Origin of the sequence: Streptomyces sp. NPDC059567 (assembly GCF_042735655.1) — a bacterium.
Classification (GTDB): Bacteria; Actinomycetota; Actinomycetes; order Streptomycetales; family Streptomycetaceae; genus Streptomyces.
Window position 1 is genome coordinate 1 of record NZ_JBHWBS010000057.1, and the last position, 45956, is coordinate 45956.

Genomic DNA, 45956 nt, shown 5'->3' on the forward strand with positions numbered 1-45956 from the left:
GACGGCAGCCGCCTGAAAGCCACACCCAGCACCCCTGGGCGACCCAACCCTACGAATGGCTCGATCAACCCGTCCAAGAACGTAAGGCCGCCTGACCCGGCCCCCGGCCCCGGTCACCGTGCGACGGCGTAGACGATCAGGTTGTCCACGGGATGGCCGGCCGTGTCGAACGCGCCGTCGCACGTGATCAGTCGCAAGGCGCGCCCCTCGGTGGCTCCGTAGACCCTCTCCGTGGGGAAGGCGTTCTTCGCGACGGTCTCGGTGCCGGTGACCGTGAAGCGAACGGTGCCGCCGTCGCCGTCGCCGTCGCGTACGTCGACCGTCGCGCCCTTGCGAATCCGCTTGAGGTCGTGGAACACGGCTTCGCCGAAGCGGGTGTCGTTGTGACCGATGATCACCGCGGCGCCGGGCTCTCCCGGCCGGGGGTTCCCGGTGTACCAGCCGGCCGTCATCCCCTTGTCCGCCGGCGGCACTTCGACGGTGCCGTCCCGGTTGAGGCCGAGCCTCATCAGGTCGCTGTCGATGCCGAGGGACGGTATGGACACGCGCGTCGGGACCGTCTTCGTGTCCTCGCCCCGGATCGGGTCCGGATCGCCGGCGGGAACGCGTGACGCCGTCGCCGCCGGGGGCGATCCGGTGTTCGTGGTGCGGCTCGCGTCGCCCTCGGCGCCGTCGGTCGCACAGGCGCCGACGGTCGTGGTCAGGACGACACACAGCAGCAGCGGCCGGGCTGGCGCCCGCCTGTTGCGCACACCCCGCCCGTAGGTGCGGTTCTGGGGGGACCCCGGGGCGCTGGAGTCGTGGTGCCGCGGGGGTTCGCGGCAACCACGACACATCGGTCAGTCGTTGCGGTGGACGGCGCCCCGGCGGCGCAGCATGACGGTGCCGGCACCCGCGAGGATCACCGCGCCGGCGACCGACCCGGCGATGGCGGTGGTGCTGTCCCCGCTCTGGCCGGCGGGGCGCTCCCCGGCGGCGACACCGCCACGCGGCGCCGCCACCTCACTGGGGGTCCGGTCGGCGACGGGACTCGGCTTGGCTGCCGCCCGCTCCCCGGCGGCGACCCCGCCGCGCGGCGCCGTCACCTCACCGGGGGTCCGGTCCGGGACGGGACGCGGCTGGCTGTCCACCGTGCCGCGCCCCTTCTCCGACGAGGTCGGGGCCGGGGCGGGCTTCGGATTGTCGGAGCGCGAGTCGGGGGTGGTGTCGGCGGCCGCCGTGGGGCGGACGGTCGAATCCGACGGCGCCGCGGACGGACCGTCGGAGGCGAACGCCGAGGTCGAGGGCAGGAGCACCCCGCCGATCACGGCGGTGGTGAAGGCTGCGGTGCGCAGGCTGCGACTGCGTCGGGACGGGCGGCGGTGGGACGGCATGGCTGTGGCTCCCCTTCGATACGGAACGGCCGGCGCCCGCGACTTGGCTCGCTCGGGCGCCCGGTGATCGCCATGCTCACGGAAACTTGTCAGGAAGCTGTCAGCAGCCTGTGGCCTTGCCGTCAGAGCTTCGCGGCCCTGCCCGCATCCTCGCGCGCGCCCGCCGGAAGGCGCAGCGTGAAGGTCGAGCCGACGCCCTCGGTCGAGGCGGCGGTGGCCGAACCGCCGTGTGCCTCGGCGAGTTTGCGCACGATCGAGAGGCCCAGACCGCTGCCGCCGGTACGCCGGTTGCGGGATCTCTCCGCCCGCCAGAACCGGTCGAACACATGGGGCAGATCGTCGGCGGCGATCCCGCTGCCCGTGTCGGCGACCTCCACGACGACCTCGGACACCGGCCCGCCGTCGGCGCCGTCGGCGCCGTCGGCGCCCTCGCCGTGGGCGCGCAGCTCGACGCGTCCGCCGCGTGGGGTGTGGCGTACGGCGTTCGAGACCAGGTTGCCGACGGCCTGCCGCAGCCGTACGGGGTCCGCGGTCAGCGCGGGCGGGGGGTTGGGCGCCACGACGCTCAGGGTGACACCCGCGCGCTCGGCCTCGGCCTGGTGGGCTGCGGCGACCTGGCCGAGGAGGTCCGCCACGTTGACCGGCTCCGGGTGCAGACGCAGCGCGCCGGCGTCCGCCTGTGCGAGATCCTGAAGGTCGTCGATGATGTGCTGAAGCTGTACGGCCTCCTCCAGAAGCGAGGCGATCAGCGCCGGATCGGTGTCGGCAAGACCGTCCTGAGCGGCCTCCAGCCAGCCGCGGATGTTGCTCAGCGGGGTACGCAGTTCATGCGCGACGTCGCTGACCATCGCCTTGCGCTGCGCCTCCAGACGGGCCCGATGCTCGGCCAACTCATAGAATGCGGCGGCCAGTTGACCGATCTCGTTGTCGGCATGCACCGCGATGGGAGTGGCCTCGGCGCCTTCCTTCATGCGCTGCGCCGCGCCGGTCAGCGCGCGCAGCGGGCGCACGAGACGGCGTCCGGTGAGGATCGAGACGCCGATGGTGAGGGCGAGGACGAGGGACGCCGCGCCGGCGATGCGGGCGGTGCTCGTCGCGGACAGGTCGAAGCCGGGGACGTTGCCTCGGTCGGGGTCGCCGATGAACAACAGCGCCGGTTGGGCGACGTACGAGCTCAGTTGCTCGCGCCGCGCCGTGTTCACGCAGGAGCCGACGGCCTGGTCGCCCGCTCTGTCGGACTCCTTCGGTACGGCCACGGGCCTGGGTGCGTCGACCGGGCCCGGCCGCAGGTCGCTGTGCCAGGTCAGGTCCGGGTTCAACGTGACGGCGGGACGGCTCTGGCGGCTCAGGCAGGCGTTGGTCAGCTTGGTCAGCGCTTCGAGGGCCTTGGCTTCCGTCTTCGTCGCGGCGTCGAGATCGTCGGTGGAGCAGTCGTCCGCGACGACGCGGTCGGCGGGCGCGTCACCCCGGTCGATGCGCGGGCGCCCCGACGGACCCTCCGTCACCTCGACGTTCTGGCCGAGTCGGCCCAGGCACGCCACGACGCGATCCGCCTCGGCCCGCAGTTCACGGCGCTCCGAAGACGGCAGGCGGAAGGGGCCGACGGCCCGTGCGTCGATACGGTCCGTCGCGCTCGATCCGCTGTCCTTGGACAGCGCACTGTCCAAGGACAGCGGATCGACGACCGCCGACGGCCGGTTGGGCAGTTGCGGGCCCGCGCTGCCGGCCGAGTCGGCGAGGGGCTCGCGGGCCTGGGTCGTGACGGCTATGCGGCGGCCGAACCGGGAGGCCAGGTCCTTGACCGTGCCGTCCACGCCGTCCCACCGGGGGTGGGTCGCCGCGTACCCGAGCAGGGCGTCGTAGATGCGCGCGTCGTCCGCCAGGGCCTGGCCCTGTTCCTGCGCGAGAGCTCCCGAGGTGGTCTGGGCGGCGAGCCATGTCGTCGCGGCGACGGAGCAGGCCGCGACCAGCGCGAAGACACCGAGGAAGCGCCCGAGCAGGCTCTTGCGCAAAGGCAAACGCGAGCGCGCCGTGCGGCTACGACGTCGCACGCCGCGCGCCCTTCGCCGGGTCGGTCAGCTTGTAGCCGACGCCGAAGACGGTGAGCAGACGGGCCGGGGTGCGCGGCTCGGGTTCGATCTTCTTGCGCAGGTTCATGATGTGCATGTCCACGGTGCGATCGCTGACGTAGCGGTCGAAGCCGTGCAGCTTCTCGAGGAGCCGCGGCCGGGTGAAGACACGGTCCGGTTCGGCGGCCATGGCGGCGATGACCTGGAACTCCCCGGGCGTGCACTCCACGGGCGTCCCGTCGACGGTCACCTCGTGCCGGTCGGCGTCGACCCGCAGCGCCCCCACGGCGAGAACCCGGCCGGTGTCGGCGGCGGACGTCCCCGCCCGGCCGGTGCGGCGCAGCAGCGTGCGCACACGCGCCATCAGCTCGCGCGGGCTGTACGGCTTGGTCATGTAGTCGTCGGCGCCGAGGTCCAGCCCGAGCAGCAGATCGTCCTCGGTGGACCGGGCGGTGAGCATCAGCACCGGCAGCTCCCGCGCCTCGCCGCGCAGGACCCGTACGACATCGAGCCCGTCGGTGCGCGGCATCATGACATCGAGAATCAGCAGATCGGGCTCGCGCTCCCGCACCCGGTCCAGCGCCGCCCGTCCGTCGCCCACGACGGTGACCGAGTGCCCTTCCCGCTCGAGATAGCGCCGCACCAGCTCGGCCTGCTTCTCGTCGTCCTCCGCGACCATCACCTCAGCACACACGCGGCCGATCGTAGGCGATGCCCACGCGCGCGAGTCCGGACAGCATGCCGGTCCGCCGTGCGCGAGCCCCGGCCACGCGACCGTCCGATCGGGCCGGCCCGGGCTTAGGGAACCCGGGACGCCCTCGGAACGGCGAGCGTCAGCTCCGCCGGGAGGTCTGACCCGTCACCGTCGTGGCGGTCGGGGTCGCGTTCCGACCCTGACGGCCGCGATGTCGTCACGGGTGGTCGCGGGCCAGGACCATCGGCATGGCCTGGGCCTCTACCGGCCGATCAGCGGCAGCACCGGGAAGGGATGGTCCTGCCAGATCAGGCGGGAGGCTTCTTCCGGGTAGGCGGTGACGGCAGGACGGGTGTCGAAGACCTGCACGAGTCGCCGCTCGGTGTCGTGCGCGGACCAGCCCGGGTCGCCGTGGGCGGCGAAGGAGGTCCACGCGGCGCGCATACGGGCGGACAGTTCCTCCGCCTCCGGGGAGGGTGCCTCACCGATCAGCATGGCCGGCTGGCCGCGGTCCAGGTTGCCGAAGACGAGGGGTACGTCGAGACCGTGGCAGGCACCGAGTGCGCCGCCCATGCCCGGGGCGGCCCAGGCCAGCTCGTAGACGTGCGTGCGACCGCCGGCAGCTGCCTGGGCCTGGGCGAGGTGGAGCGACGGCATGCGGAACAGCCAGTCGGAGTGGACCAGTTCGTACAGCTCCTCCGGGCCCGCCGCCGGAAAGGCGTCGCGATACCGGCGCGCGCCGTCCGAACCCGGGGCGAGGAAACGGAGGGCGGCTGCCGCCTGATCCTCGCTCACCTCGCCGAGCAGGCCGGTGATCGCGGTGAACAGACGGTGCTCGTCGCGGGTATGGCCGACGAGGAGGTCGACGTCACGGCCGGCGCCGGCGGACAGGGCCTGCCACGGTGTGACGCGCAGGACGTCGCCGTCGACCACCGGCGACACGGGGATCGTCCGGTACGCGGGCTGCCCCCAGCGCTCCGCCCACTGATCCATCCTGGCGCTGACCGCGTCGCCCGCGGCGGGCAGCCGGTGCGGGGGAACGCCGGACAGGTCGGTCACCGTGGGCCGAAGCCCCAGTTCGGCGGCGCAGGCCGCGGCGATGTCCGAGGCGAGCTCCGGTGAGAAGAAGGTGCCCTGCACGCTCTGTGCGATGGCCCGGCGGAAGAGCCCGGCCGCCCGGTCCATCGCCAGCAGGGCGGCGACCGATCCCCCTCCCGCCGACTGGCCGAAGACCGTGACCCGCTCGGGGTCGCCGCCGAAGGCCCGGATGTTGTCGCGCACCCATTCCAGAGCGGCGACCTGGTCGAGCAGCCCTCGGTTGGGCGGAGCCCCCTCGATCTGCCCGAAGCCCTCGATGCCGACGCGGTGGTTGAACGTCACCACGACGACGTCGCCGTCCCGGGCGAGCCGGGCCCCGTCGTACTCGGGGAGGCCTGACATGCCGAACACGTACGCGCCGCCCTGGATCCAGACCATCACCGGCAGCCCCGCGCCCGGGGTCGGTTCGGGCGACCAGACGTTGACCGTCAGCCAGTCGTCACCCGGTGCCTCCTGCGACAGCGCGTCCATGCCGAAATGCCCGGCCTGCGGAGGCGGCGGACCGTACGAGACGGCCTCCCGGACCCCGCTCCAGCCCCGTACGGGCCGCGGCGCGGCGAAGCGCAGCGCGCCGACCGGGGGCTCGGCGAAGGGGATGCCCCGAAAGACCGCGACCCCCGCCTCACGAGCGCCGCGCACCACCCCGGCCACCGCACGCACCTCGGGCCGGGCTCCCGAGGAATCGGACGACTCGGACGCGGCAACGGTCATCACGACTTCTCCCGGAGGGCAAGGGGCTCGCAGCGAGCGCGGACCCTTCGAATGATCCGCCGCGCCCGGATGCCACGCCACTCATTTACGGATGATTCGGACCGCCGTCGGTGGAGGGGGAGCCGACTGATCACGCATCAACCGACCCCCGGCTCTCTACACTCGGTCATGTGCCTGACAGACGCGGCACGGCACCACTCCCAGGAACCGCACCACACCTCGAAGGGGGCGATCAGCGCATGACCAGGCCTGAGAGCGCGGGGCACGACTACGACGTCGTCATCAGCGGAGCCAGCCTCGCCGGCAGCGCCGCGGCGATCCTGCTGGCGCGACGCGGTGTCCGCGTCGCACTGCTGGAACGCCGCTCGGACCCCAAGGCGTACAAGGTGCTGTGCACCCACTCCCTCACGGCCAACGCCTATCCGATGCTGGACGAACTCGGCCTCGTCCCCGCTCTGGAGAAGGCGGGAGCCGTGCGCAACGAGGCCCGCTGGTACACCCGTTGGGGATGGATCGAACCGAGGGCCGCGCCGGGAGGCCCCGAGCTGCCGTACGCGTACAACGTTCGGCGCAGCACCCTCGATCCGTTGATCAGGTCCCAAGCGGCCCGGACCCCTGGCGTCGATCTGCTCCTCGGGCACCGTGTGACCGGGCTGGTCCAGGAAGCCGGGCGAACGGTCGGAGTGTGCGCGTCGACACCACAGGGCGAGCGTGAGATCCGGGCCCGCCTGGTGGTCGGCGCCGACGGCAAGGAATCGGCGGTGGCGAAGTTCGCCCGGGTGCCTGCCCGCCAGTACGAGAACGGGCGGTTCGGCTATCTCGCGCACTTCCGCGACCTTCCGCTGCACGGCGGGATCGCGCAGGCCTGGTTCCTCGAGCCCGACATGGCGTACGCGTTCCCGAACGACGACGGGGTGACGGTCCTCGCGGTGCTTCCGGACAAGAAGCGGCTGCCGGCCTTCCGGGAGGACCTGGAGGGCAGCTTCCTCGACTTCGTCCGCGCCCTGCCCGATGCGCCGCCCATCGACTCCGCCGAGCGCGTCTCGAAGATCATCGGCTCGGTCGACTACCCGCTGCACAGCCGCAAGCCGACCGCACCGGGCGTCGCCCTCATCGGCGACGCCGCCCTGACCGGCGATCCCCTGTGGGGAGTGGGATGCGGGTGGGCTCTGCAGTCCGCGCAATGGCTGGCGGATGCGGTCGCCTCGGCCGCGACCGGCCGGGGGGACCTCGACAAGTCGCTCGTGGCGTACGCCCGCAGACACCGCCGCCGTCTGCTCGGCCACCAGTACCTGGCCGCCGACTTCGCCAAGACCCGTCCGTTCAATCCCATGGAGCGGCTGATGTTCTCGGCGGCAGCGCGCGATGAATCGCTGGCGCGGCACATGCATCTGTTCGCGTCCCGCCTGATAGGTCCACTGCGCTTCCTGAACCCCATGGCAGTGGCCAAGGCTTCGGCCGTCAACCTCAAGCACCGCGCGGCGGATGCCCCACCCACACGCTGAGCCAAGCCGCCACGCACCGCGGGCAGCTGCACGGCGTCGCCGCGACGCCCGCCTCGGAAGTCCAGGATTCGAGCGGGCTTGTCCATGGGCCTGCAGTCCATGCGGCATCAGTGTGGCCGCATGCCCCCGAGCGACCGCGACGCTGGCCGCGGCGGTCAAGCGCAGGCCCTTCAGGTTGCCGTCGGGGTCGGTGGCACGGGCCTTCAGGGTCAGGAGGGTCCTGCCGACGGTACGGCCCGGGGCGCCGACGACGCGGTCGCCGCCGGGGACGGTCTCACCGTCGGTGGGCTCGTTCGGCGTGCGGTTGTACTCCGCCTCGATGACCGCGGAGTCTCGTTCTCGCTGCCGACGCGGGCCTCGGAGGTGCCGGAGTTGAAGTTGGTGCCGTTGAAGAAGCTCGTGGTCGGGTACGGCTTGTAGGCCACGGTCCAGGCGTCCCAGCCGGGGTTCAGCGGCGGGTCGACGAACAGCGGGTAGCGGACGCCCGCGCGGTCGGCCAGGCCGGTGGCGGCGAAGCCGAGCCCCAGGCGGGCGGCCTGCACCATGCGCCCCCATGCGGGAGGCCCGGATGAGATCTAGGGTTGGAAGGGAATCCCGACGCCCGCGGACGTCCGTTCCTGCCGCCTCACTCCTCCCCTCGGGCTCGAAACACACCAGGAGGGCATGCGTCATGTCCACTGCATCTGAAACCCCTGTCCTGGACACCCTCGCTGCCATGACGGTCGACTCGATCGAACGGTGCGGGCTGACCCCGGACATGCTCATGCTCACGCGCATCGCGGCACTCGCTGCCTCGGATGCACCGCCGATCTCGTACGTGGCTCATATCGACCCCGCCCTCAAGACCGGCATGACCGCCGAGCAGCTGCAGGACGTCCTGGTCGCCATCGCCCCCATCGTGGGGACCGCCCGCGTCATGACGGCAGCAGGCAACATCGCCGCGGCACTCGGCATCGCGATCGCCGTCGCAGACGCCGAGATCGAGGCCGAGGGCTGAGGGCAGACGCCCAAACGAGGCTTCTGTCGCCTGGCCCCGGTGCTGGACAGTCCAACGGCCGCGGGGCCAGGTAGAGGAGGGCCTTCGATGCCTCAGAACGCGACCACGGCGATGCGCGCGGCACCCCACGCCACGCCCGAGGAACGGGCTGCCCTCGGCAAGGAGGCCCGGCGCCGCTCGCCGCGATCCGGCCACGCCGAGTACAAGCCGTCGCCCCACAGGCCGGACCCGCTGACGATTCTGGAAGCCCAGTCCGCGGCACGGGTGCCCGAACTCGTCCCGATCCGATACGGCCGGATGACGGAGTCCCCGTTCCGCTTCTACCGGGGCGCCGCCGCGATCATGGCCTCCGACCTGGCCGGCACCCCGAACTCGGGACTCACGGCCCAGCTGTGCGGGGACGCGCACATGCTGAACTTCCGTCTGCTCGCCTCGCCGGAGAGGCAGTTGATGTTCGACATCAACGACTTCGACGAGACACTGCCGGGCCCCTGGGAGTGGGACGTCAAGCGGCTGTCGGCGAGTTTCGTCATCGCGGGCCGGGCGAACGGCTTCGACGACACCGAGCGTGCCCGCATCGTCGGCTCCACGGTCCGTTCGTATCGCGAGGCGATGATCCGCTTCGCAGGTATGCGCACCATCGACGTCTGGTACGCGAAGATCGACGCGGACCGCCTTGAGGCCCTGGCCACGGACCGGCTCCACAAGCGCGGTCAGAAGAACCTGGCCCGCGCCATGGCGAAGGCCCGCACTCGCGACAGTCTGCAGGCTTTCGCCAAGGTCACCGAGACGGTCGACGGCCGGCCCATGATCGCGGCGGATCCCCCGCTGCTCGTCCCGATCAGCGACATGCTTCCGGACGCGGAGCGCAGCGCGCTCGAGCGCCAGTTCCGCGGCCTGATCGAGCGGTACGGCCGTACTCTGGCTTCCGACCGGCGCACGCTCCTGGAGGACTACCGGCTGGCCGATGTCGCTCGCAAGGTGGTCGGCGTCGGCAGCGTCGGCACCCGCTGCTGGATCTTCCTGCTCCTCGGCCGGGACGACCAGGACCCGCTCTTCCTCCAGGCCAAGGAGGCCGACGCCTCGGTGCTCGCCGAACACGTCGGTGCGAGCACGTACAGCAACCAGGGCGAGCGGGTGGTCTCCGGCCAGCGGTTGATGCAGGCAGCGAGCGACATCTTCCTCGGCTGGGAGCGGGTGGACGGCATCGACGGCAAGCAGCGCGACTTCTACGTCCGTCAGTTGCGCGACTGGAAGGGCATCGCGATGCCGGAGAGGATGCGGCCGAAGGACATGGAGGCGTTCGGCGAACTGTGCGGCGTCACGCTGGCTCGTGCGCACGCGCGGTCCGGCGACCGGATCGCGATCGCCGCGTATCTGGGCCGCGGAGACTCGTTCGACCGAGCGGTCGCAGCGTTCGCGGAGGCATACGCCACCCAGAACGAGCGTGACCACCAGGCCCTGGTCGACGCGGTGCGCGCGGGCCGGCTGCCCGCGGAGGAGCTGCCGGCGGCTTGACCCGGGGGAGGCGCCCGGGAGTCTCGCCGACGCAGGGCGACGAGATCGCCGGAGGCCCAGCCCGACCAAGGACCGCCGCACCTGTTCCTTGCTTGCGCCGACCCGCCCGCTCGACTTCGTCGAAGTCTCCCTATCCGCACCTGCGGCGGTGATACGCGAACGTCAGTGCCAGGAGGAGGGGGCCCCACAAGGTGAACAGGCCGCTGACCGTCATCGCCAGCACGTCCCAGCCCTCGGCGTACGGGAAGCCGTCGGCACCGCCGAGGCGGAAGGCCCCGAACGCCCAGTGGACCATCAGGGCGGTGAAGACGAGGCCGCTGATCGTCGCGGGGAGGATCGCCGCGAAGGGCGGAATGCGTCTGCCGCCCAGTCGGGGGACCCAGGTGGGAACGACCTCTCCCCACCGGCGGACCAGGCCGAAGCTGAGCAGTGCGAATGCCTCGGACAGAACGCTGAGTCCGACGACATAGGGAATGTTCCACGGTGATGGGGGCAGGACCTCCCCGCCCATGCCGTGGCCGAAGGCGATGGGCAGACGCCACAGACAGACAGGCAGCGCGACCAAAGGCATCGCGTGGGCCGCGCGGGCGGCCCACCGGGGAACGGGCCGTTCTGTCGATGTCGTGTCGCTGTGCGCCGTGTGGGTTGTCATGCCCTCACTGTGTCCGGGCAGCCCACGCGCCGGGATCAACTCCGCGGACGATCCGCCTCCGCCGGAAGGGCGAGGAAGGCGGAGCGGAAGTCCGACCCCGTCGCTGCCGCCTCGTATCTGCCGGGCGTCCAGCGGTTGGTCGGTCGCGGGAGGAGAACCGGTTCGAGCAGGGGACCATGCATGCCGGCTGTTCCGGCCGGGTGGGACATGCCGCCTCTGGCGTAATCCGCTGGTTGGGCCGGTTGGCGGTGTCAGGCTGTACGGGTTGATCACTGTCGCGCGAGGAGCCCTGTGCGTACGGGGCGTGTGGGCGTTTCCGGCTCCGCGCAAGGGCCCGTCGAATTCCCATGCCGCGACACGAAGGGGTGCAGCACCGATGTCCGAAGGCGGGCGAAAGCCGGGCAAGTTCGGGGTGGACCGGTCGGAGGGGTTTGGTGAGCGGTTGCTGGGTCTGCTGCTGGACCGGGCCCACGAGATGCCGCCGCAGTTGATCGCCCCGCTCGTTGCGGAAGAGGTGGCCCGGGTCGGTGGCCGGGACGTCTCGATCCTCTTGCAGGACTACGAGCAGATGTTGTTGGTGCCGCTGCCGGGCCGGGGGCTGATGGTCGGTCACCCCGAACCCGTCGAGGACTCACCCGCAGGCGAGGCGTTCCTGAGCCGCAGAACGGTGGAGGTACCGCAGGACGGCACGGTGCGGATGTATCTGCCGCTGCTGGATGGCAGTGACCAGGTCGGGGCGATGGCCGTCACCCTGGACAGCGTCGACGACGACGACCGGCGGCTGCTGCGCAGACTCGCCGGGCTGGTCGCAGACATGATCGTCACCAAGGACGCCTACACCGACCTGTTCTTCCAGGCCCGACGCAGAGCCCCGATGAGCGTGGCCGCAGAGATCCAGTGGTCGTTGCTGCCTCCGCTGTCGATGACTGTTCCGCAGGTTGAGGTGGCCGGAATCCTGGAGCCCGCGTACGACGTGGCCGGCGACAGTTTCGACTACGCCCTCAACGGCGAAGTCCTTCATGTGGCCATGATCGACGCGATGGGCCACGGCCTGGACGCGGCGACCATGGCGACGGTGGCGATCGGCGCCTACCGTCACGCGCGACGGGCCGACACCGGTCTGCGCCAGGTGTATGCGTTCATGGACAGGGCCATCAATGAGCAGTTCGGCCACGACCACTTCGTCACCGCCCAGATGATGTGTCTGAACATCACTACGGGCCTACTGCAATGGGTCAATGCCGGCCACCCGGCACCGCTGCTGATCCGTGGCCGCGCCGTGGTGGACCGGTTGGAGAGCCCGACCACGTTGCCGGTCGGCTTCGGCGGTGAGGAGCCGGTTGTCAGCGAGCGGATGCTGCAGCCCGAGGACCGGCTGCTGTGTTTCACCGATGGCCTGATCGAAGAGCATCAACCCGGTGGGCAAGAGTTCGGTGAGGACCAACTCATCGAGCTGACCAACCGAGCCATCCGGGACCACACGGCGGTGCGGCCGGTGGTGCGCGCGCTCTCCCACGCCCTGAAACAGGAACGAGGCGGCGTCACCAGCGACGACGCGACCATCTTCCTCATCGAGTGGCGCGGCGGCGACGCCGATCATCTCGCCACCCTCGATTGAGCCGACAGCCACCGCCGCTGCGGTACTGGCCCGATGGCGTCTGCTTCGTCCAGCCGGCAGGCATCCACCGGTCTCCCGGCTCGAGGTGACGGAGGGGGCGGGTGTGGGAGCGGAGGTCTGCGCGTACGGCATAGCGGTGGTGATCGCTCCCCGGAGGGGAATGCGAAACGCGCCGATTGAGGGTTTACAAGACATTTGCGAGCATAGGGTGTTCAGGTGGTCACTGATACCCCGTCATCCGCGCCTCCGCCCTCCGCTCCCGGCACCCCGCTCCGTGTCCTGCTGCCGCAGATCCTGCCCGCGCTCGTGGTCGGGGTCGTGTCGGGCCTGCTCTACATCGGGATCAGTGAGCTGTCCGAGCAGCTCAAGAACGTGGTGTGGGACACCCTCCCGGACGCGTTGGGCATCGGCGGCTACTCCTCTCTCTGGATGATCGTCGTGCTGACGGCGACCGGTATCGCGGTGGGGCTGGTCGTCTGGAAGGTTCCAGGGCATGCGGGCCCCGACCCTGCCTCCACCGGGCTCGAAGGCCCTCCGCTGGCCCCGTCGGTCGTCCCCGGTCTGCTGGTGGCGAGCACGCTCGCGCTGGCAGGCGGGGTCAGCCTCGGCCCGGAGAACCCGATCATCGCGGCCAACATCGCGCTCCTTTACTGGCTCGGCCGCAAGGTGGTGCCTGCCGCGCCCGGAGCGCTGTGGGTCGTGCTCGCCACTTCCGCCACCATCGGCGCCCTCTTCGGCACCCCGGTGGCCGCGGCCCTGGTCATTTCCGAGGCCCTCACCCACCAGCCGGCCGGCCGGGGCTCGCTGTGGGACCGGCTCTTCGCGCCACTGGTCGCCGCCGGGGCGGGGGCGATGATCACGTCGCTGCTCACGGACTTCACCTTCAACCTGTCGCTGCCCGAGGTAACCGACCCCGGATGGGGCGACCTGCTCGCGGCGATGGTCGTGGCCACCGCCGCGGCCCTGTTCGGCCTCCTCTCCTGCTACTGCTTCCCCTACATCCACAGCGCCTTCCGGCGGCTGCGCCACCCGATGCTGATGCTGCCCCTCGGCGGCCTGATCCTCGGCCTCCTCGGCGCGCTCGGGGGGCCTTTGACGCTCTTCAAGGGCTTGGAGCAGATCAAGGAACTCACCTCGAACCTCGGCGGCTGGTCCTCCGGTGACCTGGCGAAAATGGCAGCCGTCAAGCTCGCCGCCCTGTTGATCGCCGCCTCCTGCGGCTTCCGGGGCGGCAGGATCTTCCCCGCCGTGTTCGTCGGCGTCGCCTTCGGTCTGCTCGCCCAGGCGCTCGTGCCGGAGATCCCTCCGGCCGTCGCCGTCTCCTCCGGCGTGCTCGGCGTGCTTCTCGCGACCACCAGGCTGGGTTGGGTGAGCCTCTTCACCGCCGCCGTCCTCGCCCCTCAGCCCTCGATGTTCGCCGTGCTCTGTCTCGCTTCCTTGCCCGCCTGGCTGGTCGTCACCGGCCGTCCCCGGCTCGAACTGGACGAGTCCGGCGCTTCCCAGCACTGAACGTCCGGACGTTGTTGACCGCATGCCAACGCCTTCACCGCGACCGTGGCGAGCGTGTCCGGGACGAGCGGCCATGACGTTCGGCGTAGACCGCCCGGCTCCGCTGAAGCACCGGGCGGTGAAGGCACCTTGTGATCCCGACCTCGGAGCGAGGTGACCACCTCGCCGAACACCTTCCGTGGACCGGTCGTCCCGCCGCGCCGCCACCGCGAGACGCCGAATCTGCGATGTCCGGTCGAATGCCCGGGCCCTCGTCCGTCAGCTGTGCGGTACGACGGCCACGGGGCAGGAGGCGTGGTGAATGAGGGCGTGGGTGACCGAACCGATGTGAGAGCCCTTGGCCGCCCTGCGTCGGCCGACGACCACGAGACCCGCGTCGTGTGCGGCTTCGACGAGGTGCTCGGCCGCCCGCCCCGGAGCGGATACTTCGGACACCTCCACCGCCGGGAACCTGTCGCGGAAGGGGCGCACCGCGTGTGAGAGCGCCGATGCCATGTCGGCGTCCTCGGCCGACGTGTGGCGTTGAGCGAACGGGGCGTGCCACGTGTGCACGATCTCCAACAGCACGCCATGCCGCCCGGCGAAGTCGAAGGCGAACTCCAGGAGCTCGTCCTTCACTTCGGTCACGTCGAGACCGAGGACCACCTTCCGGTGGCCCCTCTCATCGGTGGCTCCGGACCCGCTCTCCCCATCTCCAGGACGCACGAGAACCACCGGACGCTTCGAGTCCGCGACAACCTCCTGACCCACGGAACCCACGATGAAACCGCGGACGCTACCAAGCCCATGAGAGCCCACGACCAGCAAGTCCGCCTCCGCCGCGGCAGCCAACAGCACACTGTTGGGGGCATCCTCGATTTCGTCGGCGGTCATCGCGAGGTCTGGCTGCCGGTCCCGGACACGCTGCTCGGTCGCAGCGAGTACACCTTCCGCCTCGCCGGCGCGATCCTCGTGCGACACCTTCATGGCCGCCAACTGGTGCTGCGCCCACCGCGTGGCGTACACCAGCCGCAGACCGGTGCCGCGCAGCGCCGCCTCATCGGCGGCCCAGTCCAATGCCGCCACACTTCCCTCGGAGCCATCCACTCCCACGGTGATAGGTCGTGACATGCCGCTCTCCTCGCTTCGGGGCTGTCGTCAACGGGCCATCACATGGGCCGCCCATGAGCACCCACGCCCGAGACACCTGGTCACGAAGCTACCGAGTCGCTGAAATGCTGTGGTGCACCGCGTTCGGTGGCGCTACCGAAGTGCCCCATCTGGCCGACGACGCCGAGACGGCGGCGGGTACGTCGTCTTCCTGCACCGGACACCACGCGTAGGGCGTCCTTGGGGCTCTTCGGCAGCGGGAGGGTTGACCAAACGGGTGGACAGCGGAGACAGCCGTGCGGTCTCGCAGATTGCGCACGGAGTGGGGCGCCAGGGGGTACTCGTGATCGGTGGTCCCCTCCCCTCTGGACAGAACCCTGGTCCCGCGCATGGACCGATCCGAGATCAGGGCTTGCGGGTCGGAACGACGTTCTCCAGTGGCTCTTCGGCGAGGTGGTGCAGGATCTGGGTGCGGATCAGCCGGAGTGCCCGCGGCAGAAAGGCCGAGCTGTTGCCTCCGACGTGAGGACTGATGAGTGTGTGGGGTGCATGCCACAGCGGATGGCCGGGCGGGAGAGGCTCTGGGTCGGTGACGTCCAGGGCGGCATGCAGTCTGCCGGCCATGAGTTCGGCGAGCAGCGCGTCGGTATCCACGACGGCGCCTCTGGAGACGTTCACCAGCAGGGATCGATCCGGCATGAGGGCGAGGAAGCGCGCGTCGACCAGGCCGCGTGTCTCTTCGGTCAGGGGGACCGTGAGGATCACGACGTCGGCCTGGGGCAAGAGTTCGGGTAGCTCGTCGAGCGGGTGGACGGGGCCGCGCGGGGCTGAACGGGCTCTGCGGGCGACTCGCAGGAATGCGCACTCGAAGGGGGCGATCCGGTCCTCGATCGCGGCGGCGATGGAGCCGTAACCGACGAGCATGACCGTACGGTCGGCCAGCGAGGGACGGTAGCCGGTCCGCCACTCCTCGACGTCCTGGCCACGCACGAAGTCGGGGATGCCCCGGAGTGACGCGAGAGCGAGCGACACGGCCAGTTCGGCGGTGCTGGTGTCATGAACACCCCTGGCGTTGCAGAGTGTGACACCGGTGGGAACGAATGTCGCGAGATCGTCGACGCCGGCCGAGAGGGACTGGACGACTCTCAGCCGCGGCGCGCTCGCGAGGATGGGTACGGCAGCATCCGTGCGGCCGTAGGGGATGACAAAGAATTCCACCGCTGCGAGGCTCTCCGCGTCCGGCGGGCCGCTGCCTCCGTCCCACACCGTGACGGGCAGATCAAGGGGCAAGCCGCCCACATCTGATGCCGGATACGGCAACAGGAACCGGGCGGCGCTCTGATCAGCGGGACGGTCCAAGGAACTCACGGGCTGAACCTAGACCATTCGCCACAAATGATCGGTGCGGACTCGACCGTCATCGTCCGCTGAGTTTCCGTTCGGTGGAACTCGGTGGAACTCGGTGGGTCGGTCGTGGGGGCGCACCCCGTGCGACGCGGTGAAGTCAGGCCTGCCGCGAGGATTCGTCAATGGTTCGAACCAAGGTGGTTCTGGGGGGTTGACCTGTGAGAGAAGGGTGACCTACCGTCACGGCACTGTTCACATACAAGAACTGCGCGTTGCATCCTGAACATGGCCGATACGGCCTGGCCGACCTCTCACAGCATCCATCCATCCATTGGTCCCTGCGGAACGCGTCGCAGGTGGTGAAAGGAATCGATCGTGCACAGACGAAAGCATCATGGTCGAAGGCGAAGTGGCGCTCGCTCCGCAGCCCTCGCCGGGGTCGTCTCGCTGATGGCGGCCACCCTCACCGCACTGGTCGGAGGTGGCGAGGTCGCGGCCGCGCCTGCAGACAGCTCGTACAGCCTGGTGAACGCGAACAGCGGACTGTGTCTGGAGATGCCCGGCGCGGGCACGGCGGACGGAACCCAGCTCGCGCAGGCCGGCTGCGACGGAGCAGCCGACCAGACCTGGCGGCTCACCGCGACCGGCGGCGGTTACACGCTCGCCGCGGTACACAGCGGCAAGTGCGCCGGAATCCGTGACGGCTCCACCAGCGCCGGCAAGGCCGTGGAGCAGCGGAGCTGCAACGGCACCGCCACCCAACTGTGGACGCTCGCGTCGGTGAGCGGCGACACCTACCAGGTCGTCAACAGCAATGGCGGGAAGTGCCTGAACGTCAAGGACAGCTCCACCGCGGCGGGCGCCCCGGTCCAGCAGAACTCCTGCGACTCGGCGATCAGCAAGCGCTGGACCCTCACCGCCGCCGGATCGACACCGCCTTCGACGACGCCCACTCCCACCCCGACCCCGACGCCGCCTGCAGGGGGCGCCCCGCCCGCATGGCCCACCGCCGGCGGAAGCCAACCCGTCACCGAGACCATCGCGGTGTCGGGCACCTACGACGGCGGCCTCAAGCGCCTGTACGGGAGCGGACCGCTCGGCAGCGATGACCAGTCCGAGGACCTGCCCGCCCTCATAGAGCTGGAGGACGGCGCCGTTCTGCAGAACGTCATCCTCGGAGCGCCGGCCGCCGACGGTGTGCACTGCAAGGGCGCATGCACACTGAAGAACGTCTGGTGGGAAGACGTGGGCGAGGACGCCGCGACCTTCCTCGGCAGCTCCGCCTCGCTCGTCCGCACGGTCGACGGCGGCGGCGCCAAGCTGGCGGAGGACAAGGTCTTCCAGCACAACGGCGCCGGCACCGTGATCATCAAGAACTTCCAGGTGCAGGACTTCGGCAAGCTCTACCGCGCCTGCGGCAACTGCTCCACGCAGTACGCGCGACACGTACAGCTGCAGAACGTCTGGATCACCACACCCGGTGACGCCGTCGTGGGCATCAATTCCAACTACGGCGACACGGCACGGTTCTCCGGGATCACCATCTACGACGACGCCGACCGCGACATCGACATCTGCACCCGCTACCAGGGGGTGACCAGCGGCGAACCGGTGAAGACCGGCAGCGGCCCGGACTCCACCCACTGCATCTACGCCACCACCGACATCACCTACGTGGACTGACCACTCGGCCGGGGGACCCCCGTGGGTGGACCCGGGGGTCCCTACGCGGGAGTGGCGACACCCGCCCCTGGGCGTCGCGCTGTGCCGGGTGTCAGCGGTACGGGAGGGAATGGGGGATGCGCCTCGCGGAAGGGCGATCTCGGCGTCGCCGAGGGGGGACGGTGCCGTCGAAGGCCATGGAGAGCGTGCCGTGGGCGAAGGCGTCGTCCTGGCCGGCGGAACGTACGAAGTCCAGGTCGATGTGAACGGGTTTGTGGTCACCGGACGCGCCGGGGAACAACGCCGGGTGGTGCTCAGTCCACGACCTCGGCTCAGTCGGTTACACCGGTCGCGTCAGACACGTCCGCGAAGGATCCGTGGCGGCCGGCGCCTCCCGCGAACCTGTCGGCGCCGGTCTGGGTCTCACCCGCGGTCAGCGGGACCATGCCGTGCCGGTACTCGACGGCCAGGGCGTCCGCCTCGCTCAGGCCGTGTCCCTCGCGTACGGAGAGCCGATCGTGGCGCAGGCACAGCTGGGGGAAGGCGGCGATCTCGCGCGCGAGTCGCTCCGCTGCCGCGCGCGAGTCGCCCACCGGGACGAGCCGGTTGGCGAGCCCGATGTCGTACGCCTCGACGGCCGGGACGGGCCGGCCCGTGAGGATCAGGTCCATGGCGCGGCTCTCGCCGATCAGGCGTGGCAGCCGCACCGTGCCTCCGTCGATCAGCGGCACGCCCCAACGGCGGCAGAAGACGCCGAAGACGGCGTCCTCCTCGGCGACCCGCAGATCGCACCAGAGCGCCAGCTCGAGTCCGCCGGCCACCGCGTGTCCGGCGATCGCGGCGATCACGGGCTTGCTCAGCCGCATCCGGGTGGGGCCCATCGGTCCGTCGCCCTCGGCCACCACCTTGTTGCCGCGCTCGGTGCCGACGGCCTTGAGGTCGGCGCCGGCGCAGAAGGTGCCACCCTCGCCCCACAGCACGGCAACGCCCGCGTCCGGGTCGGATTCGAACTCCCGGAAGGCGTCGGCGAGCCGGGCTGCGGTCGGGCCGTCGACGGCGTTGCGGGCCTCGGGCCGGCTGAGGATCACCGTCCACACGGGGCCCTCGCGCTCGATCCGGACAGGGGACCTATTCATTGCTCTCCCTTCCACATGGGTTCACGCGGGCCCGGCGGGGAACCTTTCCGGCCGGGACATGTGCCCGACCGGTCGTCGGCTTCGTCGACCTCGCGCAGGTCGGGCTTCGGTCTTCGAGACGAATGTCGGAACGTCCCGCGAAGCGCACGGAGTCTCCTTGGACATGGGCAGCGGCAGGCACGGGAGGCACGCTAGACCCGGAACATACAGTCCGTCTAGACGGTATGTGGGGCGATCTTCCGTACCGTACGCTCGCCCCATGCCCTCTGCTCGACCTCGACGCACCCAGCGGGAACGCCGGGAGGAGACCCGACAGCGACTCCTCGACGCCACCATCGACTGCCTGGTCGAGTACGGCTTCGCCCACACCACCACCCAGCGCGTACAGGAGCGGGCAGGGGTCTCGCGGGGTGCCCTGCTGTATCACTTCGCCTCCAAGGCCGACCTGCTGGCCGCCGCCACCCACCACGTCGCCGAACTCCGCCTCGCGCACATCCGCGCCGAGACGAGTTCCGGCGCACCGAGCCCGGAGCAGGGGCTGGCCCTGCTCCGTGCCGCCATGTCCGGCCCGCACTTCCTTGCCGGCCTGGAGCTGTGGCTGGCCGCCCGCACCGACGCCGACCTCAAGGCGGCCCTGCTGCCCGCGGAACGAGAGGTGGGTGCGGCCCAACGTGCCGTGATCTCCGACATCCTCGGGCCGGACGTCACGGCCCGCGAGGACTTCGCCCTGGTCTGCGAATCGCTCCTCGTGCTCCACCGAGGCCTCGCGCTCACCAGCGTGCTGCGCGAGGACCCGGCCTTCGAGGACGAACTGCTCCGCCTGTGGGCCCAGCGCTTTCTGGGCAGCGCTCAGCCCTGAGCCCGATGCGCACCGGCCACCGGAACGCGGTGACCGGTGCGCATGGGTGGCATGTGCGGGCGAATGGTTGACGACTCTAGAGCCAGTCCCGTCGCTTGAAAATCACGTACAAACTGACGCAAACGACCCCCATCAAGCCGACCGCGAAGGGGTATCCGAAGCTCCAGCCCAACTCGGGCATGGAATCGAAGTTCATGCCGTAGATGGTTCCAACGAGTGTGGGTGCGAAGAGAATTGCGGCCCAGGCGGAGATCTTCTTGATCTCCTCGTTCTGTTCGAAGCCCGCCTCCGCCAGTGCTCGCATCTCCGCGTTCTGTTGCTGCGTCACCAAGGTCGCGTTCACCGTCAGGATCTCCGTCAGGGCCTGGCGGAAGCCGTCCACGCGCTCGCTGGTGTGGGTGACGTGGTCGGCCACGTCGCGGAGGTAGCGCTGGAGTTCCTCGTCCGTGCCGTATTTGGCGAAGCCCGCCATCAGGCCGTGCAGCATGCCGACGAGGGGGCGGGTCGCTCGTTGGAACTCGACCATCTCCCGGGAGAGTTCGTAGATGCGGCGGGAGACCGCCGGGTCACCGCCGAACACCTCGGTCTCGATCTCGTCGATGTCGTTCTGGACGCCCGCGACCACCGGAGCGTAGCCGTCGACCACCGCGTCGAGGATCGCGTACAGGACCGCCTCCGGGCCCAGTGCCAGGAGGTCGGGGTTCTCCTCCATGCGGTGGCGGACCGCCGAGAGGTCCGGGGCCGCGCCGTGGCGGACCGTGATCACGAAGTCCTGGCCCACGAAGACATGCAGTTCGCCGAAGTCCACCTCCTCCTGGGCGTCCAGATAGCGCGCCGCGCGGAGCACGACGAAGAGGGTGTCGCCGTAACGCTCCAGCTTCGGGCGCTGGTGCGCCTCCAGGGCGTCCTCCACCGCCAGCTCGTGCAGGTCGAACTCGCCCGCCAGCGAATGGAGTTCGGACTCCGTCGGGCGCTGCAGGCCGATCCAGGCCATGCCGTCGGGGTACTCCCGCAGCCGACGGAACGTCTCGGCCAGCGTTGCGGGGGAGGCGACCCGGCGGCCATCCCGGTAGAGGGTCGCCTGCACCACGCTCGGCCGATCGGCGGTTACGGACTCGGGCCCGGTCGGCTGCGGCTCCGGCGGCGTGGCCGGCGGCTCTGGCTGGCGGCGCCAGGCTGCGCGAGGGCGGCGCTCCGACATCGGGGGGTCCCTCTCCGTGTTCATGATCGGGTCCAGGGTCTCCGGGCAGGATATATGCGGCGCATTGCCGCAGCGCGGCGGCGCCCGGCATACGGGTCCGGCATTGCGGACCGTAGCTGTCCGCAAGTCTGGGTAGCGTGCTCCACATGGCTTCCACGACGACGAACCCGGTCCTCTCCACCCGCGCTCTGGGCCGTGCCACGCTGGCCCGCCAGCTCCTGCTGGCCCCCGCCGCGATGTCCGCCGAGGACGCCGTCTCGCACCTCCTCGGCCTCCAGGCCCAGAACACCAAGCCGCCGTACTACGCGCTCGCCGCCCGCCTCGACGGCTTCCGGCCCGAGGAGCTATCCGAGCTCATGGAGTCCCGCCGGGTCGCCCGCATCGTCACCATGCGCTCCACCATCCACACCCACACCGCCGCCGACGTGTTCACCCTGCGGCCCCTGGTCCAGCCCGCCCGCGACCGCGAGATCGGCATCTTCCGCAAGGGCCTCGTCGGCGTCGACCTCGACCGGCTCGCCGCCCTCTCCCGCGAGTTCGTCGAGGAGCGGCCCCGTACCCCGAAGGAGATCCGCGAAGCCCTCCTCGTCGAGTGGCCGGACGCCGACCCCCAGTCCCTCGGCATCGCCGCCCGCTGTCGGTTGCCCCTCGTCCAGGTCACCCCGCGCGGCCTGTGGTGCAGGAGCGGGCAGGTCTGCCTGACCACCGCCGAGACCTGGCTCGGCCGCCCCGCCGAAGCCGGACCGGCCGAAGCCGGACCCGCCGAAGCCGACCCCTCCAAGGCCATCCCCTCCAATGCCGTCGCCGCCGAAGCCGAGCCCACCCCCGACGAGACCGTCCTGCGCTACCTCGCCGCCTTCGGCCCCGCCTCCGTCAAGGACATGCAGACCTGGTGCGGCCTCACCCGCCTCCGCGACGCCTTCGAGCGGCTGCGGCCCGGGCTCGTCACCTTCCAGGACGAGCACGGCGTCGAACTCTTCGACCTGCCCGACGCCCCGCGCCCCGACGAGGACACCCCGGCCCCGCCGCGCTTCCTCCCCGAGTTCGACAACCTGCTCCTGTCGCACGCCGACCGCAGCCGCGTCGTCGCCGCCGAGGCCCGCAACCGCACCTGGAAGGGCAATCAGGCGTACTGCGTCTTCCTCCTCGACGGGCTCCTCGCCGGCCTCTGGCGACTGGAGGAGACCAAGGAGCGCACCACGATGACCGTCCAGCCCTTCGGCCGTCCGACCAAGGCCCAGCGCGTCGAGCTGGCGGAGGAGGCCGAGCGGATGCTGGGGGTGATGGCTCAGCCGGGTGTTCCGTACGAGGTGACCTTCGGGATCGTCGACGAATGAGCCACCGTCCGCCGGCTACGGCAGCACCCCCGCCCTCCTCGCCGCCACCACCGCCTCCAGGCGCGTGTGCGCGCCCAGCTTCCGCATCGCCGAGCGCAGGTATCCCTTCACCGTCTCCGGCCGGAGCCCCAGCCGTGCCGCCGCGCCCGCGTTCGTCGCGCCCTGGGCCACCGCCGCCAGTACGTCCAGCTCGCGCGGCGTCAGCGTCACACCGGGCGTCCCGCCCGGCGCCGTGGACGCCGATTCCAGGCGGCCGCACACCGCCAGCAGCCGCTCCCTGAGCTCCGGGTCCTCGATCCGCGGCGCCAGCTCCCGCAGCTCGCCGTGCGCCTGCCGGACCTCCTCCCAGGAGGGCCCCGAGACCGGCCCGGAGGGCACCGCCGACAGGAGCTCCCGCACCTCGTCCCGTACCGCCAGCGCCTGCTCCAGGTCCCGGGCCGCCGCCACCGCCGCGTCCGCGACGCGCTCGCCCAGCGGCAGCGAGTCCCGCAGCGCCCCGTACAGCACGCCCCGCACCTTGCGCCGTACGACGACGGGCACCGCGATCACCGAACGCAGGCCCTCCGCCGACACGGGAACGTCGTACTCGTGCGTGATGTGCCGCGCCGACGCGTAGTCGACGACGGCGCACGGCCGCGCCAGCGCCAGGCACTTCCCGCCCAGGCCGCTGCCCGCGGAGATCGCGAGTCCGTGCAGGGCGGGCGTGACGGCGCCGTTCAGCTCCGAGATCCGCAACGGCCTGCCCTCGTGCAGCAGCCCGCCGAAGACCACCTGGAGTCCGGTGGCGCGGCGCAGCCGCGCCAGAGCTCCGCGCATCTCGACCGCTTCCATCCGCTCGGACACGCGACCACTCCTTCACCCCCGAACGGGGGTAGTGAGACCCGGGTCACTGATTACACGATGTCCGTGACCGGTCCCGCAACGAGGAGGACACATGACGGCTACCACCGCGACGGAGAGGTTCCGGGCCGCCCGCGACTTCCTGCTCCAGCACCGCGAGGACTACGGGACGGCCTACGAGGGCTTCGCCTGGCCCCGCCCGGAGCGGTTCAACTGGGCCCTGGAGTGGTTCGACGTCATCGCGGCCGGCAACGAGCGGACCGCCCTCCACATCGTCGAGGAGGACGGCACCGAGACGAAGGTCGGCTTCGCCGAGATGTCCGCCCGCTCCGACCGGGCCGCCAACTGGCTGCGCGCCCGAGGCGTTCGGGCCGGCGACCGGATCATCGTCATGCTCGGCAACCAGGCAGAGCTGTGGGAGACCGCGCTCGCCGCCATGAAGCTGCGCGCCGTCGTCATCCCGGCCACCCCGCTGCTCGGCCCCGCCGACCTGCGGGACCGCGTCGAGCGGGGCCGGGCAGCGCATGTGATCGTGCGCGCCGAGGACACCGCCAAGTTCGAGGACGTGCCGGGGGAGTACACCAGGATCGTCGTCGGGGGCGAGCGCGCGGGCTGGCTCTCGTACGAGGAGGCGTACGACGCGTCCGCCACCTTCGAGCCGGACGGCGTCACCCACGCCGACGACCCGCTGATGCTGTACTTCACCTCCGGTACGACCGCCCGGCCCAAGCTCGTCGAGCACACCCACATCTCGTACCCCATCGGCCATCTGGCCACCATGTACTGGATCGGTCTCAAGCCCGGCGACGTGCATCTGAACATCTCCTCGCCGGGCTGGGCGAAGCACGCCTGGTCCAACCTCTTCGCCCCGTGGAACGCCGAGGCGACGGTCTTCATCCACAACTACGGCCGCTTCGACCCGGCGCGTCTGATGAAGGAGATGGAGCGCAACGGCGTCACCAGCTTCTGTGCTCCGCCGACCGTCTGGCGGATGCTGATCCAGGCAGACCTGACCCAGCTGAAGAACCCGCCGCGCGAGGTCGTCGCGGCCGGCGAGCCGCTCAACCCCGAGGTCATCGAGTCCGTGCGGCGGGCCTGGGGCGTGACCATCCGGGACGGCTTCGGCCAGACCGAGACCGCCGTCCAGGTCTCCAACAGTCCCGGCCAGCACCTCAAGGAGGGCTCCATGGGGCGGCCGAGCCCCGGCTTCAGGGTGACGCTGGTCGATCCCGTCAGCGGGCGGGCGGACGTCGAGGAGGGCGAGATCTGTCTCGACCTGTCCACCGATCCGGTGGGTCTGATGACCGGCTACCACGGCGACCCGGAGCGCACGGCCGAGGCGATGGCCGGCGGCTACTACCGCACCGGCGACATCGGCTCCCGCGACGCCGAGGGCTACATCACCTACATCGGGCGCGCCGACGACGTCTTCAAGGCATCCGACTACAAGATCTCGCCGTTCGAGCTGGAGAGCGCGCTCCTGGAGCACGAGGCGGTGGCCGAGGCGGCGGTCGTCCCGGCCCCGGACCCGCTGCGACTCGCGGTCCCGAAGGCGTACGTCGTCCTCGCGGACGGCTGGGAGCCGGGGGAGGAGACGGCGAAGGCGCTCTTCGCCCACTCGCGCGCGGTGCTCGCCCCGTACAAGCGGGTGCGCCGCATCGAGTTCGCCGAGCTGCCGAAGACGGTCTCGGGCAAGATCCGCCGGATCGAGCTGCGCGAGCGTACGGCGAACGGTGAGGGCATCGAGTACGCCGAGGGGGACCTGGGATGAGTCTGTCGTACGCGCACGGCGCCAGCCCCACCGAACTGCTGGGCGACACGATCGGGGCCAACCTGGACCGGGCCGTCGCGACCTGGCCGGAGCGCGAGGCGCTCGTCGACGTGCCGACCGGGCGTCGCTGGACCTATGGCCAATTCGGCGCGGACGTCGAGAGGTTGGCAGACGCGCTGCTGGGCAGCGGGGTCGTCAAGGGCGACCGGGTGGGGATCTGGGCGGTGAACTGCGCCGAGTGGGTGCTCGTCCAGTACGCGACCGCCCGCATCGGCGCCGTCATGGTGAACATCAACCCGGCGTACCGCGCCCACGAGTTGGAGTACGTGCTCAAGCAGGCCGGTATCTCCCTGCTCTTCGCCACGCTGGCCCACAAGACGAGCGACTACCGGGCGATGGTCGAGCAAGTCGCCAGGAACTGCCCGGAGTTGAGGGAGACTGTCTACTTCGGTGACGCGAGCTGGGACGAGCTGATCTCCCGTACGGCGGGAGAGTTGCGCCCGGCGGAGCTGTCCTGCGACGAGCCGGTCAACATCCAGTACACCTCGGGCACCACGGGTTTCCCCAAGGGCGCGACCCTGTCGCACCACAACATCCTCAACAACGGCTACTTCGTGGGCGAGATGATCGCCTACACCGAGCAGGACCGGATCTGCATCCCCGTTCCCTTTTACCACTGCTTCGGCATGGTGATGGGAAACCTGGCGGCGACCTCGCACGGGGCCTGCATGGTGATCCCCGCGCCGTCCTTCGACCCCGCGGCCACCCTCCGCGCGGTCCAGGAGGAGCGGTGCACGTCGCTGTACGGCGTACCGACGATGTTCATCGCCGAGCTCAACCTCCCCGACTTCGCCTCGTACGACCTCTCCACGCTGCGCACCGGGATCATGGCGGGCTCGCCGTGCCCGGTGGAGGTGATGAAGCGGGTCGTCGCCGAGATGAACATGGCCGAGGTGTCGATCTGTTACGGCATGACCGAGACCTCGCCGGTCTCCACCCAGACCCGGCGCGACGACGACCTGGAGCGCCGTACGGGCACGGTGGGGCGGGTGATGCCGCACGTCGAGGTGAAGATCGTCGACCCCGGCACCGGACTCACGGTGGAGCGCGGTACCGCCGGCGAGCTGTGCACCCGTGGCTACAGCGTGATGCTCGGCTACTGGAACGAGCCCGGGAAGACCGCCGAGGCCGTCGACGCCGGCCGCTGGATGCACACCGGCGATCTGGCGGTGATGCGCGAGGACGGCTACGTCCAGATCGTCGGCCGCATCAAGGACATGATCATCCGCGGCGGGGAGAACGTGTACCCGCGCGAGATCGAGGAGTTCCTCTACGGGTACGAGAAGATCGCCGACGTCCAGGTCGTCGGTGTCCCCGACGCCCGCTACGGCGAGGAGATCCTCGCCTGCGTGATCCCGCGCGACCCCGCCGACCCGCCGACCCTGGACGACATCACGGCGTACTGCCGCGACCGTCTGGCGCACTACAAGATCCCGCGCCGGATGGAGATCCTCGGGGAGTTCCCGATGACGGTGAGCGGCAAGGTACGGAAGGTGGAGCTGAGGCAGCGCTACGGGTGAGGAGCGCCCGCACCCCGGCCCGCGGCGCTACGGGGACGGCGCCACGGAGCGGGGTGCGGGCGTCCCCGCCAGCTCGCGCCGCATGCAGACCCGGGGCCAGGTCGCCAGACCGTGGGCGGCCTCGGCCAGCTGGATGGCGCGCAGCCCCGCGGTGAGGTCCGGGTCGGATTCGGCGAGGGGGCGGAAGCCGAGGCGCGTGTAGTACGGCGCGTTCCACGGCACCTCGGTGAAGGTCGTCAGGGTCAGCGCGGTCAGTCCCCGCTCGGCCGCGTCCGCCGCCAGATGCTCGATGAGCAGGCGGCCGATGCCCTGGCGGGCGGCGGCCGGGTGCACCGACACCTGCTCGATGTGGGCGCCCCCGTCGACGGTGTCCGTCAGCAGGTACGCCATCGGGCGGTCGGTCTCGTCGACGGCCACCCAGGCCCGGCCGGCACGTCGGTAGCCGTCCAGGACGTCCAGCGGCAGGGGCTCGTCGTCGGCGATGACCGCCATGCCGAGGGATCGGAAAGGTTCGCCCGCGGCCCGCTCGATGTCCTGGAGCAGCGGGAGTTCGGCCGGTGCGGCCGCTCGGATGCGCATGGTCCAGTATGGCGCGCGCTCAGTCCGAGCCGCCGCCCCCTCCGCCCTCGCCCGCGCCCCAGCCGTCGCCGCCGCCGAACCAGCCGCGCCCCGTGGCGTAGCCGTCCGTCCCGCCGCCCTGGCCCAGCAGCCCGCCGTCGCGCGAGAAGCGCGGAAGGAAGAGGGCGAGTGCCGGGTCGCCGTAGAGGGCGACGTACAGCAGGACCAGATTGCCGTCCGTCACCTCGCGACGATGCGCGGGCAGCGGGTGCCGCTCCCGCAGCCCGGCGAGCAGCCGGCGGGCGGCGCGGGGCGTGGGCGGGAGGAAGAGCAGAGCGGACGCGATGACGGTGGGCACGGCGCCGAGGCCGAGCGCCAGGGCGAGCCCGGCACCGGACGGGCGGGTGATCAGCAGGCCCGCCGCCACCGTCGCCACCGCGCAGACCAGCAGCACGCGGGCGACGCGCAGCCGGCCGTAGGGGCGGAGGAGCCCCGCCCGGCCGAGTTCGGCGCGCAGCGCGTCGACGGCCCGCCTCGCCCTGGGCTGGGAGGCCAGCACGCGTATCCCCAGGGCTCGGCGCAGCGAGCTGTGCACTCCGAGCTGGACCGGGTCACGGGTCCGGCCGGGCCCGCCGTTGGCCCGAATCGTGCCCTTCCGGCCGGCGGCCACGGCACCGCGCTGGTGCAGTGCGACCAGTGCCACGACGACGACGGCCCGACGCCCGCCCCGGAGCAACGCCAGTGCCTGCGGGGCGAGTTCGGTCCGCTCCGGGCTGCGGGTTCGCAACAGGGAGAGCGCCAGCAGGAGTTGTCCGCAGGACGCGCCGATGAACCACCACGTGTCCGCCCCCATGACGCTCCACCCCCCGAGGTTGTTGTGCCCGCGAGAGCGTGATCGTCACGCGCGAATGGCCGAATTCTGAGGTTCTTTTGAGGGTTTTCCCGCTCCGCGGCCGTCGCCGGACCGCTAGGCGCCGGTGGTGATCAGTTCGTCCGCCGGGGTGTTCACCGGCTGGGGCGTTCCGGTGAGGTCGAGGACGAAGAGCGGGATCCCGAGTTCGTCGGCGCGGGAGCGGGCCTCGGGGGTGTAGCCGGCGAGGGAGAAGAAGACGCTCACCGAGGAGTTGCTGAGCCCGTTCAGCCAGAGGCACTCGACCGCCCGCAGTGCGGCGGGGCGGGTGCTCGGGTCGACCTGGGCGACGAGTCCGGGCGCGCGGAGGTCCACCCCGGACGCGGACCGCTCCTCGGGCTGGACGACGTTCCGGAACCCGAGCCAGCGCAGGTACCCGGCCGACGCGGCGACCGCGTCGCGGGCGGTACGGATGGTCACGGGCCGGAAGGAGGGCCTCGGCGCCGCGGGGTGCGGGGCGGTCGGCGGCAGCGGGATGTGCGTGGGGTAACGCTCGGTGAAGGACCGACTCCGTCCGGCTCCGAGGCCGTGGTGCGCGACGTCGTGGAGGTCGCCGTCCGAGTCGTCGTGGAGGTCGTCCTCCGGGTCGTCTCCGGTCCATATGTCCGCGGTCGGCGCCGCGTCGTCCCCTCCGGCGGCCGGGGGCCCCGGGGCCGCGCCCGGCGCGGGGGCGTCCGTCCCCTCGTCGGCGCGCGCGCCCGGAGGGTCGGCCGCCGGTGTCTCGGCGCGGGGGCCGGTGTCCGTACCGTCCGGCCGCGTCCCAGGGGCGGTGCGGGCGTCGGATCCGAGCGGGCCGGGCGTCGGGCCGGAGGCCCTGTCCGGGCGGCGTTCGCCCCTCGGGCCCGGGCTCGGCGGCTCCGGAAGCGCCCGGGCCGGGCCCGGGATGCCGGGCAGCGAACCGCCGTCGCCGAAACCCGCCTCGCGGACCGGGACGCGCAGGACCGTACCGCAGGTGCAGCCCAGCTCCGGGTGGGGCCACTCGTCCTCGCGGCCGCAGGAGACACAGCGCACCGCGACCCATTCGTCCGTCCAGTTGCGGTGCGTGACCGGCTCGCCCGTCGCCCCGGGGATCACCGGTGGCACCACCGGCGTCCCGCAGGCGCACGGGAAGACCGGCGCCGCGTACGGCTGCGTACGGAGGCATTCCGGGCAGCGCACCGGTACCGACTCACCCACACCGAACCCCACGCCGAACCCCCTGTCTTCCCGCCCCCATCGTCCACCAATCCGCCACGGGAAGGGAGGGACTTCGGCCAACGTCCGAGCCCGGTCCCTTGACGGCCCTCGACCCCCCGACCTACATTGCTTCCACATAGTAGAACAATACTTCCGCAATACGGAAACGGACGCCGGGATGGTGGGCGACCCGTTTCCGCCTGGCCGAAGCAGGAGCCCTCCCATGCCTCGTATGACCGCCGCCGCAGCGGCCGTTGAGATCCTCAAGCGCGAAGGCGTCACCAACGCGTTCGGCGTGCCCGGCGCGGCGATCAACCCCTTCTACCGCGAGCTCAAGAACGTCGGCGGAATCAGCCACACGCTCGCCCGCCACGTCGAGGGCGCGTCCCACATGGCCGAGGGCTACACCCGTGCCAAGGCCGGCAACATCGGTGTCTGCATCGGTACCTCCGGCCCGGCCGGCACCGACATGATCACCGGCCTGTACTCCGCGATCGCGGACTCGATCCCGATCCTGTGCATCACCGGCCAGGCCCCGGTCTCGAAGCTCCACAAGGAGGACTTCCAGGCCGTCGACATCGCCTCGATCGCCAAGCCGGTCACCAAGGCCGCCACGACGGTCCTCGAGGCCGCCCAGGTCCCGGGCGTCTTCCAGCAGGCCTTCCACCTGATGCGCTCCGGCCGTCCCGGCCCGGTCCTCATCGACCTGCCGATCGACGTCCAGCTCACCGAGATCGAGTTCGACCCGGAGACGTACGAGCCGCTGCCGGTCTACAAGCCGCAGGCCACCCGCGCCCAGGCCGAGAAGGCCCTGCGGTTCCTGCTGGAGTCCGAGCGTCCGCTGATCGTCGCCGGCGGCGGCATCATCAACGCCGACGCCTCCGACCTGCTGGTCGAGTTCGCCGAGCTGACCGGCGTCCCGGTCATCTCCACCCTGATGGGCTGGGGCACCATCGCGGACGACCACGAGCTGAGCGCCGGCATGGTCGGCGTCCAGACCGCGCACCGCTACGGCAACGCGACCTTCCTCGAGTCGGACTTCGTCCTCGGCATCGGCAACCGCTGGGCCAACCGCCACACCGGTTACAACATGGAGGCCTACACCAAGGGCCGGAAGTTCGTCCACGTCGACGTCGAGCCCACCCAGATCGGCAAGATCTTCGCCCCGGACTACGGCATCGCCTCCGACGCCAAGGCCGCGCTGGAGCTCTTCATCGAGATCGCCAAGGAGCTCAAGGCCGAGGGCAAGCTCCCGGACTTCTCCGCCTGGGCCGCCTCCGCGCAGGACCGCAAGGCCACCCTGCAGCGCCGCACGCACTTCGAGAACGTCCCGATCAAGCCGCAGCGCGTGTACGAGGAGATGAACAAGGCCTTCGGCCCGGAGACGCGCTACGTCACCACCATCGGCCTCTCCCAGATCGCCGCCGCGCAGTTCCTGCACGTCTACAAGCCGCGCCACTGGATCAACTGCGGCCAGGCCGGCCCGCTCGGCTGGACCATCCCGGCCGCCATCGGTGCCGCCACCGCGGACCCGGAGACCCCGATCGTCGCGCTGTCCGGCGACTACGACTTCCAGTTCATGATCGAGGAGCTGGCGGTCGCCGCCCAGCACAAGGTCCCCTACGTCCACGTCCTGGTGAACAACGCCTACCTGGGTCTGATCCGTCAGGCGCAGGGCAACCTGGGCATCAACTTCGAGGTCAACCTCGAGTTCGAGAACATCAACACCCCGGAGATCGGCGTCTACGGCGTCGACCACGTCAAGGTCGCCGAGGGCCTGGGTGTCAAGGCGATCCGAGTCACCGACCCGGAGAAGCTGGGCGAGGCGTTCGAGGAGGCCAAGAAGCTGGCCGTCGAGCACCAGGTCCCGGTCGTCGTCGAGGCCATCCTGGAGCGCATCACCAACATCGCGATGAGCAAGACGGTCGACATGAGCGACGTCACCGAGTTCGAGGAGATCGCGACCGAGCCCGGTCACGCTCCGACGGCGATCAAGGCCCTGAAGGTCTGATCAGTCGCCAGAGGTGACGGCCCCCGCTCCGAGAGCACCGGAGCGGGGGCCGCTCCACGCCCGCGTGCCCTGTGCGGGCACACGCTGCGCCCCCTCGCCCTGCGCCCGCACCAGCGTCGCCCCCGCCTCCGTCCAGTCGTACAGGACGGACCTCCCCGCCCGTCTCCGCCGTACGAGCCGGGCGTCGAGCAGCACCTTCAGATGTCGCCCCACCGAGCCGAGCCCCTGCCCCGTCAGCGCCACCAACTGGCTGGTGGACTTGGGGGATTCGAGTCGTACGAGCACCCCGGCCCGTGCGCTCCCCAGCAGCGCGCCGAGCGCCTCGGGGACGGCCGGGCCCTCCGCGTCGGCCAGGGCTCCCGCGCAGGGGTAGACGATCGCGAAGCGCTCCGCGCCCTCCCACGACACCCATCCCCGGCTCGGCGTCACCGGCACGAAGAACAGGCGTCCGCCCGCGACCGATCTCGGCGGGAAGTCACGGGTGTTGACCTGGAGCCGTCCTTCGCCGAGCCAGCGCGTCCGCCCCGGCGACAGCTCGTCGAGCGCCGTCGCCCACCCGCCCGCGGTCAACCGTGCCGTACGGGCCACCACATCGGCCTCCAGGACGCGCCGGCGCCGTGGCCAGGTCGGCAGGACCGTCTCCCGCCACACCCAGGCGAGCAACTCCGCCATCCGGTACGGCAGATCGGTCGCCGACGCCAGCGGCTCGGGGACCGGACCGCCCAACGAGACCGCCAGATCCGCCACCGCCGCCGAGGGCGGGGTCTCCCGGATCCGGGCCAGCTCCTCCTCGAAGGACGGCTCGCCCTCGCCCAGCGGAGTGGGGGTCACGAAGTCCGCGTTCCACGCGGTCCCGAGCGCGGCGCGCACCAGCAGGGCGTCGAGCGGCTCGGCCGCCAGCCGTTTCCGGTAGGCGGGCAGACGGTCCGCCAGCCACGCGCTCTCGCCCGGGTGGGCCGGCGCCGGCAGGTCCAGCGCCTGCAGCGCGGCGATGGTCTCGGCCAGCGGGGACACCAGGAACCGACTGCCCGCGAGCGCGTCGGCGTCGATCTGCCACCAGCCCATGTTTCGCCTCCCCACGAAACAGTACCGGCGTCCCGTCACGCCCTCGGAGACTGCGCGCCATGCGTAGCTATCAGGAGCTGTTCCGCACACCGGAGTTCACCCCGCTCTTCCTCACGGCGGCCGTCCAGGTCGCGGCCCAGACGGTGGCCGGTCTGGGTCTCGCCACGCTCGTCTTCCGGTCGACGGGCTCCCCGTTCCTCTCCGCGCTCGCCCTCTTCGGCCCCGCCCTCGCCCAGGTCCTCGGCGCCACGACGCTCCTCTCGGCCGCCGACCGTCTGCCGCCGCGCGCCGCCCTGGCCGGCATCGCGCTGGTCTTCGCCCTCGGTACGGCCGCCCAGGCCGTTCCCGGGCTGCCGACGGGCGCGGTGTTCGCACTGCTCCTGGTGCAGGGCCTCGTCGGCTCCGTGGGCGGCGGCGTGCGCTACGGACTCCTCGGCGAGATCCTCCCCCGGGCGGGCTATCTGCTCGGCCGCTCGGTGATGAACATGGCCGTCGGCGTCTGTCAGATCGCCGGGTTCGCGACCGGCGGAGTGCTGGTGGCGACGCTCTCGCCGCGCGGGACGCTGCTGATCGGCGCCGCCCTCCATCTCGCCGCTGCGCTCCTCGCCCGCCTCGGCCTCTCCCGCCGCGAGCCACGCTCCGACGGCCGGGCCTCGGCCGCCGAGACCTGGCGCACCAACGCGCGCCTGTGGTCCTCGCGCCCGCGCCGGCTCGTCTATCTCGCCCTCTGGGTCCCCAACGGGCTGATCGTCGGCTGTGAATCGCTCTTCGTCCCCTATGCCCCCGAGAGCGCAGGGCTGCTCTTCGCCTGTGCCGCGCTCGGGATGCTGGCCGGGGACACCGTCGTCGGGCGTTTCCTGCCGAGGAAGCGGCGGGCCCGGCTCGGCCCGCCGCTCCAGATGCTGCTGGCAGCCCCGTACCTGCTCTTCGTACTCGATCCGGGGCTGCCGCTCGCCCTGGTGGCGGTGATGGTGTCCGCCGTGGGCTACAGCGCGAGCCTGCTCTTCCAAGAGCGGCTGCTGGCCCTGGTGCCGGACGAACTCAGCGGTCACGCGCTGGGGCTGCACTCCTCGGGGATGCTGGCGCTCCAGGGGCTGAGCGCGGCGCTGGCCGGCGCTGTCGCCCAGGTCACCTCACCCGCGGTGGCGATGACGGTGCTCGCCGCCGCCTCGCTGGCGGTCAGTGGGGCGCTGGTGCTCACCGAGGGGCCTTCGAGCGGACCACGACCGTCTCCTCGCAGGGCCCGTCGGCGAACAGCTTGAGCGTCTCCACCTCGTCCTTGTCGGCGGTCAGCCCCCAGCGCAGCTTGGTGCCCAGCCACTCGGCGACGTAGCGGCAGTACTGGGAGGAGGACGACGGGACCCAGCCGGCGGGGTCCCGGCCGGCCTTGTCCTTCTGGCTGCGGGTGGTGACGGCGACGAGGGTGCCGGGGGAGCCGAGGTCGTTGGCGAACTGCTCACGCCGGGCCGTGGTCCAGCCGGAGGCGCCCGACTCCCACGCCTCGTTGAGGGAGACGACGTGGTCGACACGGAGGGCCGCGGGGTCCGTGACGGTCTGGCCGTGTCGGGTAGCCCCGTGTCCTCTCGGACGCCGGGGCCCCCTCAGAACCGGACGTGCGACTTTCATCGCATCCGGCTCAAGCAGGCCACTAGGACTGCGCATTATCCACCTTCTCTGGATCGCGATGGCGGTCAGCGGCATGGTGTTGCCGATGACATTCGGCATGGATGAGTACGAGGTTGGTCGTCTTGTTTGAGCCCCCACGGCTTCGGTGAACCAGGTGATGCCTGTGGATCGTCCGGGATTTGGCCTGGAACCAATTGGCCCACTCCCGTACGGAGTCTGGTTCGTAACCAGCTCCGTCGATCAAGTCCTGCCCGCACAGCGGACACAGACCCTTCTGCCGTGCGGCCAGGTAGACGTTTGCTCCGTCGACCTGTGGATGCACGCGCTTTCGGGTTCGGCTGGCCCAGTAACTTTCGAGGCTCGGGTCATCCTTGGATGCCGTTCCCTTAACAGGGGTGTGCCTCGTGATGTTGGTCCAAGCGAACTTACACAGGTACTTCCCGGTCTCCTTGTCCCCGAAGATCCAGCGATCCTTCCTCGTCGGGTAGAGGAACTTTCCCCAGTACTTGTCCAGGATCCATTGTTTGGACTTTCTTGGATGGCGCCTCACGGCCCACCTCCACAGACGCTTCCACACGTAGTGGTCCAGGGATGAGAAGATCTCTGAGGAGACCGCACCCCTGTAGTAGGTGGACCAGCCCTTGATCATCGGATTGAGGCGTTTAACGACCTCTTCGGTCGGGGCCTGGCACAGGGATCGTGCCGTTTCCCTTACCTTTTCGATGATCCGCTTTACGGCTTCCTTGTTAGGTTTGATCAGCGTCTTTCCGGAGTACTTCCTGACGTTGAACCCCAGGAAGTCAAATCCTTCTTCGAGGTGGACCACCTGGGTCTTGTCCTCGTTGAAGGTGAGTCCCTTCGGTCCGAGCCATTCAGCAAGCTTCCTCTTGACGTTCCAAGCGTCTTCTTCCGTCCTGCAGAACACGACGAAATCGTCCGCGTACCTGATCGTGCGAGGCGACCGCAAGCGTTCATTGCGGCCAGCGTCAGGGCGACAGCCGGCCGCTTCTTCCATGCCGTGCAGGGCCACGTTGAGCAACAGGGGGCTGATCACTCCACCTTGAGGCGTGCCCGCCTCCGTTGGGGCGAACTTTCCTCTGTCCATGACTCCTGCTTTGAGCCATCGCCGGATGGCTTCCCTCGCTGGGAAGTCTCCGATGGCCTCCAAGAGCCGATCATGGTTGATTCGGTCGAAGGCGCTTGCCAGATCGGCATCGAGCACCCATGCCCGCCTGGCTTGGCGGGATGAGGTGATCCGGAAGATCTGCTCAATTGCATCGTGGCAGCTTCGTCCGGGCCTGAAGCCGTAGCTCCCCGCCTCGAAGCGCGCCTCCCATTCAGGTTCGAGTGCATTCTTCACTCTCGCCTGTTGCACGCGGTCCCTGATGATTGGGATTCCGAGTGGCCGCGTCATTCCACTGGCCTTGGGAATGTAGACCCGACGTACGGGCATGACACCTTGTGCTGGATCTTTGCTGATGGATCTAGCCAGTCTTCCCTTGCCCGCAGGCTTGAGGACTGTCTCGCCATCGATTCCAGCAGTACGTCTTCCAGTGCTCGTCTGGGTCACCCTCTTAACGCTTTGCAGCGTGTTTGAGTGTGATCGCAGCATGAGCTTCTGAAGGTTTCGGACCTTCTTGAGGTCTCCGTCTTGCGCAGCCTTGAAGATCCTCTGTCGAAGTCGCCTTACGTTGCGCTCGGTCCTGACCCAGTCAACGCTGTGCCAGTAAGAGGCATCGCCTGAGGTTCCGTTCCCCGAGAGCGACTCGCCGGTTTCCTCTACCTGAGCTTCAGTCTCCAATTCGTCACCTCCCGGTATCTAACTTGCGCCTCAGCTATTGCTGCTTCACTGATTCTCTTCAAAGGCCCACCTGACCCGCGTGGGCTCCCTTTCGGGCCGGAACATAGTGTCCGTATCTGCCGGGTTATATGTGGCGGGTGAGGCCCCGGGCTCCACATTTTCCCCTGAGCTTTCGCTCTAGCAGCATTTGCTTCTCGGGTCGTCCTGCGCCCGCAAGGGGTTTCGGCCTTCGTTACCTCTGGCTTACCAGCTGCCGCTGGACCCTTACGGGGTTGTCGTGTTCCGCTCCTATCAGATGTGTCCGAAGGAGGGCGCCTCCTATACCCCGGGACCGATGGTGATCGCACCCTTCTGACTACGGAAGAAGGGCCATCCGAAGCTTTTCAGCTCCAGGTCCTCTTACGCGCCGCCGAATTCAAACCATTGCGGCGCAAACTCTCTGACGAGGCCTCATCGGAGGTTCACTTGCGTTCGCCCTTTTCGGACTTCCCCTCTGCCTGTTGTCCACGATGGCCCGTGGACTCTTGGGCTTTCTATGTCAGTCGGCTTAGCACGGTCTCGTTACCAAGACCGCACCCGACCTAGGGGACCGGCTGTATTGATCACTTAGCCGGAGGCGGTCCCGTCCTCTAGGACCGCCCGCTGATGAGGAGCGACTTCACGCCGCACCGTAGTACGAGGTCCACCTGCCGCCCGTGAGGGTGCACCCGGGGCCGGTCTTCGGGGCGTCGACGGCCTCCGCCAGCAGGACCTCGGCGCGGGTGTCGCAGCCGTCGGCGGCGTCGAGCCCCTTGTTCCAGTGGGGGAAGGCGGACACCTTGTAGCCGGCGGGCTTCTCGGCCGCCTCGGTGAGGTCGGCGAGCGCGTCGGGGAAGAGGGCCACGTTCGCGGAGAGCGCCGGGGAGGGCACGGCGAGGGGGGACAGGATCAGCGCGAGCGGAGCCAGGCCCCGCACCAGGTTCTTGATCATGTACGAGTGGATAGCGGCGGGGGAGGGGCGCATGGGGGGAGGAGCAGGGTGCGCTCGCCCGTGCGGGTGTGGATCTTCACCGCAGAAACGATGCGCTGTGGCGAGCGGGGTGGACGCATGCGAAAGAGCGCGGAACCAGGGACCGTAAACCTGGTTCCGCGCTCTCGTTGTGCCCGCCCGACGGTGCGAGGCTGGCGCGACAGGACGTTCGCGCCGCCGGGCGGAGTCTTGGGGGGAGGTGGGGCGTTGGGACCGCGGCGGTGACGACGGGCTGCCCGGGGATCCCTTCCTTCAGGTCAAGAAGGGGCCCGGTCCGCCCTTACCACCGCACTGGCTCGCACACCGCCGCGGTCCTCACGCTGTCCGTTCCGCCGGCCACCCCTCATCCGGGCCGTCGGTCCGGACGGCGTACGGCAGCTGACCTCCCGTCAAGTGCCGTACGCGGTCTGGAATCCGTGTCGAGATCAGTCCTCGCGCAGGGCGCGGACCGCCTCCTCCACGCGCTTGCCGTAGTCCGCGTCGGCGGCGGCGAAGTGCGCGATGTTCTTCTCGACGACGTCCTCGCGGGAGACCTGGGAGAGGCCACCGGCGATGTTCGCGATCAGACGCTTCTTCTCGTCCTCCGACATCAGGCGGTAGAGCTCACCGGCCTGGAAGAAGTGGTCGTCCTTGGCGTGCTCGGGCGCCGCGTGGGTGCCGGTCCAGCCGTGGATCGCCAGCGGCGCCGAGAGCGCCTCGTCGGTCTGGGACGGACCGGCGTACGAGTTGGGCTCGTAGTTCTTGTCGTGGCGCGAACCCTGACGGGTGGCCATGAAGCCGTCGCGGCCGTAGTTCTCGGCCACGGTCGCCTTCGGGGCGTTCACCGACAGCTGGGTGTGGTTGACACCGAGGCGGTAGCGGTGGGCGTCCGCGTAGGCGAAGAGGCGGCCCTGGAGCATCTTGTCCGGCGAGGGACCGATGCCCGGGACGAAGTTGTTCGGGGAGAACGCGGCCTGCTCGACCTCGGCGAAGACGTTGTCCGGGTTGCGGTCGAGGACCAGACGGCCCACGCGCTGCAGCGGGTAGTCGCTGTGCGGCCACACCTTGGTGAGGTCGAACGGGTTGAAGCGGTACTCCGCGGCCTCGGCGGCCGGCATGACCTGGACGTACAGGGTCCACGAGGGGTTCACACCGCGCTCGATGGCCTGCAGCAGGTCGGTCTGGTGCGAGTTGGCGTCCTGGCCGACGAGCTCGGCGGCCTGCTCGGCGGAGAGCGAGCGGATGCCCTGGTTCGTCTTGAAGTGGTACTTGACGAAGAAGGCCTCGCCCGCCTCGTTGGTCCACTGGTAGGTGTGCGAACCGTAGCCGTTCATGTGACGGTACGAGGCCGGGATGCCGCGGTCGCCCATGAGCCAGGTGATCTGGTGCGTCGCCTCGGGGGCGTGCGCCCAGAAGTCCCAGACGTTGTCCGGCTCCTGCTTGCCCGTGAACGGGTCACGCTTCTGGGAGTGGATGAAGTCGGGGAACTTGATCGGGTCCTTGATGAAGAACACCGGGGTGTTGTTGCCGACGAGGTCGTAGTTGCCCTCTTCGGTGTAGAACTTCAGCGCGAAGCCGCGCGGGTCACGGACGGCGTCCGCGCCACCGAGCGAGTCGGCCACGGTGGAGAAGCGGAGGAAGGTCTCGGTCCGCTTGCCGACCTCGGAGAGGAAGGAGGCCTTCGTGAAGCCGGTGACGTCGTCGGTGACCTCGAAGTAGCCGTACGCGCCGGAGCCGCGGGCGTGCACCACACGCTCCGGGATCCGCTCACGGTTGAAGCGCGCGAGCTTCTCCAGCAGGTGCTGGTCCTGGAGGAGGATGGGGCCACCGACGCCGGCGGTGGCGGAGTTCTGGTTGTCGGCGACGGGGGCGCCGGACTCGGTCGTAAGCACGCGCTTCGACATCGTGACCTTCCGTACGGGAGCTGCACTGCTGGGGTGCTCTGGAGCGTAAATACGCCCGGAACGAGACGTCAACAGTTTGTTGAAAATGAAGTGTGGTGTTCCGGACGGCGACGGCGCCTGGGCGCGACAGGACAGTTGTCAGCGCCGCCGCCGTCCGGAAATCAGGGCCCCGCTACGGGGCGGGGGTCAGACCTGCTGGCCGGAGAGGCGCTCGACGGCGCGCAGCAGGGCCGAGTGGTCCAGGCCGCCGTCGCCCTGCGCGCGCAGGGAGGCGACGAGCTGGGCGACGACGGCACCGACCGGGAGGGCCGCGCCGACGTTGCGGGCGGCGTCGGTGACGATGCCCATGTCCTTGTGGTGCAGGTCGATCCGGAAGCCGGGCTTGAAGTCCCGGTTCAGGAAGTTGTCCTTCTTGCGGGTCAGGACCGTGGAGCCGGCCAGACCGCCGTTGAGGACGTCCAGGGCGGCCTGGAGGTTCACGCCGGACTTCTCCAGGAAGACCACGGCCTCGGCGCACGCCTGGATGTTGACGGCGACGATGAGCTGGTTGGCGGCCTTCACCGTCTGACCCGAGCCGTGCGGACCGCACAGGACGATGGTCTTGCCGAGGGCCTCGAGGACCGGCAGGGCCTCGTCGAAGTCGGCCTGCTCGCCACCCACCATGATCGACAGGACGGCCTCGATGGCGCCTGCCTCGCCGCCGGACACCGGGGCGTCGATGACGCGGATGCCCTTCTCGGCGGCGTTCTTGGCGAGGTCGATCGAGGTCTGCGGGGTGATCGACGACATGTCGATGATCAGCGCGCCCTGCTTGGCGTTCTCCAGGATGCCCTCGGGGCCGTAGGAGATGGCCTCGACCTGCGGGGAGGCGGGCACCATCGTGACGACCACGTCGGCGTCCTTGACGGCCTCGGCGATCGAGCCGGCGACCGTGCCGCCGGCCGCGGCGAGGCGGTCCAGCTTGTCCTGCTCCAGGGTGAAGCCGGTGACGGAGTAACCGGCCTTGATCAGGTTCTCGGACATGGGCGAGCCCATGATGCCGAGGCCGATCCACGCAATCGTCGGGCGGGTGGGCTGGGAGGAATCAGCGAGGTTGCTCATTGGGGGTACCTCTCGGGGTTGTGCGATGTCAGGGGGAGCTGACGCCCGGCTCGGGCGGACGGGGGTGTCCGCCCCCGTCCGGTGTCAGCGCGCGGCGCGGGCCTCGGCCGGGAGCCACTCGAAGGACGCGGCGGCGTCGGCGGCCTTGTACTCCAGGCCGACCCAGCCGTCGTAACCGGCCTTCCTGAGCTCGTCGAGGAGCTGCTCCAGCGGCAGGTCGCCCGTGCCCGGCGCGCCACGGCCCGGGTTGTCGGCGATCTGGACGTGACCGGTCTTGTCGGCGTACTGCGCGATGACCTGGCTGACGTCCTCGCCGTTCATCGACAGGTGGTAGATGTCGAGGAGGAACTTGGCGTTGCCGAGCCCGGTCGCCTGGTTGACCTTGTCGACGATCTCGATCGCGGAGGGGGCGCTCACCAGCGGGTAGAGCGGTGACTCCGGCTTGTTCAGGGTCTCGACCAGCAGGATCGCGCCGATCCGGTCGGCCGCGCGGGCCGCCAGGACCAGGTTCTCCAGGGCGAGGGCGTCCTGGATCTGCGGGTCGACGCCTTCCACGCGGTTGCCGTAGAGCGCGTTGAGCGCCTTGCAGCCCACCGAGGCGGCGAAGTCGGCCGCCACCTCGATGTTGGCGCGGAAGCGGTCCGACTCCTCACCCGGTACGGAGAGGGCGCCGCGGTCGGGGCCGGGCAGTTGGCCGGCGTAGAAGTTCAGGCCCACCAGCTGGGTGCCGGCGTCGTCCAGAGCCTTCTTGAGCGCGTCGAGCTCGCTCTGGTCGGGGGTGGCGGTGTCGATCCAGGGCCACCACAGCTCGACCGCGGTGAAGCCCGCCGCGGCGGCGGCCGCGGGGCGCTCCAGGAGCGGGAGTTCCGTGAAGAGGATCGACAGGTTCACATCGAAGCGCTGGTCCGTGTATCCCATGAGGGGCGGCGCTCCTTCCGTATTGCGGAAGTAAGTTTCTGTCTGACGGAATGTTGCAAGCGGGGCGCCCCGCGTGTCAAGAGGGTCCGGCAGCTCAGGGCTGCCGTCGGCCGACTCCCGGCCAGTAGCGTGGGGGCATGGTGCGTTTGAAAGTGGAGTTCACGACCGAGCCGTTCGACCTCGACGAGGCGCCGGCCCACGCGGTCGTGGCCCGTGAGGTCATCCAGGCGGCCCAGCTGGACGCGGTGGATGTCGGCCCCTTCGGAAACACGGCGGAAGGGGGCGCCGACGCGGTGCTGACCGCCGTGGACGCGCTGCTGCGCAAGTCCCTGGCGGCCGGCGCGACCCGTGTCTCCCTCCAGGTCAATGTGATCGGGGAGGAGTCGTGATCGAACATCCGCTGATCGCCGCGGTGAAGCCGCTGGTCGACGCGATGGGTGCGGAGATACTCGGCCCCGAGCAGGCCGAGCGCGACGATGTGGTGCTCGCCTGGGAGGGGGAGGACGTCCTCGCCGTCCGTCTGCCGCAGCTCTCCGACTCACTGGATCACATTCTCGCCGCGATGGAGCGCAGGCACGGGATGCCACTGGCCGAGCTGGACCGCAAGACCAAGCAGGAGGCGGTCCGGATGCTCGAGGCGCGCGGCGCCTTCTCGGTGCGGCACGGGGTGGAGACGGTGGCCGGGGCACTCGGTGTCTCCCGGTTCACCGTGTACAACTACCTGAACCGGGAGACCGCCCTGAGCAGGGAAAAGGCCCCCAGGGAGGGGTAGTTGATCATGGTTGGCCACAAGCCGTCGTCCAGATGTCGGGACGACGGCTTTTGTGTCACCGAGTTTTCAACAAAGTGTTGACGTGGTGTTGCGGGAGGGCGTTAGCTATCCGCAGCCCGTCCGACGCACAGCGAAAAACAGCCACGGAGGCTTCCCGTGACTTCAGGTACGACACCGGGTCTGACCCGGTTCAACACCTCGGCGGACAGCGACGCTGTCGCCGCGCTCCACGAGGTGTGCTCCAGCTCGGCGTGGGGGAGCAAGCTTCTCGCCCAGCGCCCGTACGCCACCGTCGAAGCCCTCTTCCTCGCCAGCGACGCCGCCATGGCCGAGCTGACCGCGGAGGATCTGGCCGAGGCGATGGCGGGCCACCCGCCGATCGGTCGTCCGAAGGCAGGGGACCCGACCTCCTCCCGCGAGCAGAGCGGGATGGCCGGGGCCTCCGAGGAGCTCAAGGCCGAGATGCTCGAACTCAACCTGGCCTACCAGGACGCGTTCGGTCATGTCTTCCTGATCTGCGCGACCGGCAAGACCGGTGAGCAGATGCGCGACGCGGTCCGTGAGCGGATCGAGAACTCGCCCGAGCAGGAGCGGGAGATCGTCCGCACCGAACTGGGCAAGATCAACCGCATCAGGCTGACCCGTCTCGTAGAGCGCGCAGAGAACGAGGAAGAGAACGCATGAGCACCGACACCACCGCTTCGGTGTCCACCCACATCCTGGACACCAGCATCGGCCGCCCCGCCGAGGGCGTGGCCATCACGCTCGCGGCCCGCAGCGGCTTCGACGCGCAGTGGGTCACGCTCGGTGGCTCCGCCACCGACGCGGACGGGCGCTGCAAGGACCTGCCGGCCCTGCCGGAGGGCACCACCCACGTACGTCTCGACTTCGAGACCGAGGCGTACTTCTCCAAGAAGCAAGCCGAGGCGCAGCAGGACGCCCCCCGCGTAAGGGACAGCGGTGCGTTCTTCCCGGAAGTGGCGATCACGTTCGCCGTCAACCCGGGCGAGCACTACCACGTACCGCTGCTGCTCAACCCGTTCGGCTACTCCGTTTACCGAGGGAGCTAGCAGACATGCCCACGATTCTCGGCCAGAACCAGTACGGCAAAGCAGAGAACCGCGTCGTCAAGATCACGCGGGACGGCGCCACCCACCACATCAAGGACCTGAACGTCTCCGTCGCCCTCTCCGGCGACCTCGACGACGTCCACCTCACGGGCTCCAACGCCCACTGCCTGCCCACCGACACGACCAAGAACACCGTGTACGCCTTCGCCAAGGAGTACGGGATCGAGTCGGCCGAGCAGTTCGGCATCCACCTGGCGCGTCACTTCGTGACCAGCCAGGAGCCGATCCACCGGGCGCGCATCCGGATCGAGGAGTACTCGTGGGAGCGGATCGCCAGCTCCGACGCCAACTCCAAGTTCATCGGCTCGGACGAGGTCAACCACTCCTTCGCCCGCAAGGGCCAGGAGACCCGCGTCACCCAGATCACGTACGACGGTGAGAAGTGGGAGGTCATCTCCGGCCTCAAGGACCTCATCGTCATGAACTCCACCAACTCGGAGTTCTGGGGCTACATCAAGGACAAGTACACGACGCTCCAGGAGGCGTACGACCGCATCCTGGCCACGCAGGTGTCCGGTCGCTGGCGGTTCAACTGGACCGACGACGAGCAGCGGATGCCCAACTGGGAGAAGTCCTACGCCCAGACCAGGCGTCACATGCTCGAGGCCTTCTCGGAGACGTACTCGTACTCGCTGCAGCAGACGCTGTACCAGATGGCCACCCGGATCATCAACCACCGTTCGGAGATCGACGAGGTCCGCTTCTCGCTCCCGAACAAGCACCACTTCCTGGTGGACCTGGAGCCCTTCGGGCTCAAGAACGACAACGAGGTCTACTTCGCCGCCGACCGCCCCTACGGCCTCATCGAGGCCACGGTGCTGCGGGACGGAGCCACGGCGCAGATCCCGGTCGACATGACCAACCTCTAAGCGGCACCTCGTGGCCGCCCCCGCCCGCCCGCAGTCGGGCGGGGGCCGCCACCACCGGAGGGACCTACCCATGGCACAGCCCGCATCGGGGCCGGCATCCGCAGAAGGCCCGTGTTCCCCACCGTCGGACACCTCGTCGGCCATCTCCCCGGCCATGTCGACCGACGTCCACCCGGTGGACGAGAAGCTGCCCGCCTCGCGGCTCGTCCCCGCCGCGCTCCAGCACATCGCCGCCATGTACGCGGGAGTCGTCACGCCCCCGCTGATCATCGGCCAGGCGCTCGGCCTGGACGCCGCGGGAATGCCCCGGCTCATCGCCGCGAGCCTGCTCATCGCCGGCTGCGCCACCATCCTCCAGACCCTCGGCGCCGGCCGCTTCGCCGGAAACCGGCTCCCGTTCGTCAACGCCGCCTCGTCCGCGGGCATCGCGCCGATGCTCGCCATCGCCGAGACCAGCGCCCCCGGCCACCAACTCCCCGCCATCTACGGCGCGGTGATGGTCGCGGGAGTCTTCTGCCTCGCCGTCGGCCCCTTCTTCGGCGGCTTCCCCACCTCCGCCTTCGCCCAGAACGTCGGAGTGGTCTCGCTGACCCGGGTCCGCTCCCGCTACGTCGTCGCCGTCGCGGGGTGCGCCCTGCTCGTCCTCGGCGCCTTCCCGGTCCTCGGCGCGGTCGTGTCGATGGTCCCCATGCCGGTCCTCGGGGGTGCCGGCATCGTCCTCTTCGGCTCGATCGCCGTCTCCGGAATCCGTACCCTTTCGGAAGCCGGACTCGACGACAGCTCCAACATCATCCTGGTGGCCGTCGCGCTCGGAGCGGGCATCATCCCGCTCGCCGCGCCCACCTTCTACGCCGACTTCCCGGCCTGGGCACAGACCGTACTCGGCTCCGGCATCAGCGCCGGAGCGCTCGTCGCGGTCACGCTCAATCTTTTCTTCCACCATCTCGGCACCCGGAGCCGTCACACGGCTCCGGCACTCAAATCCTCCTAGGGTCCTGCCGTGCCCACACAACCCCCGAGGAATGAAGGAAGCACCGCCATGGCAGCACCTTCGACTGTCGAACGCATCGTCGTCGAGAACTGTGCGATCGCGACCGTAGACGCCAACGACACCGAGTACGCCACCGGCTACCTCGTCGTCGCCGGCAACAAGATCGAGTCCATCGGAGCCGGCAAGGCGCCCGAGGGCCTGGAGAACGTGGTCCGCCGGATCGACGCCACCGGTCATCTGGTGACGCCCGGTCTGATCAACACCCACCACCACTTCTACCAGTGGATCACGCGGGGTCTGGCCACCGACCACAACCTCTTCAACTGGCTGGTCGCGCTCTACCCGACCTGGGCCCGCATCGACGAGGCCATGGTCCGCGTCGCCGCCCAGGGTTCGCTGGCCATGATGGCCCGCGGTGGTGTCACCACCGCGATGGACCACCACTACGTCTACCCGAAGGGCTCCGGCGACCTGTCCGGTGCCATCATCGGCGCCGCCCGGGACATGGGTGTCCGCTTCACCCTCGCCCGCGGTTCGATGGACCGCAGCGAGAAGGACGGCGGCCTGCCGCCGGACTTCGCCGTCGAGACCACCGAGGGCGCTCTCGCGGCGACCGAGGAGACGGTCAAGAAGCACCACGACGCCTCCTTCGACGCGATGACCCAGGTCGCCGTGGCGCCCTGCTCCCCGTTCTCCATCTCCACCGAGCTGCTCCGGGAAGGCGCCGCGCTCGGCCGCCGTCTCGGCGTGCGGATGCACACCCACGGCTCGGAGACCGTGGAGGAGGAGAAGTTCTGCCACGAGCTCTTCGGCATGGGCCCGACGGACTACTTCGAGTCCACCGGCTTCCTCGGCGAGGACGTGTGGATGGCGCACTGCGTGCACATGAACGACTCCGACATCGAGGCCTTCGCCCGTACGAAGACCGGTGTCGCCCACTGCCCGTCCTCCAACGCGCGGCTGGCCGCCGGCATCGCCCGCGTCCCGGACATGCTGCGCGCCGGCGTCCCGGTCGGCCTCGGTGTCGACGGCACCGCCTCCAACGAGTCGGGCGAGCTCCACACCGAGCTGCGCAACGCGCTCCTCATCAACCGCCTCGGTGCCCACCGCGAGTCCGCGCTCAACGCCCGCCAGGCGCTGCGCCTCGGTACGTACGGTGGCGCCCAGGTCCTCGGCCGCGCCGACAACATCGGTTCTCTGGAGCCCGGCAAGCTCGCCGACTTCGTGCTCTGGAAGATCGACGGCATTGGCCACTCGTCGATCGCCGACCCGGTCACCGCGATCGTGTTCGGCGCCGCCGCGCCGGTGACGGCCTCGTTCGTCAACGGCAAGCAGATCGTCGAGAACAACCGCCTGCTGTTCGCGGACGAAGAGGCGATCGCCCGCGACGCGCGCGCGGAGGCCCAGCGCCTGGCCCGCATCACGGCCCAGGGCTGATCCTCCCCAAGGAGTCCGACCGAGGGGGACGGCCCACGGGCGGTCCCCCCGGGCCCGCGCGGGGGGCGGGGGGGGCCGGACGGGGGGGGGCCCGGCGGGTCGAGGGTGCGCCCCCCCCCGCCGCGGGGGGGGT

General features: G+C 70.1%; 40 protein-coding genes and 2 pseudogenes. 19 read left to right on the top strand and 23 right to left on the bottom strand.

Annotated elements, in window-relative coordinates:
- Nucleotides 1–113: 113 nt before the first annotated feature.
- The 5 genes from ACFVZW_RS23520 to ACFVZW_RS23540 form a co-directional block, all read right to left on the bottom strand.
- Nucleotides 114–752, bottom strand: coding sequence for a class F sortase (locus tag ACFVZW_RS23520; RefSeq protein ID WP_384524452.1), 639 nt, complete (start codon nt 750–752; stop codon nt 114–116).
- An 87-nt stretch (nt 753–839) separates the two neighbouring features.
- Nucleotides 840–1373, bottom strand: coding sequence for a hypothetical protein (locus ACFVZW_RS23525; protein WP_384524455.1), 534 nt, complete (start codon nt 1371–1373; stop codon nt 840–842).
- A 122-nt stretch (nt 1374–1495) separates the two neighbouring features.
- Nucleotides 1496–3385 (bottom strand): sensor histidine kinase, encoded by a 1890-nt coding sequence (locus ACFVZW_RS23530; protein WP_384524458.1) that lies wholly within the window; start codon nt 3383–3385, stop codon nt 1496–1498.
- Between the two features lie 25 nt (nt 3386–3410).
- The gene (locus ACFVZW_RS23535) at nt 3411–4136 is read right to left on the bottom strand and encodes a response regulator transcription factor (RefSeq protein WP_384524461.1); all 726 of its coding nucleotides are present in this window, start codon (nt 4134–4136) and stop codon (nt 3411–3413) included.
- A gap of 261 nt (nt 4137–4397) precedes the next feature.
- On the bottom strand, nt 4398–5945 hold the full coding sequence (locus ACFVZW_RS23540) for a carboxylesterase/lipase family protein (RefSeq protein ID WP_384524464.1): 1548 nt from the start codon (nt 5943–5945) through the stop codon (nt 4398–4400).
- Between the two features lie 239 nt (nt 5946–6184).
- Between ACFVZW_RS23540 and ACFVZW_RS23545 the strand changes: the two genes are divergently transcribed.
- The gene (locus tag ACFVZW_RS23545) at nt 6185–7450 is read left to right on the top strand and encodes an NAD(P)/FAD-dependent oxidoreductase (RefSeq protein ID WP_384524466.1); all 1266 of its coding nucleotides are present in this window, start codon (nt 6185–6187) and stop codon (nt 7448–7450) included.
- Nucleotides 7451–7659: 209 nt separating this feature from the next.
- On the opposite strand, the gene ACFVZW_RS23550 is transcribed toward ACFVZW_RS23545, so the two are convergent.
- Complete coding sequence (locus ACFVZW_RS23550; RefSeq protein ID WP_384524469.1) at nt 7660–7995, bottom strand: hypothetical protein; 336 nt, start codon at nt 7993–7995, stop codon at nt 7660–7662.
- A gap of 125 nt (nt 7996–8120) precedes the next feature.
- Here ACFVZW_RS23550 and ACFVZW_RS23555 point away from each other — a divergent pair, with 125 nt between their 5' ends.
- Nucleotides 8121–8447: a carboxymuconolactone decarboxylase family protein gene (locus ACFVZW_RS23555; RefSeq protein ID WP_384524471.1), complete on the top strand. Its 327-nt coding sequence runs from the start codon at nt 8121–8123 to the stop codon at nt 8445–8447.
- Between the two features lie 87 nt (nt 8448–8534).
- Entirely contained in the window at nt 8535–9965 is a 1431-nt protein-coding gene (locus ACFVZW_RS23560; RefSeq protein WP_384524474.1) for a DUF2252 domain-containing protein, read from the top strand.
- A 130-nt stretch (nt 9966–10095) separates the two neighbouring features.
- Here ACFVZW_RS23560 and ACFVZW_RS23565 read toward each other — a convergent pair whose 3' ends face one another.
- Nucleotides 10096–10617 carry a hypothetical protein gene (locus tag ACFVZW_RS23565; protein WP_384524477.1) on the bottom strand — a complete coding sequence of 174 codons (522 nt, stop codon included), beginning with the start codon at nt 10615–10617 and terminating at the stop codon, nt 10096–10098.
- Between the two features lie 376 nt (nt 10618–10993).
- Here ACFVZW_RS23565 and ACFVZW_RS23570 point away from each other — a divergent pair, with 376 nt between their 5' ends.
- Nucleotides 10994–12235 carry a PP2C family protein-serine/threonine phosphatase gene (locus ACFVZW_RS23570; RefSeq protein WP_384524480.1) on the top strand — a complete coding sequence of 414 codons (1242 nt, stop codon included), beginning with the start codon at nt 10994–10996 and terminating at the stop codon, nt 12233–12235.
- Nucleotides 12236–12451: 216 nt separating this feature from the next.
- Complete coding sequence (locus ACFVZW_RS23575; RefSeq protein ID WP_384524483.1) at nt 12452–13744, top strand: ion channel protein; 1293 nt, start codon at nt 12452–12454, stop codon at nt 13742–13744.
- 258 nt (nt 13745–14002) lie between these two features.
- Here the strand turns inward: ACFVZW_RS23575 and ACFVZW_RS23580 are convergent, their stop codons facing one another.
- A complete protein-coding gene (locus ACFVZW_RS23580; protein WP_384524486.1) occupies nt 14003–14854 on the bottom strand; it encodes a universal stress protein in 852 nt (283 codons plus the stop codon).
- Nucleotides 14855–15238: 384 nt separating this feature from the next.
- Nucleotides 15239–16192 (bottom strand): 2-hydroxyacid dehydrogenase, encoded by a 954-nt coding sequence (locus ACFVZW_RS23585; RefSeq protein ID WP_384524553.1) that lies wholly within the window; start codon nt 16190–16192, stop codon nt 15239–15241.
- Nucleotides 16193–16630: 438 nt separating this feature from the next.
- On the opposite strand from ACFVZW_RS23585, the gene ACFVZW_RS23590 reads away from it, so the two are divergent.
- Nucleotides 16631–17863: a pectate lyase gene (locus ACFVZW_RS23590; protein WP_384524489.1), complete on the top strand. Its 1233-nt coding sequence runs from the start codon at nt 16631–16633 to the stop codon at nt 17861–17863.
- Between the two features lie 91 nt (nt 17864–17954).
- Here the strand turns inward: ACFVZW_RS23590 and ACFVZW_RS23595 are convergent.
- Both ACFVZW_RS23595 and ACFVZW_RS23600 read right to left on the bottom strand, forming a co-directional pair.
- A pseudogene (locus ACFVZW_RS23595) lies at nt 17955–18161 on the bottom strand (hypothetical protein); the annotation flags it as partial.
- 13 nt (nt 18162–18174) lie between these two features.
- Nucleotides 18175–18978, bottom strand: a complete 804-nt coding sequence (locus ACFVZW_RS23600; RefSeq protein ID WP_384524492.1) for a crotonase/enoyl-CoA hydratase family protein — start codon at nt 18976–18978, stop codon at nt 18175–18177.
- A gap of 259 nt (nt 18979–19237) precedes the next feature.
- Between ACFVZW_RS23600 and ACFVZW_RS23605 the strand changes: the two genes are divergently transcribed.
- Nucleotides 19238–19837, top strand: a complete 600-nt coding sequence (locus tag ACFVZW_RS23605; protein WP_384524495.1) for a TetR/AcrR family transcriptional regulator — start codon at nt 19238–19240, stop codon at nt 19835–19837.
- 76 nt (nt 19838–19913) lie between these two features.
- On the opposite strand, the gene ACFVZW_RS23610 is transcribed toward ACFVZW_RS23605, so the two are convergent.
- Nucleotides 19914–21038, bottom strand: a complete 1125-nt coding sequence (locus tag ACFVZW_RS23610) for a magnesium and cobalt transport protein CorA (RefSeq protein WP_384524556.1) — start codon at nt 21036–21038, stop codon at nt 19914–19916.
- Between the two features lie 146 nt (nt 21039–21184).
- Between ACFVZW_RS23610 and ACFVZW_RS23615 the strand changes: the two genes are divergently transcribed.
- Nucleotides 21185–22375 carry a winged helix DNA-binding domain-containing protein gene (locus tag ACFVZW_RS23615; RefSeq protein WP_384524498.1) on the top strand — a complete coding sequence of 397 codons (1191 nt, stop codon included), beginning with the start codon at nt 21185–21187 and terminating at the stop codon, nt 22373–22375.
- 15 nt (nt 22376–22390) lie between these two features.
- On the opposite strand, the gene ACFVZW_RS23620 is transcribed toward ACFVZW_RS23615, so the two are convergent.
- Nucleotides 22391–23218 (bottom strand): response regulator transcription factor, encoded by an 828-nt coding sequence (locus tag ACFVZW_RS23620; protein WP_384524501.1) that lies wholly within the window; start codon nt 23216–23218, stop codon nt 22391–22393.
- Nucleotides 23219–23309: 91 nt separating this feature from the next.
- Between ACFVZW_RS23620 and ACFVZW_RS23625 the strand changes: the two genes are divergently transcribed.
- Together ACFVZW_RS23625 and ACFVZW_RS23630 are read left to right on the top strand one after the other, a co-directional pair.
- Entirely contained in the window at nt 23310–24986 is a 1677-nt protein-coding gene (locus ACFVZW_RS23625; protein ID WP_384524504.1) for an AMP-binding protein, read from the top strand.
- Nucleotides 24983–26566, top strand: coding sequence for an AMP-binding protein (locus ACFVZW_RS23630; protein ID WP_384524506.1), 1584 nt, complete (start codon nt 24983–24985; stop codon nt 26564–26566). Before ACFVZW_RS23625 ends, ACFVZW_RS23630 begins: the two co-directional genes overlap by 4 nt.
- Before the next feature lie 27 nt (nt 26567–26593).
- On the opposite strand, the gene ACFVZW_RS23635 is transcribed toward ACFVZW_RS23630, so the two are convergent.
- The 3 genes and pseudogenes from ACFVZW_RS23635 to ACFVZW_RS23645 all read right to left on the bottom strand — a co-directional run.
- Complete coding sequence (locus ACFVZW_RS23635; protein WP_384524509.1) at nt 26594–27145, bottom strand: GNAT family N-acetyltransferase; 552 nt, start codon at nt 27143–27145, stop codon at nt 26594–26596.
- 19 nt (nt 27146–27164) lie between these two features.
- Nucleotides 27165–27977 (bottom strand): TIGR04222 domain-containing membrane protein, encoded by an 813-nt coding sequence (locus ACFVZW_RS23640; RefSeq protein WP_384524512.1) that lies wholly within the window; start codon nt 27975–27977, stop codon nt 27165–27167.
- A 114-nt stretch (nt 27978–28091) separates the two neighbouring features.
- Nucleotides 28092–28520: pseudogene (locus tag ACFVZW_RS23645) on the bottom strand (hypothetical protein); the annotation flags it as partial.
- Between the two features lie 922 nt (nt 28521–29442).
- On the opposite strand from ACFVZW_RS23645, the gene gcl reads away from it, so the two are divergent.
- On the top strand, nt 29443–31221 hold the full coding sequence (gcl, locus tag ACFVZW_RS23650; RefSeq protein ID WP_384524559.1) for a glyoxylate carboligase: 1779 nt from the start codon (nt 29443–29445) through the stop codon (nt 31219–31221).
- Here the strand turns inward: gcl and ACFVZW_RS23655 are convergent, their stop codons facing one another.
- Nucleotides 31222–32286 (bottom strand): transcriptional regulator, encoded by a 1065-nt coding sequence (locus tag ACFVZW_RS23655; RefSeq protein WP_384524515.1) that lies wholly within the window; start codon nt 32284–32286, stop codon nt 31222–31224. It lies immediately after the preceding gene.
- Nucleotides 32287–32345: 59 nt separating this feature from the next.
- Here ACFVZW_RS23655 and ACFVZW_RS23660 point away from each other — a divergent pair, with 59 nt between their 5' ends.
- A complete protein-coding gene (locus ACFVZW_RS23660) occupies nt 32346–33548 on the top strand; it encodes an MFS transporter (RefSeq protein ID WP_384524518.1) in 1203 nt (400 codons plus the stop codon).
- On the opposite strand, the gene ACFVZW_RS23665 is transcribed toward ACFVZW_RS23660, so the two are convergent.
- The 6 genes from ACFVZW_RS23665 to ACFVZW_RS23690 all read right to left on the bottom strand — a co-directional run bounded on the left by ACFVZW_RS23665 (nt 33484) and on the right by ACFVZW_RS23690 (nt 40624).
- Nucleotides 33484–33912 (bottom strand): DUF1524 domain-containing protein, encoded by a 429-nt coding sequence (locus ACFVZW_RS23665; RefSeq protein WP_384524521.1) that lies wholly within the window; start codon nt 33910–33912, stop codon nt 33484–33486. The genes ACFVZW_RS23660 and ACFVZW_RS23665 overlap by 65 nt on opposite strands.
- 22 nt (nt 33913–33934) lie before the next feature.
- The gene (ltrA, locus tag ACFVZW_RS23670) at nt 33935–35713 is read right to left on the bottom strand and encodes a group II intron reverse transcriptase/maturase (RefSeq protein WP_384524524.1); all 1779 of its coding nucleotides are present in this window, start codon (nt 35711–35713) and stop codon (nt 33935–33937) included.
- Nucleotides 35714–36371: 658 nt separating this feature from the next.
- Entirely contained in the window at nt 36372–36683 is a 312-nt protein-coding gene (locus ACFVZW_RS23675; RefSeq protein WP_384524527.1) for a hypothetical protein, read from the bottom strand.
- 464 nt (nt 36684–37147) lie between these two features.
- Nucleotides 37148–38605: a catalase gene (locus tag ACFVZW_RS23680; RefSeq protein ID WP_384524529.1), complete on the bottom strand. Its 1458-nt coding sequence runs from the start codon at nt 38603–38605 to the stop codon at nt 37148–37150.
- A gap of 186 nt (nt 38606–38791) precedes the next feature.
- Entirely contained in the window at nt 38792–39706 is a 915-nt protein-coding gene (locus ACFVZW_RS23685) for a 2-hydroxy-3-oxopropionate reductase (protein ID WP_384524532.1), read from the bottom strand.
- An 84-nt stretch (nt 39707–39790) separates the two neighbouring features.
- Nucleotides 39791–40624 (bottom strand): TIM barrel protein, encoded by an 834-nt coding sequence (locus ACFVZW_RS23690; protein WP_384524535.1) that lies wholly within the window; start codon nt 40622–40624, stop codon nt 39791–39793.
- Between the two features lie 140 nt (nt 40625–40764).
- Here ACFVZW_RS23690 and ACFVZW_RS23695 point away from each other — a divergent pair, with 140 nt between their 5' ends.
- The 7 genes from ACFVZW_RS23695 (at nt 40765) to ACFVZW_RS23725 (ending at nt 45823) form a co-directional block, all read left to right on the top strand.
- Entirely contained in the window at nt 40765–41013 is a 249-nt protein-coding gene (locus tag ACFVZW_RS23695) for a hypothetical protein (RefSeq protein WP_329125284.1), read from the top strand.
- Nucleotides 41014–41057: 44 nt separating this feature from the next.
- Nucleotides 41058–41396, top strand: a complete 339-nt coding sequence (locus ACFVZW_RS23700; protein WP_384524563.1) for a helix-turn-helix domain-containing protein — start codon at nt 41058–41060, stop codon at nt 41394–41396.
- Nucleotides 41397–41552: 156 nt separating this feature from the next.
- Complete coding sequence (uraD, locus tag ACFVZW_RS23705) at nt 41553–42080, top strand: 2-oxo-4-hydroxy-4-carboxy-5-ureidoimidazoline decarboxylase (RefSeq protein WP_384524539.1); 528 nt, start codon at nt 41553–41555, stop codon at nt 42078–42080.
- Nucleotides 42077–42466 carry a hydroxyisourate hydrolase gene (gene uraH / locus ACFVZW_RS23710; protein WP_384524542.1) on the top strand — a complete coding sequence of 130 codons (390 nt, stop codon included), beginning with the start codon at nt 42077–42079 and terminating at the stop codon, nt 42464–42466. The genes uraD and uraH overlap by 4 nt, the downstream gene beginning before the upstream one ends.
- Nucleotides 42467–42471: 5 nt before the next feature.
- On the top strand, nt 42472–43395 hold the full coding sequence (pucL, locus tag ACFVZW_RS23715; RefSeq protein ID WP_384524545.1) for a factor-independent urate hydroxylase: 924 nt from the start codon (nt 42472–42474) through the stop codon (nt 43393–43395).
- A 70-nt stretch (nt 43396–43465) separates the two neighbouring features.
- The gene (locus ACFVZW_RS23720) at nt 43466–44386 is read left to right on the top strand and encodes a uracil-xanthine permease family protein (RefSeq protein ID WP_384524548.1); all 921 of its coding nucleotides are present in this window, start codon (nt 43466–43468) and stop codon (nt 44384–44386) included.
- Nucleotides 44387–44434: 48 nt separating this feature from the next.
- On the top strand, nt 44435–45823 hold the full coding sequence (locus ACFVZW_RS23725; protein ID WP_384524551.1) for an 8-oxoguanine deaminase: 1389 nt from the start codon (nt 44435–44437) through the stop codon (nt 45821–45823).
- The last annotated feature ends 133 nt before the right edge of the window (nt 45824–45956 follow it).

What these genes read in the sequence shown, in the direction of transcription:
- ACFVZW_RS23540 (WP_384524464.1), bottom strand. Translation starts at nt 5,945, where the DNA reads ATGACCGTTGCCGCGTCCGAGTCGTCCGATTCCTCGGGAGCCCGGCCC.
- ACFVZW_RS23720 (WP_384524548.1), top strand. Translation starts at nt 43,466, where the DNA reads ATGGCACAGCCCGCATCGGGGCCGGCATCCGCAGAAGGCCCGTGTTCC.
- ACFVZW_RS23630 (WP_384524506.1), top strand. Translation starts at nt 24,983, where the DNA reads ATGAGTCTGTCGTACGCGCACGGCGCCAGCCCCACCGAACTGCTGGGC.
- ACFVZW_RS23580 (WP_384524486.1), bottom strand. Translation starts at nt 14,854, where the DNA reads ATGTCACGACCTATCACCGTGGGAGTGGATGGCTCCGAGGGAAGTGTG.
- ACFVZW_RS23605 (WP_384524495.1), top strand. Translation starts at nt 19,238, where the DNA reads ATGCCCTCTGCTCGACCTCGACGCACCCAGCGGGAACGCCGGGAGGAG.
- ACFVZW_RS23655 (WP_384524515.1), bottom strand. Translation starts at nt 32,286, where the DNA reads ATGGGCTGGTGGCAGATCGACGCCGACGCGCTCGCGGGCAGTCGGTTC.
- ACFVZW_RS23665 (WP_384524521.1), bottom strand. Translation starts at nt 33,912, where the DNA reads ATGAAAGTCGCACGTCCGGTTCTGAGGGGGCCCCGGCGTCCGAGAGGA.
- ACFVZW_RS23550 (WP_384524469.1), bottom strand. Translation starts at nt 7,995, where the DNA reads ATGGTGCAGGCCGCCCGCCTGGGGCTCGGCTTCGCCGCCACCGGCCTG.
- ACFVZW_RS23685 (WP_384524532.1), bottom strand. Translation starts at nt 39,706, where the DNA reads ATGAGCAACCTCGCTGATTCCTCCCAGCCCACCCGCCCGACGATTGCG.
- ACFVZW_RS23565 (WP_384524477.1), bottom strand. Translation starts at nt 10,617, where the DNA reads ATGACAACCCACACGGCGCACAGCGACACGACATCGACAGAACGGCCC.
- ACFVZW_RS23640 (WP_384524512.1), bottom strand. Translation starts at nt 27,977, where the DNA reads ATGGGGGCGGACACGTGGTGGTTCATCGGCGCGTCCTGCGGACAACTC.
- ACFVZW_RS23555 (WP_384524471.1), top strand. Translation starts at nt 8,121, where the DNA reads ATGTCCACTGCATCTGAAACCCCTGTCCTGGACACCCTCGCTGCCATG.
- ACFVZW_RS23600 (WP_384524492.1), bottom strand. Translation starts at nt 18,978, where the DNA reads ATGAATAGGTCCCCTGTCCGGATCGAGCGCGAGGGCCCCGTGTGGACG.
- pucL (WP_384524545.1), top strand. Translation starts at nt 42,472, where the DNA reads ATGCCCACGATTCTCGGCCAGAACCAGTACGGCAAAGCAGAGAACCGC.
- ACFVZW_RS23725 (WP_384524551.1), top strand. Translation starts at nt 44,435, where the DNA reads ATGGCAGCACCTTCGACTGTCGAACGCATCGTCGTCGAGAACTGTGCG.
- ACFVZW_RS23700 (WP_384524563.1), top strand. Translation starts at nt 41,058, where the DNA reads ATGGGTGCGGAGATACTCGGCCCCGAGCAGGCCGAGCGCGACGATGTG.
- ACFVZW_RS23625 (WP_384524504.1), top strand. Translation starts at nt 23,310, where the DNA reads ATGACGGCTACCACCGCGACGGAGAGGTTCCGGGCCGCCCGCGACTTC.
- ACFVZW_RS23690 (WP_384524535.1), bottom strand. Translation starts at nt 40,624, where the DNA reads ATGGGATACACGGACCAGCGCTTCGATGTGAACCTGTCGATCCTCTTC.
- ACFVZW_RS23545 (WP_384524466.1), top strand. Translation starts at nt 6,185, where the DNA reads ATGACCAGGCCTGAGAGCGCGGGGCACGACTACGACGTCGTCATCAGC.
- ACFVZW_RS23675 (WP_384524527.1), bottom strand. Translation starts at nt 36,683, where the DNA reads ATGATCAAGAACCTGGTGCGGGGCCTGGCTCCGCTCGCGCTGATCCTG.
- ACFVZW_RS23635 (WP_384524509.1), bottom strand. Translation starts at nt 27,145, where the DNA reads ATGCGCATCCGAGCGGCCGCACCGGCCGAACTCCCGCTGCTCCAGGAC.
- ACFVZW_RS23615 (WP_384524498.1), top strand. Translation starts at nt 21,185, where the DNA reads ATGGCTTCCACGACGACGAACCCGGTCCTCTCCACCCGCGCTCTGGGC.
- uraH (WP_384524542.1), top strand. Translation starts at nt 42,077, where the DNA reads ATGAGCACCGACACCACCGCTTCGGTGTCCACCCACATCCTGGACACC.
- ACFVZW_RS23610 (WP_384524556.1), bottom strand. Translation starts at nt 21,038, where the DNA reads ATGTCGGAGCGCCGCCCTCGCGCAGCCTGGCGCCGCCAGCCAGAGCCG.
- ACFVZW_RS23680 (WP_384524529.1), bottom strand. Translation starts at nt 38,605, where the DNA reads ATGTCGAAGCGCGTGCTTACGACCGAGTCCGGCGCCCCCGTCGCCGAC.
- ACFVZW_RS23525 (WP_384524455.1), bottom strand. Translation starts at nt 1,373, where the DNA reads ATGCCGTCCCACCGCCGCCCGTCCCGACGCAGTCGCAGCCTGCGCACC.
- ACFVZW_RS23560 (WP_384524474.1), top strand. Translation starts at nt 8,535, where the DNA reads ATGCCTCAGAACGCGACCACGGCGATGCGCGCGGCACCCCACGCCACG.
- ACFVZW_RS23590 (WP_384524489.1), top strand. Translation starts at nt 16,631, where the DNA reads ATGGCGGCCACCCTCACCGCACTGGTCGGAGGTGGCGAGGTCGCGGCC.
- gcl (WP_384524559.1), top strand. Translation starts at nt 29,443, where the DNA reads ATGACCGCCGCCGCAGCGGCCGTTGAGATCCTCAAGCGCGAAGGCGTC.
- ACFVZW_RS23660 (WP_384524518.1), top strand. Translation starts at nt 32,346, where the DNA reads ATGCGTAGCTATCAGGAGCTGTTCCGCACACCGGAGTTCACCCCGCTC.
- ACFVZW_RS23570 (WP_384524480.1), top strand. Translation starts at nt 10,994, where the DNA reads ATGTCCGAAGGCGGGCGAAAGCCGGGCAAGTTCGGGGTGGACCGGTCG.